Annotated in this window: 54 protein-coding genes (2 of these 54 running past the window's edge); 24 read left to right on the top strand and 30 right to left on the bottom strand. The window is 45.9% G+C overall.

The window, feature by feature from the left end; genetic code table 11:
* Together xdhB and xdhA are read right to left on the bottom strand one after the other, a co-directional pair.
* A protein-coding gene (gene xdhB / locus D104_RS21260; RefSeq protein WP_024022657.1) for a xanthine dehydrogenase molybdopterin binding subunit crosses the window boundary here: on the bottom strand, positions 1-2233 show its 5' portion. The gene continues 134 nt to the left of window position 1, outside the view; only the first 2233 of its 2367 coding nucleotides appear in the window; the start codon lies at positions 2231-2233; its stop codon lies beyond the left edge, outside the window.
* Positions 2226-3761 carry a xanthine dehydrogenase small subunit gene (xdhA, locus tag D104_RS21255; RefSeq protein ID WP_024022656.1) on the bottom strand — a complete coding sequence of 512 codons (1536 nt, stop codon included), beginning with the start codon at positions 3759-3761 and terminating at the stop codon, positions 2226-2228. The genes xdhB and xdhA overlap by 8 nt, the downstream gene beginning before the upstream one ends.
* A gap of 255 nt (positions 3762-4016) precedes the next feature.
* On the opposite strand from xdhA, the gene D104_RS21250 reads away from it, so the two are divergent.
* From D104_RS21250 to D104_RS21230, 5 genes are all read left to right on the top strand, one after another.
* On the top strand, positions 4017-4505 hold the full coding sequence (locus D104_RS21250; protein WP_024022655.1) for a DUF2127 domain-containing protein: 489 nt from the start codon (positions 4017-4019) through the stop codon (positions 4503-4505).
* Positions 4506-4788: 283 nt separating this feature from the next.
* Positions 4789-5808, top strand: a complete 1020-nt coding sequence (locus D104_RS21245; protein ID WP_024022654.1) for an ABC transporter substrate-binding protein — start codon at positions 4789-4791, stop codon at positions 5806-5808.
* 4 nt (positions 5809-5812) lie between these two features.
* On the top strand, positions 5813-6652 hold the full coding sequence (locus tag D104_RS21240; RefSeq protein WP_024022653.1) for an ABC transporter ATP-binding protein: 840 nt from the start codon (positions 5813-5815) through the stop codon (positions 6650-6652).
* The gene (locus D104_RS21235) at positions 6630-7421 is read left to right on the top strand and encodes an ABC transporter permease (protein ID WP_024022652.1); all 792 of its coding nucleotides are present in this window, start codon (positions 6630-6632) and stop codon (positions 7419-7421) included. The genes D104_RS21240 and D104_RS21235 overlap by 23 nt, the downstream gene beginning before the upstream one ends.
* A 3-nt stretch (positions 7422-7424) precedes the next feature.
* Complete coding sequence (locus D104_RS21230; protein ID WP_024022651.1) at positions 7425-7901, top strand: nucleoside deaminase; 477 nt, start codon at positions 7425-7427, stop codon at positions 7899-7901.
* A 115-nt stretch (positions 7902-8016) separates the two neighbouring features.
* On the opposite strand, the gene D104_RS21225 is transcribed toward D104_RS21230, so the two are convergent.
* Positions 8017-8226, bottom strand: coding sequence for a hypothetical protein (locus D104_RS21225; RefSeq protein ID WP_024022650.1), 210 nt, complete (start codon positions 8224-8226; stop codon positions 8017-8019).
* A gap of 107 nt (positions 8227-8333) precedes the next feature.
* Positions 8334-9776 (bottom strand): aminotransferase-like domain-containing protein, encoded by a 1443-nt coding sequence (locus D104_RS0118580; protein ID WP_235075878.1) that lies wholly within the window; start codon positions 9774-9776, stop codon positions 8334-8336.
* A 115-nt stretch (positions 9777-9891) separates the two neighbouring features.
* On the opposite strand from D104_RS0118580, the gene D104_RS21220 reads away from it, so the two are divergent.
* Positions 9892-10503 (top strand): LysE family translocator, encoded by a 612-nt coding sequence (locus D104_RS21220; RefSeq protein WP_024022648.1) that lies wholly within the window; start codon positions 9892-9894, stop codon positions 10501-10503.
* 20 nt (positions 10504-10523) lie between these two features.
* Here the strand turns inward: D104_RS21220 and uraD are convergent, their stop codons facing one another.
* Positions 10524-11045 (bottom strand): 2-oxo-4-hydroxy-4-carboxy-5-ureidoimidazoline decarboxylase, encoded by a 522-nt coding sequence (gene uraD, locus D104_RS21215; protein WP_024022647.1) that lies wholly within the window; start codon positions 11043-11045, stop codon positions 10524-10526.
* A gap of 219 nt (positions 11046-11264) precedes the next feature.
* Here uraD and uraH point away from each other — a divergent pair, with 219 nt between their 5' ends.
* The 3 genes from uraH to D104_RS21200 all read left to right on the top strand — a co-directional run bounded on the left by uraH (position 11265) and on the right by D104_RS21200 (position 14257).
* Positions 11265-11645, top strand: coding sequence for a hydroxyisourate hydrolase (gene uraH / locus D104_RS21210; RefSeq protein WP_024022646.1), 381 nt, complete (start codon positions 11265-11267; stop codon positions 11643-11645).
* A gap of 247 nt (positions 11646-11892) precedes the next feature.
* Positions 11893-13047, top strand: coding sequence for an FAD-dependent urate hydroxylase HpxO (gene hpxO / locus D104_RS21205; protein WP_024022645.1), 1155 nt, complete (start codon positions 11893-11895; stop codon positions 13045-13047).
* Positions 13048-13276: 229 nt separating this feature from the next.
* A complete protein-coding gene (locus D104_RS21200; protein WP_024022644.1) occupies positions 13277-14257 on the top strand; it encodes an aldose epimerase family protein in 981 nt (326 codons plus the stop codon).
* A 125-nt stretch (positions 14258-14382) separates the two neighbouring features.
* Here the strand turns inward: D104_RS21200 and D104_RS21195 are convergent, their stop codons facing one another.
* The 10 genes from D104_RS21195 to D104_RS21150 all read right to left on the bottom strand — a co-directional run bounded on the left by D104_RS21195 (position 14383) and on the right by D104_RS21150 (position 27270).
* Complete coding sequence (locus D104_RS21195; protein ID WP_024022643.1) at positions 14383-15465, bottom strand: ABC transporter substrate-binding protein; 1083 nt, start codon at positions 15463-15465, stop codon at positions 14383-14385.
* A 156-nt stretch (positions 15466-15621) separates the two neighbouring features.
* Complete coding sequence (locus tag D104_RS21190; protein ID WP_024022642.1) at positions 15622-15852, bottom strand: hypothetical protein; 231 nt, start codon at positions 15850-15852, stop codon at positions 15622-15624.
* A gap of 18 nt (positions 15853-15870) precedes the next feature.
* Positions 15871-16647, bottom strand: coding sequence for an electron transfer flavoprotein subunit beta (gene etfB / locus D104_RS21185; RefSeq protein WP_024022641.1), 777 nt, complete (start codon positions 16645-16647; stop codon positions 15871-15873).
* Complete coding sequence (etfA, locus tag D104_RS21180) at positions 16637-17899, bottom strand: electron transfer flavoprotein subunit alpha (RefSeq protein ID WP_024022640.1); 1263 nt, start codon at positions 17897-17899, stop codon at positions 16637-16639. Before etfA ends, etfB begins: the two co-directional genes overlap by 11 nt.
* A complete protein-coding gene (locus D104_RS21175; protein WP_024022639.1) occupies positions 17899-19815 on the bottom strand; it encodes a (Fe-S)-binding protein in 1917 nt (638 codons plus the stop codon). Before D104_RS21175 ends, etfA begins: the two co-directional genes overlap by 1 nt.
* 12 nt (positions 19816-19827) lie before the next feature.
* Positions 19828-21891: a dimethylglycine demethylation protein DgcA gene (gene dgcA / locus D104_RS21170; protein ID WP_024022638.1), complete on the bottom strand. Its 2064-nt coding sequence runs from the start codon at positions 21889-21891 to the stop codon at positions 19828-19830.
* Between the two features lie 79 nt (positions 21892-21970).
* A complete protein-coding gene (locus D104_RS21165) occupies positions 21971-22516 on the bottom strand; it encodes a DUF5943 domain-containing protein (protein WP_024022637.1) in 546 nt (181 codons plus the stop codon).
* Positions 22517-22518: 2 nt separating this feature from the next.
* A complete protein-coding gene (locus D104_RS21160) occupies positions 22519-23496 on the bottom strand; it encodes a dipeptidase (protein ID WP_024022636.1) in 978 nt (325 codons plus the stop codon).
* A 439-nt stretch (positions 23497-23935) separates the two neighbouring features.
* Positions 23936-24631, bottom strand: a complete 696-nt coding sequence (locus tag D104_RS21155) for a VC0807 family protein (RefSeq protein ID WP_024022635.1) — start codon at positions 24629-24631, stop codon at positions 23936-23938.
* Positions 24632-25053: 422 nt separating this feature from the next.
* Positions 25054-27270, bottom strand: coding sequence for a GGDEF domain-containing protein (locus D104_RS21150; RefSeq protein ID WP_152531132.1), 2217 nt, complete (start codon positions 27268-27270; stop codon positions 25054-25056).
* Between the two features lie 300 nt (positions 27271-27570).
* Between D104_RS21150 and D104_RS21145 the strand changes: the two genes are divergently transcribed.
* From D104_RS21145 to gloA, 3 genes are all read left to right on the top strand, one after another.
* Positions 27571-28368 (top strand): M48 family metallopeptidase, encoded by a 798-nt coding sequence (locus tag D104_RS21145; RefSeq protein ID WP_031214414.1) that lies wholly within the window; start codon positions 27571-27573, stop codon positions 28366-28368.
* Between the two features lie 456 nt (positions 28369-28824).
* A complete protein-coding gene (locus tag D104_RS21140; RefSeq protein WP_024022631.1) occupies positions 28825-29700 on the top strand; it encodes an MYG1 family protein in 876 nt (291 codons plus the stop codon).
* An 86-nt stretch (positions 29701-29786) separates the two neighbouring features.
* A complete protein-coding gene (gloA, locus tag D104_RS21135; protein WP_024022630.1) occupies positions 29787-30311 on the top strand; it encodes a lactoylglutathione lyase in 525 nt (174 codons plus the stop codon).
* Between the two features lie 122 nt (positions 30312-30433).
* Here the strand turns inward: gloA and D104_RS21130 are convergent, their stop codons facing one another.
* From D104_RS21130 to D104_RS37435, 3 genes are all read right to left on the bottom strand, one after another.
* Complete coding sequence (locus D104_RS21130) at positions 30434-30742, bottom strand: type II toxin-antitoxin system RelE/ParE family toxin (RefSeq protein ID WP_024022629.1); 309 nt, start codon at positions 30740-30742, stop codon at positions 30434-30436.
* Complete coding sequence (locus D104_RS21125; RefSeq protein WP_024022628.1) at positions 30730-30987, bottom strand: type II toxin-antitoxin system Phd/YefM family antitoxin; 258 nt, start codon at positions 30985-30987, stop codon at positions 30730-30732. The genes D104_RS21130 and D104_RS21125 overlap by 13 nt, the downstream gene beginning before the upstream one ends.
* A gap of 232 nt (positions 30988-31219) precedes the next feature.
* Positions 31220-31372, bottom strand: coding sequence for a hypothetical protein (locus D104_RS37435; protein WP_024022627.1), 153 nt, complete (start codon positions 31370-31372; stop codon positions 31220-31222).
* Between the two features lie 207 nt (positions 31373-31579).
* On the opposite strand from D104_RS37435, the gene D104_RS21120 reads away from it, so the two are divergent.
* A complete protein-coding gene (locus tag D104_RS21120) occupies positions 31580-32536 on the top strand; it encodes a ribonuclease Z (RefSeq protein WP_024022626.1) in 957 nt (318 codons plus the stop codon).
* Between the two features lie 188 nt (positions 32537-32724).
* On the opposite strand, the gene D104_RS21115 is transcribed toward D104_RS21120, so the two are convergent.
* The 4 genes from D104_RS21115 to D104_RS21100 all read right to left on the bottom strand — a co-directional run bounded on the left by D104_RS21115 (position 32725) and on the right by D104_RS21100 (position 36934).
* Complete coding sequence (locus tag D104_RS21115; RefSeq protein ID WP_024022625.1) at positions 32725-33480, bottom strand: hypothetical protein; 756 nt, start codon at positions 33478-33480, stop codon at positions 32725-32727.
* Between the two features lie 6 nt (positions 33481-33486).
* A complete protein-coding gene (locus tag D104_RS21110) occupies positions 33487-33747 on the bottom strand; it encodes a hypothetical protein (RefSeq protein ID WP_024022624.1) in 261 nt (86 codons plus the stop codon).
* Positions 33748-33868: 121 nt separating this feature from the next.
* On the bottom strand, positions 33869-34615 hold the full coding sequence (locus D104_RS21105) for a KilA-N domain-containing protein (RefSeq protein WP_031214413.1): 747 nt from the start codon (positions 34613-34615) through the stop codon (positions 33869-33871).
* 837 nt (positions 34616-35452) lie between these two features.
* Positions 35453-36934 carry a carboxypeptidase M32 gene (locus D104_RS21100; protein ID WP_024022621.1) on the bottom strand — a complete coding sequence of 494 codons (1482 nt, stop codon included), beginning with the start codon at positions 36932-36934 and terminating at the stop codon, positions 35453-35455.
* Between the two features lie 202 nt (positions 36935-37136).
* On the opposite strand from D104_RS21100, the gene D104_RS21095 reads away from it, so the two are divergent.
* Entirely contained in the window at positions 37137-37511 is a 375-nt protein-coding gene (locus D104_RS21095) for a type II toxin-antitoxin system RelE/ParE family toxin (protein ID WP_024022620.1), read from the top strand.
* An 11-nt stretch (positions 37512-37522) separates the two neighbouring features.
* The gene (locus D104_RS21090; protein ID WP_024022619.1) at positions 37523-37837 is read left to right on the top strand and encodes an XRE family transcriptional regulator; all 315 of its coding nucleotides are present in this window, start codon (positions 37523-37525) and stop codon (positions 37835-37837) included.
* Between the two features lie 62 nt (positions 37838-37899).
* On the opposite strand, the gene dld is transcribed toward D104_RS21090, so the two are convergent.
* The gene (gene dld, locus D104_RS21085; protein ID WP_024022618.1) at positions 37900-39639 is read right to left on the bottom strand and encodes a D-lactate dehydrogenase; all 1740 of its coding nucleotides are present in this window, start codon (positions 39637-39639) and stop codon (positions 37900-37902) included.
* Positions 39640-39835: 196 nt separating this feature from the next.
* On the opposite strand from dld, the gene D104_RS21080 reads away from it, so the two are divergent.
* Positions 39836-40264: a hypothetical protein gene (locus D104_RS21080; RefSeq protein ID WP_024022617.1), complete on the top strand. Its 429-nt coding sequence runs from the start codon at positions 39836-39838 to the stop codon at positions 40262-40264.
* A 136-nt stretch (positions 40265-40400) separates the two neighbouring features.
* Here D104_RS21080 and D104_RS21075 read toward each other — a convergent pair whose 3' ends face one another.
* Both D104_RS21075 and D104_RS21070 read right to left on the bottom strand, forming a co-directional pair.
* Positions 40401-41015 (bottom strand): LysE family translocator, encoded by a 615-nt coding sequence (locus tag D104_RS21075; RefSeq protein WP_024022616.1) that lies wholly within the window; start codon positions 41013-41015, stop codon positions 40401-40403.
* The gene (locus tag D104_RS21070; protein ID WP_024022615.1) at positions 41012-41785 is read right to left on the bottom strand and encodes a YqcI/YcgG family protein; all 774 of its coding nucleotides are present in this window, start codon (positions 41783-41785) and stop codon (positions 41012-41014) included. The genes D104_RS21075 and D104_RS21070 overlap by 4 nt, the downstream gene beginning before the upstream one ends.
* 114 nt (positions 41786-41899) lie before the next feature.
* Here D104_RS21070 and D104_RS21065 point away from each other — a divergent pair, with 114 nt between their 5' ends.
* The gene (locus D104_RS21065) at positions 41900-42832 is read left to right on the top strand and encodes a LysR family transcriptional regulator (RefSeq protein ID WP_024022614.1); all 933 of its coding nucleotides are present in this window, start codon (positions 41900-41902) and stop codon (positions 42830-42832) included.
* A gap of 7 nt (positions 42833-42839) precedes the next feature.
* Here the strand turns inward: D104_RS21065 and purU are convergent, their stop codons facing one another.
* The 5 genes from purU to D104_RS21045 form a co-directional block, all read right to left on the bottom strand.
* Entirely contained in the window at positions 42840-43706 is an 867-nt protein-coding gene (gene purU / locus D104_RS21060) for a formyltetrahydrofolate deformylase (protein WP_024022613.1), read from the bottom strand.
* Between the two features lie 116 nt (positions 43707-43822).
* The gene (locus D104_RS21055) at positions 43823-44494 is read right to left on the bottom strand and encodes a sarcosine oxidase subunit gamma (protein WP_024022612.1); all 672 of its coding nucleotides are present in this window, start codon (positions 44492-44494) and stop codon (positions 43823-43825) included.
* Positions 44487-47504 (bottom strand): sarcosine oxidase subunit alpha, encoded by a 3018-nt coding sequence (locus tag D104_RS21050; protein ID WP_024022611.1) that lies wholly within the window; start codon positions 47502-47504, stop codon positions 44487-44489. Before D104_RS21050 ends, D104_RS21055 begins: the two co-directional genes overlap by 8 nt.
* Positions 47501-47872 carry a sarcosine oxidase subunit delta gene (locus D104_RS0118575; protein ID WP_024022610.1) on the bottom strand — a complete coding sequence of 124 codons (372 nt, stop codon included), beginning with the start codon at positions 47870-47872 and terminating at the stop codon, positions 47501-47503. The genes D104_RS21050 and D104_RS0118575 overlap by 4 nt, the downstream gene beginning before the upstream one ends.
* A 30-nt stretch (positions 47873-47902) precedes the next feature.
* Entirely contained in the window at positions 47903-49156 is a 1254-nt protein-coding gene (locus D104_RS21045) for a sarcosine oxidase subunit beta family protein (RefSeq protein WP_024022609.1), read from the bottom strand.
* A gap of 559 nt (positions 49157-49715) precedes the next feature.
* Here D104_RS21045 and D104_RS21040 point away from each other — a divergent pair.
* The 7 genes from D104_RS21040 to D104_RS21010 form a co-directional block, all read left to right on the top strand.
* A complete protein-coding gene (locus D104_RS21040) occupies positions 49716-51194 on the top strand; it encodes a sensor histidine kinase (protein WP_024022608.1) in 1479 nt (492 codons plus the stop codon).
* A complete protein-coding gene (locus D104_RS21035) occupies positions 51187-51612 on the top strand; it encodes a response regulator (RefSeq protein ID WP_024022607.1) in 426 nt (141 codons plus the stop codon). The genes D104_RS21040 and D104_RS21035 overlap by 8 nt, the downstream gene beginning before the upstream one ends.
* A gap of 12 nt (positions 51613-51624) precedes the next feature.
* Entirely contained in the window at positions 51625-53343 is a 1719-nt protein-coding gene (locus D104_RS21030) for a GGDEF domain-containing response regulator (RefSeq protein ID WP_024022606.1), read from the top strand.
* A 261-nt stretch (positions 53344-53604) separates the two neighbouring features.
* Entirely contained in the window at positions 53605-54888 is a 1284-nt protein-coding gene (locus D104_RS21025) for a 2-hydroxycarboxylate transporter family protein (protein WP_024022605.1), read from the top strand.
* A 117-nt stretch (positions 54889-55005) separates the two neighbouring features.
* Positions 55006-56604 carry an ATP-binding protein gene (locus tag D104_RS21020; RefSeq protein WP_036200410.1) on the top strand — a complete coding sequence of 533 codons (1599 nt, stop codon included), beginning with the start codon at positions 55006-55008 and terminating at the stop codon, positions 56602-56604.
* Entirely contained in the window at positions 56601-57284 is a 684-nt protein-coding gene (locus D104_RS21015; protein ID WP_024022603.1) for a response regulator, read from the top strand. Before D104_RS21020 ends, D104_RS21015 begins: the two co-directional genes overlap by 4 nt.
* 8 nt (positions 57285-57292) lie before the next feature.
* Positions 57293-57671: the 5' portion of a nucleoside-diphosphate sugar epimerase/dehydratase gene (locus tag D104_RS21010; RefSeq protein WP_024022602.1), read on the top strand. 26 nt of this gene lie beyond the right edge of the window; 379 of the gene's 405 nt are visible here — the first part of the coding sequence; its start codon is at positions 57293-57295; its stop codon lies beyond the right edge, outside the window.

Raw genomic sequence — 57671 nt, 5'->3', positions numbered from 1 at the left:
GATCACACACTGACGCACAGGCGTCTTTTAGCGCACACCAAACAGAAATACCGAGCATCAATGGCGGTTCGCCTACGGCTTTAGAACGATAAACCGATTCTTCACTGTTGGCACGGTCGAACAGTTTTACATTAAATTTTTCTGGTACATCGGCCGAGGTCGGGATTTTGTAGTTCGCAGGACTATTGGTCGTAATACGCCCTTTTTCATCCCAACTGAGTTCTTCCGTTGTCAGCCAACCCATGCCTTGTACAAACGCACCTTCGATCTGACCAATGTCGATGTCGGCATTTATGGAATCACCTACGTCGTGCAAAATGTCGACTTGCGTCACCTTGTATTCGCCCGTGAACGTATCAACTATCACTTCCGACACCGCTGCGCCATTGGAAAAATACAAGAAGGGTCGACCTTTCGCGGCTTTTCTGTCGTAACCAATTTTCGGTGTTTTGTAGAACCCTGTTGACGACAACGACACGCGATTCATATAAGCCAACTTGATGAATTCAGGGAAGCTCATAGTCTCGCTTCCCAAAATTACTTTATCGTCACTAATAGCAAACTCATCCGCTTTAATAGCAAAATGCTCCATGGCGAATTCTTGCAAGCGCTCTTTTATCGTCTCAACCGCGTCCAAGGCCGCCATGCCGTTTAAATCTGTTCCTGCGGATGCAGCCGTTGGCGAGGCGTTTGGCACTTTGTCCGTTCGAGTCGAGCTGACATTGACACGTTGATAATCGATTCCAAACGTCTTAGCGACAATTTGCGCGACTTTGGTGTACAAGCCTTGGCCCATTTCCGTTCCGCCGTGACTAATGTGAACACTGCCATCGGTGTAAACATGGACCAACGCGCCACCTTGGTTTAGGTGTTTTGAGGTGAACGAAATACCAAATTTAACCGGCGTCAGTGCCAAGCCTTTTTTAAGGAAAGGGCTTTGTTTGTTGAAAACACGAATCGCTTCACGACGCGCTCGGTAGTCTGAGCTAATTTCCAACGCTTCGATCAAGGTCAATAACACATTTTCTTCAACGTCTTGTCCGTAAGGCGTTTTTGTTTTGCCTTCTTGATAACAATTCAATTTACGAACATCGAGCGCGTCTTTGCCGACCGTACAGGCAATTTCTTCGATGACGGCTTCGGCCAATAAAACCCCTTTTGGTCCGCCAAAACCACGGAATGCGGTATTCGATACCGTATGGGTTTTTCCTCGATAACCGCTGATGCGCGCGTTCGGTAAGTGATAGGCGTTGTCTGCATGGAACATGGCGCGGTCGACCACGCCATCGGACAAATCCGCCGTACAACCGCATTTACCGACCATGTCGTATTCGGCGCTGAGGATTTCCCCTTCATTTGAGAAACCGACTTCGTAGCGGTTCCAAAAATCGTGACGTTTACCGGTTTGCACCATGTCATCTTGGCGAGGCATACGGTACTTAACGGGGCAACGATTACGAATCGCCAACACTGCCGCCATGCAACCTAATACCGCCGCTTGAGATTCTTTACCGCCAAAGCCGCCGCCCATGCGTCGAACTTCAACCAAGACTTGCGCTACGGACAAACCGAGGACTTTAGCGACCAGCTTTTGTACTTCCGCTGGATGCTGAGACGAAGCGTAAACCAAAACGCCACCGTCTTCATTTGGCACCGCGACACTGATTTGGCCTTCTAAATAAAAGTGTTCTTGACCTTTGATGTAAATGTCCGATTTGATCTTATGAGGCGCGGTTGCCATCGCCGCTTTTGCGTCGCCACATTGAATCGTGTGGGTTGGTAATACAAACTCTTGTCGCTCTAGCGATTCTTTCGGATGCAAGGTGCTTATTCTGGGTTTGTAGACGATTTCTGCCAACTCAACCGCTTGCTTTGCAGCACGTAAACTGGTCGCCGCTACCGCAAAAATAGACTGCCCGATGAAATGGACAAAATCCCCAGCCAACAATAAATCGCCACTCAATACTGGCGACACATCCACTTCGCCAGGAATATCGGATTGTACGATCACGTCGACCACGCCAGGGTACGCACGTACTTTATCGAGATTAATGCTGACAATGTCCGCGTGCGCTTCGGTGGATTTGCCTGTCGCCACATGCAATTCATTTGGCCATTCAGGCATGTCATCGATGTAGACCGCTTGCCCTGTTACATGCTTGACGGCGGATTCATGCATCGGCAACTTACCTGATTGAAAACCAGTAACTAGATCATTCGGTAACTTACGCATGCGTTGCTCCTTTGTGCGCTGTAATCTCATGCCCCAAAGACAAAGCGGATTCCGACAACGCATGGCCTGAGAAAGCCGGAACCTGCGTGCCGTTTAATTCTAACCACGCTTTTTTGACCAAGTTACACGCCATGTCGAGTCGATAAGCCGAGCTGGCTCGCATGTCGCTCAATGGTGTTAATTCGTTTCTTAGGTTTTCGATGGCCTGCGTTAACGCTTGTTCATCGTTAATGTTTTTGCCGACAAAAGACGGCTCTGCTGTTACCGCGCGAATCGGTGTAGCGGCCATGCCGCCAAACGCCAATCGAACGTCACTGATTTTGTCATCACTCAATTCAAAGCGTACGGCCAGCATCACACTTGAAATATCGTCTTCCATACGTTTTGAGACTTTATAAAAACGATGGAAGGCATCGAGCTTTATCAAATCAATCGAGAAGGATTCGATCAACTCGTCTTTTGCTAGTAGAGTGGTTTTGTAGCCTTGATAGAAGTCGTTAATGTTCACGACGCGTTTGCTGCCATCGGTTTTGACCAATTGCATATCTGCATCAAACGCCAACAATAAAGGCGGCATATCAGCAATCGGTGAAGCATTAGCGACGTTGCCGCCAATGGTGCCACGGTTACGAATTTGTCGAGATGCAATGCGGCTTAGCAAGTTATAAATATGTGGGTAGCGTGTTTTGCTGAAGTTTTCTAATTCGCTGTAAGTCACAGACGCGCCCAAGGTTAGCGCGCTGCCATTGTCTTGGATCTGTTTTAATTCAGCAACATGCGACACATCGATCAAAGTACCAAAATCATGAAAGCGCTGAGTGTTTTCCAGCATCAAATCCGTACCGCCAGCGATCATCACGCCGTCCGTATGAGCCATTTTGGCGTCCAGCAACTCCGCTAATGTAGTTGGCTGTAAATAAGAGGCGTGATTCTGCGATTCAAAACAATCTGTTTCTTTTAAAGCCGACAATTGAGACTTGATGCTGTCATTTTTGCTCATGAACTCGACAAACTGATTGCCTTCAGCGGTTCTCACCATATCCAACCCCGCGTCGATAATCGGGCGATAACCCGTACAACGACACAAGTTACCAGAAATGGCATCGCACACCGACTCGCGGTCTATGGCTTGAGCAGAAGATTGACTGTTTTCATAAAGCCCAGCGAGAGACAACACAATGCCTGGTGTGCAAAAACCACATTGAGAACCGTGATGCTCCACCATGGCTTGTTGAGCAGGATGCAATTCACCGCTCGCCTTCCCCCAAAATTCAGATAAATATTCGACAGAGACAACGTGCTTACCAGCAAGAGATTGAACCGGCGTTATGCAAGAGTTAAAAGTCGAATAGTTAAGTTCGCCGCCTTCTAATGCGCCAACTAAGAGCGTGCATGCACCACAATCACCAGACGCACAGCCTTCTTTTGTTCCTGTTAAACCACGCTTTTCACGTAAGTATCGTAATGCTGTAAAGTCGCTAGGGAGCGTGTTGTCGTCGATGAGCTTGTCATTCAAGAGGAATTTCAAAGCACTCTCCTTCATTAAAGTGGTGTGTATAGTGACAGTCTAAATGCAAAAAACTGACCAATCGTACAAAGTTTTCATTAAAAACTAAAAGCGCCCCATAAACAACTCAATAATGACGAGGATAACCAAGATTGAATGTACGTGACACTCTGTTTTGGCATACGATTGCAAGGCGTTCTTATCTCCAACCAAATAGTAGGTAGGGTCTATCAAGTTTAGTTGATGGCTAACGGTTTGAATTTTTAAGAGGTTACAATGACATCATCGAAAAATGGACTCAAAGCCATCACCATTATTGAGGCATTTAAAGGCTTACTGTCCCTTCTGGTTGGCTTTGGTTTACATGCTTTAGCAGGGCAAAACCTGGAACAAGTAGCCGAAAATCTAGTTCGTCATACACACCTTAACCCTGCCAGCCACTTTCCACATATTTTCATCCATGCCGCAAGTTCTGTTTCAAGTACAAATATTAGTCTAATTATTATCGGTGCTTTCGCATATTCTGTGATCCGGTTCATAGAGGCTTACGGTTTATGGAAAGGATTTATTTGGACAGAATGGTTTGCATTACTCACTGGTGCCATTTATTTGCCCTTCGAAATCTATGAAATGTTATACCATCCTCACATTGTAAGCGTTGGTGTTTTTTTCCTTAATCTCGTTGTCGTGGGTTATATGGCAAATCTACTGCAGAACAAGCGAAAAACAAGAAACGAGAGTCACATGAAAATTGAGAATATTTGACCCGTTATTGATTCGGCAAAACAACCAAGTCAATATTGCTGAAGATAGCAACACACGACCACGCCTTAACTAACGCACCATTTTGTTTCACTCCCAGACAAATCGTTCTTCACTTCTCACTCACAAAAAAGCAGAAAATATATTTATCACAATAAATTCAATAAGTTAAAAAAAACAAAATAACCATACATAAGACATGGAACGGTTGTTGCTACAGACAAGACCAATGAAACAAAAGAACCTTAACGTCTAAAAATGATTATTTAATGTTTGGAGCTCAGCTATGAAAACTGCGATGACATCAGTGATAAAAACAGCAATGAAAACCACTCTTCGCCTTTCCCTCTTAACCAGTCTGGTTGCAAGCGCGTCTGCTATGGCTGCCGATAAAGTGACATTCCAGTTAGATTGGTTACCAGGTGGGGATAAAGCGCCAGTCTATGTGGGCATTCAGCAAGGCTTTTTTGCAGACGAAGATTTGGACGTTAAAATTGCCAGCGGCCGCGGTTCTACTGATGCATTAACGAAAATGGCGACTGGACAATCTGATATCGGCAGCTCAGACATTGGGGCGTTAATGGCCGCAAGAGCACAAGATAATGTGCCCGTTGTTGCGGTGTTGCCTTACTTTACCCAAGCGCCTCACGCATTTTTCGTATTAAAAAGCAGCGGTATCCAATCCATTAATGACTTAAAAGGCAAGAAAGTCGCAACCTCGCCTTTCACTTCGTCTAACGCCTTTCTGCCTTTGGTCTTAAAGCAAAACGGCCTAACCGAAGAGGATATTAAATTGGTGAAATCGGATCCGGGTGCGCTTTCACCTATGATGATCACAGGCAACGCGGACGCCATCATCGCATGGGTGACTAACACGGCTTTGTTTAAAGCGCAGGCAAAAGGAGCAGGCAAAGAGATCATCGAAATGCCTTGGTCGAATTCTGGTTTATCGCTGTATAGCTCTTCCCTTTTGGCGGCTGAAAAATTTCTTGAAGAACGCCCAGACGTTGCAAAACGCTTTATTAAAGCCTTTTCAAAATCGATTGCATTCACTTATCAGTATCCAGATAAAGCCGGTGAAGACCTTCATAAAATGGTGCCAGAAGTGGATGCTGACATTGTTTCAGCGCAAATTAAAAGCATCACAAACTTGGTGTATAACGACGTAACGAAAGAAGACGGTGTGGGCCATTTTTCGCCAGCCCGCATTCAAAAAACATGGGAATACGTGGCGGAAGCCAATGGCTTAACAATGGACGCTCTCGACCCAGAGACTGCGGTAAACAGCAAGTTTGTACCGGAGTAATGTCATGGAAGACAAAACCCATATAAGCAAAACACATTTTCAAGACGCTGAAGAATTTAACATCGGTAAGCAAGCGGCGTACGTGAGCATGAAAGGTGTGGGTCATAAATACGACCTACATCCTGATACGCCTATGGTGGTGCAAGATATTGACCTTGATATTCATCGTCACGAATTCGTCGCGGTGGTTGGCCCTTCTGGTTGCGGTAAATCGACGTTGTTGCGCATGGTGGCAGGGCTTCTGATACCGTCCCATGGCGACGTATCGGTGTTTAATCTCCCCGTCACCGAGCCTCGTGACGATGTGGGCATCGTTTTCCAAAAGGCCAATTTATTGCCTTGGCTGACGGTACGAAAAAACGTTTTGTTTCCTTTAAAACACAAATACGGCCGTTATTCTGCGAGTGATGAAAAACGCGCAAACGAGTTACTCGACATGGCAGGTTTAACCCAGTTTGCCGACAAAATGCCCGATGAATTGTCCGGTGGCATGCAACAACGTGTCGGTATTATTCGTGCCTTGTTATTGAATCCTGACATCCTGTTAATGGATGAACCTTTCTCGGCGCTGGACGCCTTGACGCGGGAACAGATCGGTTTTGATTTGTTGGATATTTGGAAAGAACACCCGAAAACCGTGTTATTTATCACGCATTCCATCACTGAAGCGGTGTTACTGGCGGATCGTATTTTGGTGATGAGTAAACGCCCGGGTACAGTGTTGGATCTGATCGATGTGGATCTGCCACGACCACGTTCACAAAAAACCATCAACTCATCACGCTTTGCTGAACTCACCGACTTAATCCGAGGATACATTTATGAACCAAACACGCCCGCTTAAGCTTTGGATTCAGCACCAAGCAAACCGGTTTGCACCTGCGCTGTTCTTTGTTGGTTTGGTGATGTTATGGGAGCTGATTTGCCAACTTAGTGATGTGCCAAATTATATTTTACCCTCCCCTTCGGCGATCATTACGGCCTTTTTCAATGTAGAGTTTTCACGCTGGATGACCCACCTTTGGGCGACATTGCGCGTCGCGTTAATGGGCTTTGTGCTGTCGATATGCATCGCTTTACCCTTGTCGATTGGCATGATGCGTTCTGAACTGATGAACCGAGTGCTCTACCCTGCGTTGATCGTGATTCAATCTACGCCTGTCGTAGCGGTTGCGCCTTTGATCATTGTATTACTTGGCACTGACGACCCATCTCGCGTTTTAATTACCTGCTTAATTACCTTCTTTCCTTTGGTCGTATCCACCACAACAGGCATGCTAGAAACGCCACCAGAAATGATCGAGTTGAGCCAATCGTTGCGCGCACCGCGTTATCGTGAAACTTGGCAAATTCGCATACCTTATGCGATTCCACACATTTTCAGTGGCTTACGCGTGTCAATCACTTTGGCGATTATTGGCGCTGTGGTGGCGGAGTTCGTCGCGGCTGAAGAAGGTTTGGGCTATTTCATTCAGTTCTCAACGTCTTTTTTTAAAATTCCACAGGCCTTTGCGGGCTTGATCTTCCTTTCCATTATCAGTCTTCTGCTGTTTAAATCGATCCAGTGGAGTCAGGCTTGGTGGTTTCCGTGGAGCCTTCCTAAGAAGAAGTAAATTATGACATTAAATACAAAAGACACTGGCTTTTTACGCCAAAGCTTTGCCCTTGCCGACGAAGCAAAACAGCAAGGCATTCACCCTTTCGCTGCGATCTTAGTGGATGACAAAGACAATGTGATCATGTCGCAAGTAAACGGCTACTTGCCAGACTTCGATATGACGGGTCACGCTGAACGCAAGTTAATGACGCGCGCCAGTAAAGCACATCGCCCAGATTTTCTCGCAAAATGCACCATGTATGTGTCTGCAGAACCTTGCGCCATGTGCGCAGGCGCAGCGTATTGGGCAGGATTAGGCCGCGTCGTTTATGGGCTAAGTGAAGCAAGACTCAAAGAAATCACAGGAAATCATCCAGAAAACCCAACGTTAGATTTGCCGTGTCGCGCGGTGTTTGAGTCGGGGCAACGCAAAGTCGAAGTCATCGGCCCCTGCCTTGAAGACGAAGCCGCGGCACTGCAAGAAGGCGTTTGGTAAAAAATCACCCGAGGCCTTAAAAGGCGTTACGAGCGAAGCTAAGAAGGGGGAAATTCTGCTGACTGAAACAAAAAAGGACTCTGTTTTAGAGTCCTTTTTGCTTTTCTGAGGCGAATTAAAGGTTAATCTGATTAAGTTTCAATGAGGCTTTATCCACCTTAACCATCTTGGCCAATACGTCTTGCAACTCATCCATATTGTTATATTGAGTGGTTGGATCGTATTCGTCTTTGTAATAGTAACCTTCTTTATTAAACACTTGGCCGAGCTGAAACTTATCGCCCTTTTCGCCACGCCCACAAATCAAATAGACATCAAGTTCCATAGATACTCCAACCAATATAAATAAGAATGATTATTATAATCGCAAAATAAACGTAATGAAAACAGCGGATTCCGTTATCACCATTTAAAACGATAGAAAATAACAACTCAAATCACCACGTCTTGTTGGCTATTAAACTGCACCAAGGCACCTTCAAACTCCGCTATGCCTTCTTCAAAGTCGCTTCGGGTGTTGAATCCACCAAGGGAAATTCGCAAAGCGTTCAGGCCCATGGTCGTCGTTGATGACGCAGGATGACGAAATAAATCGGCGGTTCTGACTTTGACATTATTGGACAATAAGAAGACATTGAATTGGTTTACATTGATGTCATTCGGTAAGCAAAGCCACACATTTAAGCCACCACAACGGGTCGTTAACCGGTATTTTTCTGCCATGGTTGTGAACGCTTTCTGGCGATAGCGCATTTCGCCTTCTAGCAAAGATTGGTTGTGCATGAAGCGTTCGCTGGTTAAGAAGCGTGTTGCGAGCTCAAAGTTTAATGTCGAGACCATCCAACATTGGCTGTGAATATTGGCGTTGAAAGCTGGCTGCCATTCTTTGGGAACAAGGCTGTAAGCGACTCGTAATCCACCCGCAACGTATTTCGACAAGCTCGACAGATAAAACACGCGATCTGGTGCTTGTTGCTGCAAAGGTAAGCGCCAGTTTTCTGGCAAGCAATAATTCACATCGTCTTCAACGATATAAAAACCGTATTCACGACTAAGCATCACGATGCGTTCTAATTGAGCGTGCGAATACTGTATGTTGGTTGGGTTTTGCATATTCGGCGTGATGTAGAGCAGTTTTGGCTTATATTGTTGGCAATATTCTTCTAATACCGCTAAATCCAAACCTTCTGGTGTCATCGGTACGCCCAAGGGGGTTACACGGTTGGCATCGACCGCTCGGAAAAATCCGGGGTACGCCAATTCTTCATGCAGCACGCAGTCGTTTTCTTTGGTGAGTATTTGCAGACAAGTATAAATGCCCTGCTGCGCGCCTTGAGTAAAGACGATGTCATTGGTCTCTATTTTGATTTTTTTACTGGCTAGCCAATCTGTAAAGACCCGCTTGTGTTTGGCTACGCCTTGCGGCGAATACGTCATGATTTGAGTGACCGCAACGAGATCTTGGGCAAGCTCACTTAATGCGTTTTTCATTAACATCTGCTGACCGAGCATTGGCTGCATGCTGGACGCGAAATCGTATTCTTTGACGCTGCTCTTTGCTTGAGAATCGATGTCATCCGTTTGATGACTTAACGTATTCGTGCGCGCCGAACTCGGCAAATTCACGTAGGTGCCCGCTCCGAGTTTTGCGCTGACGAGCCCTTTCTTTTCCAGCAAGTCGTACGCTCGGGTGACGGTGCCGTGAGTGATCATCAGTTGATCCGCCAATAGCCTTTGTGCAGGCAGCTTTTTCTGGTCTGGCAGCGTTCCTGCCAAAATGGCTTGCTCAATTAACCATACTAGCGCTTTGTATTTTGGCTGAGCCAAGCACACTTCATCGAACGCTGCTTTACTAATATTCCAAATTGTATCCATAACAATAAATAAATTGCCCATAATTATATTGTGTGAGAATCTTTATAAGTACAATACAGCACAAATTGTATTGATACAATTATAGATTGTAGACTGACTTTTTTGGAATAAAACGATGAATACCGCTTTATTAGAATTGATTCCCGCACTCGCTCTTTTCTGCCTTATCAGCACGATAACACCAGGACCGAACAATATTTTACTTGCTCATTCTGGCGCTAATTTTGGCATAAGACGCACCTTGCCGCACGTGTTGGGCATTCGTTGTGGCATGACACTGCTGCACATTGTTATTTTGTTGGGCTTAGGGGAAATATTTAGACTCTGGCCTGTTATGCACGATGTTTTTACCTTTATTGCCGCAGGTTACATTGTCTATATGTCGGCTAAAATCGCCTTCGCAAAAATGCACAGCTCCAAGAACAGCTTAAAACCGATGACCATTCTACAAGCCGCCTCGTTTCAGGCAATCAATCCAAAATCTTGGGCGAGTCTTATGTCAGCGAGCACGTTATTTACCTTAACAGGCGATCTTTTTTGGCCATCGGCGTTTTTGTGTATTATCGCGTTTAACGTCGCGACGCTACCCGGCACGTTTATGTGGATCACCATCGGCAAGCTGGTTTCAAGCAAACTGCAAGATCCGACCTTTCACCGCTACTTCAACATGCTAATGGGCATTTTATTGTTAACGACCTTGCCTATGATGTTTGTCCAAAACCTATAGCGGAGCACTCATTCAATGTTTTATAGACTGGCCAATCTGAAGCCTGCAATTTTATGGACTTCGCTCATGGCTCGATCAAATTCGGTTTTCCAGTCGTTCGGTGTTCTTTCTTCAAAACCGGCGAGGATTTGTGCTTTCGTCGCGCCTTTCACCGCCATGATAAAGGGAAAGCCAAAATTGGCTCGATACACATCGTTCAACTGAAGAAAGTGCGCCAACTCTTCTTCAGTACATTGATCCAGCCCTGCATCAGATTGTTCAGATTTAGAGGCGTCTGTTAAGGCTCCAATCAACGCCGTTTTTCCGGCTAAGTCTGGATGAGCGCGTAATAACATCAATTTTTGTTCGTCTGAACTCTGCTCTACAATGTCCGCCATCGTCTGTTTTATTTTGTCTAAATGATCAAAATAGCCCTCTGGCTGTTCCGCCTTTTGCCGCCACAATTGTTCCGCGACCCACTCTGAATGCTCATATATTTCACTGAATAAAGAGACAAAATCCGCTTCGCTCAATTGGCTATACACGGCGTGTTGGTCTTGCATAAATACGTCTCCAAATATCGATGGTATTGATAATAAATAATGGTCTAATCTCAATCTAATACCAATAAGAACCCTTAAAATAACAAAAAAAACAGAAACACATGGCACAGATATTGATCTATATGAAACAATATTTTCAAACGTATTTCACGCATATCCGCTTCACTTGCAAAAATTAGGCAAGGTAAGCCAAGATTTTTTAGAATTGAGGAAAAAGCAATGGGACACTTAACAACACACATTTTGGACACAACAAAAGGCGTTGCAGCCGCAGGCGTCACAATACACCTTTACAAGAATGCTTCTGATGGTCTGCGACAACTTATTCATAGCACAGTGTCAAACCATGATGGGCGCTGTGACCAACCGTTACTGCAAGATGCCCACTTCAAAGCCGGTGTGTATGAGCTGGAATTCGCCGTTGATGCCTATTTTTCGAATCAAGACAATACTCAAGAAAACAACCAAGATAATCAAACAGTGCTGCCTAGCTTTTTGAACACCGTGGTGATTCGTTTTGGCATCAATGATGAAAACGCCCATTATCATATTCCGTTGTTGGTATCGCCGTATTCATACAGCACGTATCGAGGCAGCTAGCCTCGATCAAATCACCTCAATAAGAAAAAACGCACCAACATTTCCCTACTCGCACCAAGATAAATCACTTTTCTGTCCCATCGGTCAAAGATGAACATTACCTTTTTCTCTTTGACTGTATCCAAAATAACAACACACCACGCCAAAACAAAGGTTTCACGTATAAAAATATAGGTTCATTTGTTTCATGGCATATTAATTGCGAATGAACTCCTTTAATAGACGGTTAACGTTCAAGGAGAATCACATGAAAGCATTAGTTATTGGCGCGGGTATCGGTGGCATGTCAACGGCAGCAGCTCTAAAACAACAAGGGATAGAGTGCGAAATTTTTGAAGCGGTCAAAGAAATAAAGCCTGTTGGCGCCGCGCTTTCCATTTGGTCTAACGGCGTGAAATGCATGAACCACCTTGGCATGGGTCATATTATGGATTCGCTCGGCGGCCCAATGCACAATTTAGCGTATCACGATGGCATCAGTGGCGCGGTGATGACGCAATTCAGCCTTCGCCCTTTGGTCGAATCCGTTGGCGAACGCCCTTGCCCCGTTTCCAGAGCCGATTTACAGAGCCAGATGATCGACTGGTGGGGACGCGAAAACATTCAATTTGGCAAACGCCTTGAAAAAGTCGAACAAGACGACCACGGTGTCACCGCGTATTTCACCGATGGCAGCGTAGCAACTGGCGACATGATGATTGCCGCGGACGGCGCGCGCTCCGTGGTACGTGAACACGTTATTGGCTTTCAGACGGAACGCCGTTACGCAGGATATGTAAACTGGAACGGTTTGGTTGAGATCAATGAAGACATCGCACCCGCTGACCAATGGACCACCTTTGTAGGAGAAGGCAAACGTGTTTCTATCATGCCTATCGCCGGTGGTCGTTTCTATTTCTTCTTTGACGTGCCGTTGCCAACAGGTTTAGAAGAAGACAGAACAACCCTTGTGTCCGACCTAAAAGGTTATTTCAAAGATTGGGCAAAACCCGTTCAAGTTCTCATTAATGCGATCAACCCAGACACCACCAACCGTATAGAAATTCACGACATAGACCCTTTCGACACGTTAGTAAAAGACAGAATCGCCTTACTTGGCGACTCCGCACACAGCACTACACCAGACATAGGCCAAGGCGGTTGCTCGGCATTAGAAGACGCCGTCGTGCTCGGCCAATGTTTTGCAAAGACAAAAAACATTCAAAGCGCGCTCAAACAGTACGAAGAAAAACGTCGCTTTCGCGTTAAAGACCTTGTACTTAAAGCCCGCAAACGCTGCGACGTAACACACGGAAAAAACATGCAAGAAACCCAAGCTTGGTACGACGAACTACGACAAGAAAAAGGCGACAATATTATTGCTGGACTGCACAACACCATCGTCGGTGGGCCGCTGGCTTAACGTCATTACCGAAAGTATTTATCTAATACTGCTTTTCATCCACCGCTCTCTCTTCAAGAGGGCGTTCTCAATACAAAAAAACAAATGCCGTTCGGTAATAGTTTGAATAATAAAATCATCGACGACGCCTTAAAAACAGCGCAGTATTATCCCCATCATTTCATTATAAAAATAACTGTTGATTAAAGTGAAAGCCATTAGCTTCGCTTCTCTAGAAAAGGACACTCCCGTGAATCTCGCACCAGACCTTAACCAAGTTCAATTTGTTACGCTTTCTAACACTCAACTCAAAGTGACTATTTTAACCTTAGGCGCCAGCATTCAATCGGTTTACCTGAATGGTTACGAGCACTCCTTAGTACTTGGTGCTTCAAAACTGACGGACTATCTTGGTTCAGCAAAATACTTTGGTGCAGTGGTGGGAAGAGTCGCGAACCGTATTAACAAAGGTCACGCTGTGATTGATGGAAACGTCTATCAACTTCCACCCACCTTACCAGAAGCGCATCACTTACACGGTGGCCCAGCAGGAACCGGCAGTAAAAACTGGTCGATCATCGAGCAAACAGACGACATGGTTCAATTGCAAACAAAGCTTGCAGATGGTGAAATGGGGTATCCGGGCAATATGGTCGTCGATGTGTTTTATCGATTGCTGGACAGCACGTTAGAAATGGAAATAAAGGCCACCACCGACAAACTGACCATTTGTAATTTTGCGGGACACAGTTACCTAAACCTCGATGGTACTGGCTCAATTTTAGATCACCAACTTAGCGTCAAAGCAGACCACTATTTGCCTGTCGATGCGAGTTTGATCCCCACTGGTGAAGTCACACCAACGGCTGGCAGCGCGTTTGATTTCCACCAGCTGCGAACCATTGGCCGCGAGGACTATCCAGAGCTGGACACCAATTTTTGCTTGTCCTTGATCAATCGTCCAGTACAAACGGTTGCCACACTAAAAGCGCCAATCACTGGCCTCACCTTAAATTACCAAACCACCGAACCTGGCATACAAGTGTACGATGGTCGACACATCCACCTAGACGCCGATTCAAACATTAATAAAGGCGAACTAAACGCTTACGCTGGCGTCGCTCTCGAAGCACAACACTGGCCAGATGCCATCAATCAATCGCACTTTCCGCCCATTTTACTCGCACCAGAAGACACTTATCAGCAAATCACTCGCTATGAGTTTGGTTAAGTCTTCAGCAATGAGTTGAAATAAGAAGAGATCAGCAAAGCAAAACAGATGAAAAAAATAGATAAAACAAAAAAAGGGCGTTTTCTATTACTAGAAAGCGCCCTTTAATTTATAAAAACCAAACTTTATAACGCGAGAGTAAACGTCCCTTCTGGCGTCACGGGTAAGTATTTTTTGTAGAAATCCAAATAATCGTCTTCAGGGTTCACATCCGCAAAGACGTCCGGATACATTGCTTTCGCATAAAATGCGATCAACGCACTGTCCATAATCGTACGACATGCGCCATGGTAAGCACCGTACATACGGTTATTTTTCACCGCCGTAATAGACGACCAACCCATGCGTTTTTTGAAGCCTTCTAAACGTTCCGTCGCTTGCGCTTTTGTTACGCCTTGACCCATGATCATACCATCTGGTGCGTTGGCACTTTCATAGCCAGTAATAACAATAACATCCGGATTAGACGCAATCACTTGCTCTGGGTTTAACTTGCCCCACCATTCCACAAAAGGCGCGGAAATATTGTCGGCGCCGGCCATAGTAGAAATCGCACCCCACATATTTTTACCAAAGGTGTAACCCATTTCTTGAACGCCCGCGCCCGCGAATTCACTGTACACTTTTGGCTTTGGAAGATTGGCGTCAGCCAATCGCTTCTCGATCATATCCACTCTTGCTTTGTATTCACTGGCGATCTTTTTCGCGCGTTTTTCTTGCCCCGTCACCACGCCGATCAGCTCCGTACTTTTGATATGACGATCAAGCGTTTGTGCATTGTAATCCACCACAAGTACGGGAATGCCAGCATTTTGGATGCGCTCAATGTCGGTGCCAAGCCCTTTGTACTGCCAATCCGCCAGAAGCAACAAATCTGGGTTTAAACTAATGACTTTTTCGACCGAAAACGTTTGAGTATCAACACGGCCAATTCCCGGAATATCATCCAAAGAAGGGCGGTGTTTCACATACATTTCCCAATTCGCTTTACGTGCTTGCCAGATGTATTTAGACATACCAACAACCTTGTCATAAGCGGCTTCTGTACCAATAGCCATGTAGTCTTCAGGGTAAAAACCCACGATGACTCGTTGAGCTGGCGCGTTAAAAGTCACATCACGATTTAAAACGTCTTTGACTGTAATTTGATCCGCCCATGCAGCACTCACCACAAAGGTGAACAGAAGCGTAATGAATGACTTAAACATACTAATGCCTTACGTTATGATTTGTACGCGCATGATAATCGTTATCAAATAAGAATGGAATATGTAAATCGAAAGAGACAAAGAACCTACCACAATCTCTCAAGAAAAAGAGGGAATTGATATTGCGACAACGTGTAGGGTTCTTTTAAAAGGTCGTTATGCAAAAGCAGCGATGACGCTAGAAACTTCTGGCAAAACGGTGGTGGTGTCCTTTTGCATTTCCATGCAAAGGTCTTTTACGAATGGTGTTTGCTCTGGGTACGCTTTCAGCCAAGACAATACCGTAGTTTGTACTTCTAGTAGGTTTTGTTCTTGGGTTACTGGTGCACCTAAAGCGATCAGTTTTTCTTTAAAATCTACTTCGTCAATCAAGTCTACGATCATCATGAGATATAAAACCTTTTTCTAACGAATTACTTTTTCTTCCAATAAAAGATCAAAAATAGCCTGTGCTTTTTCAGCCGGCGTTCCCTGTTTTAACACGTTACCGCCTCCGCCGACAGGCTTTGCGGTGGCCGCTTTAAATCGATCCGCGGCGTTTTTCGCTTTCACTACCTTCATGCGTTTTGCTCTTGGCTTCGCTGGGCTAATTGCCCAGCTGGCGGCCATATTATCCGCCGTCTGTTCCGCGTCAAGCACCGTGATACTGGCTCGAATCCCTGGACCATAAGCCGATTGACGAGCGTCTTTTGCGGCGTTATCAACCGTTGCAATAAAAGGCAAAGACACCGTAACCGCACGACGCTGACCACGAGGTAACGCCAATAAAACGTCGGCTTTGCCATTTTCTACATGAAGAATGTCCGCGACGCGAGACAATAATGGCCAACCCAATTTTTCAGCCAATAAATACGGCAACATCCCTGATGATTCGCCACTCTCGGCACGAATCCCCATCAGCACAACGTGCGCGTTATTCTCTGTTAAGAAGTTACCAATGATTGGCAGTACATCGCTATAGGACTTTTGTCGTAGAACTGTAAATGCGTCCAATCCCATGCCAGCGTATTGGCGCAAAACAGGGTTTTCTGGGTCGCCCGCATGCACCAAAGTCAAATTTTTTCCCGCCAGCTTCAAACCTAACTCTACCGCTCGGGCGTCCTGGTCTGCACGACGAGATCGGTCCGATTGAGGGTGACGCCCAACCGACACCAAAGAAACCACATTGACACTAGGCTGCATTGTGCTTCTCCTCTTGAACCTTAGATGCATGATGCTCTTGAACCAATTTCGTCAACTCTGCTAAGACCGCTTCACTGTCCGCAATCACAGCCAAGTCCGCGCGTTTTACCATGTCGCAACCTGCATCGGTATTGATCGCCACAACCTTTCCACACTGGCCAATACCCTGCATATGTTGTATCGCACCGGAAATCCCCACCGCCAAGTACACGCGCGCCGTCACCCAAGTACCCGACGCGCCGACTTGGCGAGTGCGAGGCATAAAACCATCGTCCACCGCGACACGGCTTGCGCCTTCGGTCGCACCCAATACGCTGGCGCACTCGTGAAATTGATCCCAGTTATGAATGCCGTTGCCCGCCGAGAGAATAAACTCCGCTTCGGCCAATGGAACCGCATTGGGGTCCACCGACATTAAGCCTTTATCCAACAACCTCGCAGGCACTTGATCATAAGACTCAACAGAAAGAGACAAGACTTCGTGACGCGTTTCATCAATAGCTGTACCGCACTCTTCTAATAACATCAGAATACGTGGCGTTTCCCGCGTGATGTCGGTACTCGCTGAAGCACCACGGCACACTGTTTGTGTTGTCGACACTTGCCACGCTTGCGTCGCGGGTCTTTCGCCTAAACGGGCCGCCAACCGAGACGCCAAATCGGTGCCGCCATTTACACTGTCTGGAAACAACCAATGCTCAGGCTGATATTGCGCCTCGACCTGCATCAAGGCACTTAATCGTGCTTCTGGCGTAAAGCCGTCGAACACGTCGCTCGATAAGTGAATAAGACGATCCACGCCTGCCAAATCAAATTGGCTTTCTTTGCTCTCACCAAAACAGACCGCAACCACCGCCATATTGGCCGATTTCCCTGTACCCTTCTGTGCAATTAAACTATGAGCCAGCCCTAAAATGTCTTTATCTTGTGACGTTAAACGCCCACCAACCATGTCAGGCACGACGACTATATAGCCGTCGGGGTTCACCACTTGATGCAAGGGCAAAACAACCTCTTGCGCAGTGGAAACGCGTTTTTGACGGTTCACCGTACCTGCGAATGCATTCGCCCTATCGATGCGCTTTAAGCCATTCGGTCCGATAAAGCCAACAAGGTGCGGATTTTTCCGAATCAAGCCAGATGGTCCACGCACTTCACCTTGTTCCGCCAACATCATGCTGGCATGAAGTGGGTGCAAGCGATTACGCGCTATTCTTTCCGCTCGTGGGTCACGTCGAATGAGGTTGCTCATCAGTGCGCCTCCTCAATTAGCTGCCCAGCTAAGATTTCCGCGATGTCTTTTACCACAGGGCGAGGTTCGACTACGCCTTCTAGCATCGCCGTACATTGCTGACAACCCACCGCGACCAGTTCTGCGCCCGTGCTGACCACATCTTCCATGCGCATATCGGCAATGCGCCGCTCGCCCGGAATGTCGGTAATCGGTGCGCCTCCGCCTCCGCCACAACAACGTGAGCGATAACCAGAACGCTCCATTTCAGCGACATCAATTCCCAACGACGCCAACAGTTCACGCGGCGCGTCGTACTCGCCATTGTAGCGCCCTAAATAACACGGATCGTGGTACGTCACTTTGCCGCCTTTAAAGGTATCCAGTTGCAAACGGCCTTCTTGAACAAGTCGATTCAGAAACGTTGTATGATGCAAAACCTCCACGCTAGCCAATGCATTTAAGTCCGAGTCAAAATCAGCGTATTCATTTCGCAAGCAATGAAAAGCATGCGGATCGGTCGTGACAATGGTTTTAAAACGGTATTGAGACAAGATTGCCAAATTACGTTTTGCCAAATTTTGGAACGTCGCATCGTCGCCTAAACGACGCGCCACATCGCCGCTGTCTAATTCTTCATCACCCAAAATCGCCACGTCCACATTGGCCGCTTTTAGCAATTTGACGAAAGCACGAAGAATCCGCTGACTGCGCATGTCAAACGCGCCGTCAGACACCCAAAACAGCACATCCGCTTGTTGCACATCTTTCATTAGGTTCAAGTTTTGATCCGCCGCCCAATGGGTTCGGCTGGAGGGAGAAAAGCCATTCGGGTTATCGGTCGCGATAATATTTTCGAGCACTTGCGCGCCCTTGTTCGGCGTGTCGCCTTTTTCAAGAGTCAAGAAGCGACGCATATCAACAATGGCATCCACGTGCTCGATCATCATCGGGCATTCTTCCACACAGGCTCGACACGTCGTACACGACCACAGCGTATCAGGGTGAATCAATCCATCGGTAATAATCTGATCTGGGCCGCCTTTTGCATTACCCACTTCCACATTAGGATAAGGGCTGCCCGCGTATTTTTCGTCTGTGCCGCCCGCAAAGCCGACCACCATGTCTTGAATAAGTTTTTTGGGATTCAATGGCTGACCCGCCGCGAACGCAGGACAAACCGCTTCGCAACGTCCGCATTGCACGCACGCATCAAAGCCTAATAATTGGTTCCATTTAAAGTCGGTTGGTTTCGCCACGCCATGTGACGTCTCGCCTAACACAGCGGCTTTTAACCCTGTTGAACGACCACCGCCAAAACGTTCTGGTCGACGATGAAAAGCCAAATGAAGTGCACCCGCAAACGCGTGCTTCATCGGCCCGCCCCACGTCATGCCAAACAGCATTTCTACCAAGCTTGCCAAAATACAAAACGACAACACCACGGTTAATAAGCCACCACCGAAGCCTTCTGGCAACACGCCTGCAGCAGGCAAGGTCAGCACAAAGAAGGTAATCGAAAAGGTTAGCAAGCTTTTTGGTAAACGCATCCACGGCCCTTTTGAAAGGCGTGAAGGCGGATTCAAACGGCGCTTGAACACAAACACTGCACCGTAAAACATCATCACCAAGGCGGCCAATAACAACCAAGCGAGCACTTTACTGTCGACACCAAACAAGTGAACAAACACCACCAACAGCATCGCCAAGACAAAACCGCCGCCCGTGGCAACATGCGTTCTGGATATGTATTTATCGCGTTCCACCACATGATGAAGATCATGCAAGTAACGCTTCGGCATCGCCATCAAACCGGCGATCAAGTCCACTTTATCCGCTTGGCCTGCGCGCCATAAATTCATACGACGCACCGCACCAATCCCAGCGAGCACAAGAAGAACCGCAATCAGAGTCGGAGTTAACCAATCAAACATCATGATCTTTATCTCCTAAAGATCCTTGCACAAACGCAAAGCATCATACATCGCCGCATGAATATTGCGCTGAGAAACACTGTCCCCTAAACGCCACAAAATCATGCCTTCCGCGTCTTGTGATAACACCGGCTGAGGCTGGATAGCAAAAAGCGCTTCGTTATCAATTTGTCCCTTATTGCGCGAGCTTTCTTTCAAGGCGTAATAAAGGGCTTCATTCGGTTTTGTGCCGTTTTCGACCACCACTTGATCGACCACGCGCTCTTCACGTTGTGCGGTGTATTCGTTTTCTAATACGGCGACCAACTTGCCGTCTTCGCGGTAGACTTTTTCCAACAGCATGTCCGACGTCATGATGACTTCTTTCTCATAAAGTGAACGGTAATAGGTCGGGAAAGTGGTGCCGCCAATGCCGACACCCGGTTTAATATCATCGGTAACCAATTCCACCAGCGAGCCTTTCGACGCGAGATAATCCGCCGCCGACATACCAGAAAATTCACAAATCGTATCGTAGATCAGCACGTTTTTACCCGGTTCCACCTTGCCACTGAGAATGTCCCAAGTAGACACCACCAAGCCTTCTGCTGCGCCCCATTCTGGATTCTGATCCAAGAAAGGACGACCGCCCGTGGTCAAGATACACACGTCTGGTTTCAGCGCTTGCACCAAATTTTCGTCCGCTTCTGTGTTCAAACGAATGTCCACGCCTAACCGCTCCACTTCCATAATTAACCAGCGTGAAATACCGGCGATTTGGTCTCGTTGTGGCGCTTTCGAAGCAAGGACAATTTGCCCGCCAAGCTCGGCGGCTTTTTCAATTAATGTCACCTTATGACCACGTTCCGCAGCAACACGCGCCGCTTCCAAACCGCCAGGACCACCGCCAATCACCACCACGTTACGAATCATGCCGGTGGTTTTTTCAATAATGTGCGGCAAGCCCATGTATTCACGAGACGTTGCGGCGTTTTGCACACACAAGACATCCAAGCCTTGATACTGACGGTCGATGCAATAGTTCGCACCAACGCATTGGCGGATTTGATCGACCTGATCCATTTTGATCTTGGCGATAAAATGCGGGTCGGCAATATGTGCGCGCGTCATGCCAACAAAGTCCACATAACCCGCCTCTAAAATACGTTTGGCTTGATTCGGATCTTTGATGTTTTGCGCGTGAATCACCGGTACATTCACCACTTCTTTAATGCCCGCTGCCAAGTGCAAAAACGGTTCCGGCGGGTAGCTCATGTTCGGAATCACGTTGGCTAATGTGTTGTGCGTGTCGCAACCAGAACCGACCACACCGAAATAATCGACCATGTTGGTGGCGTCGTAATATTTCGCGATCTGCTTCATGTCGTCGTGGTTCAAACCATCAGGATGAAACTCGTCGCCGGTGATGCGCATACCAACCACAAAATCTGGGCCGACTTCGGCGCGCACGGCTTTTAGCACTTCCATGCCAAATTTCATGCGACCTTCAAACGTGCCGCCCCATTCGTCGGTGCGCTTGTTTACGCGTGGCGACCAGAACTGATCGATCAAATGCTGATGCACCGCCGACAATTCCACGCCATCTAACCCGCCTTCTTTGGCACGACGAGCCGCTTGGGCGAAATCCGCGATCACCCGCCACATTTCTTCCTCTTCGATGGTTTTACACGTCGCACGGTGAACGGGTTCACGGATGCCAGAAGGCGACATCAAGTTCGGCCAGTTTTCACCATCCCAACGGGAACGACGACCCATGTGGGTAATTTGGATCATGATCTTGCCGCCGTGTTTGTGCACTGCGTCGGCAAGATTTTGGAAATGAGGAATAATGCGATCGGTCGACACATTGACCGAACTCCACCAGCTTTGTGGGCTGTCGATCGACACCACACTCGACCCGCCACAAATACACAGACCACAGCCGCCTTTGGCTTTTTCTTCGTAATATTTCACATAACGATCGGTCGTCATGCCGCCATCGGTGGCGTACACTTCTGCGTGAGCCGTACTGACAATACGATTTCGGATGGTTAATTTATTGATGTTTAATGGCTCGAACAACGCATCATATTGGGACATAACAAAACCCCGCCTAACTGGCAAAAACGTGAAAATGGATCATGAAAATAGAGAGCACCTGCCCGCGCCCTCTTCTCAATTAGAGTGGAGAGATATCAAAATAGCCGACATCGAAACCTTCCTCTGCACCGCTCTGGGTTTGAATCGCCTTGGTACGAACCGCCAACCCTTTGCTTTCTAATATCTGATCCAATGCGCCGGCAAACCAACCTGTGAACATGTAATCTATCTTGCGGTTTACTTTGCCACCGTGGATTTTTTCATAGTGATACACAAAGGCTGAATTTTCTAAACGTACTTTTGCGGTGCCGTTTTCGATGTCCAATTCTTCTGTGATGAAAAAGCCCCAGCCACGTTGTGATAGGCGGTTCAAATAATGATGCCAGATGGCTTCACCATCAATTCCGTGGCATTCAGATTCTTGTTCACACCAGTAATACGCTGACTTATAACCGGCTTTATACAGAATATCCGCGTAACGCTCGGCGCCAATTTCGTCTTCAATGCCCATGTGATTGTTCACAAAAAAGTGACGCGGAACGTACAGCATTGGCAAGGCGTCCGTCGTCCAAACACCGGTTTCGTCGTCTACTGCTATTGGCATTTCTGGCGCATGTGTTGTCATCGTTATTCTCCCCATACATTTTTTAAGAGCGACACCCAGTTCTCACCCATAATTTTCACCACCTGACGCTCGCTAAAACCGTGCTTCAGCAAGGCTTCTGTCAAGTTCGGGAAATCGCCAACGGTGCGCATACCGAGCGGATTTATGATCTCGCCAAAACGCGTCAAACGGCGGGCGTAGCCTTTATCGTGAGTGAGATATTCGAAGAAGTCGTAACCGTGGCCTTGGGTAAAATCCGTGCCGATGCCAATCGCGTCTTCACCGACGATGTTGTAGATGTATTGAATGGCTTCCACATAGTCATCTATAGTGGCGTTAATACCGGCTTTTAAGAATGGCGCAAACATGGTGACGCCGACAAAACCGCCATTGTCGGCAATGAATTTAAGTTCTTCGTCGGTGCGATTACGTGGATGTTCTTTTAGGCCCGCAGGCAAACAATGGGAATACGCGACGGGCTTTTTGGATTCGATAATGACTTCTTTCGCAGTATTTGGCCCAACGTGAGACAAATCACACAACATGCCGACACGGTTCATTTCCGCGACGATCTCGCGACCATACCCCGACAAACCGCCGTCGCGTTCGTAACAGCCAGTGCCGACCAAGTTTTGTGTGTTGTAGCACATCTGCACGATGCCCACGCCAAGGTCTTTGAAAATCTGAACATAACCAATTTGATCTTCAAACGCATGCGCATTTTGAAAACCCATCATCACGCCCGTTTTGCCTTCGGATTTCGCGCGGTGAATGTCTTTCGTGGTGTAAACCTTGGTCAGTAAATCGCTGTTGGCTTCGATCAGTTGATTCATCTCAACCACATTGCGAACCGTGCCTTCGAAGTTTTCCCAGAACGACACAGTGCAATTCGCTGCCGTCAGCTTGCCCTTCGCCATGTCTTCGAATAACTCGCGGTTCCACTTAGCACAAATTAAACCGTCAATAATAATGGACTTATCGTGTAGCTCTGCTGCGTTCATTGTTTTTCCTTCCCCATTGGGTAAAACAGTAATGAACTCAGTGTAATTTTTCAGTACGAAGGACAGCTGGCTGGAAACGACTAGAGGGAGACTAAAAGCGACTTGGTCTCAAAATCACTTTAAAACCATTTTTTTGTAAGTCGTCCTTCAGAGCGACAAAACGTGATTTTTCATGATAAGTTTTTTGTCGGCATAAATACCGACCTACAAGTGATTGGTCTGTAGAGTTTTTTTAGGTCTCGGCTTAGCCCGACAACGTAGATTAAAGGCCAAGGGTCAAAAAAGGTTGTCGGGGTCAGATCAAGAAATAGTTTTCTTTGATGAGCTAAAGGCACCAAAACACCTATTGATCAGCAAAAGTGGCCGATAAGCTTCAGCCTATTTTTGCTCTGACCCCGTGCGCATATTTTTGCTCTGACCCAGTGCGTAGAAGGCAGGGTTATTTCTTAACGAGTAAATCTTCTATGTTTAAACCGGTTGCTTTATGAATGCTGCGCCACAGGTAATAAAAGATCGCCATTAGCATAATCATCGAAGGAATGGCGATCATGGGATAACTGTACAGCGTCATCTGACCCAACTCTTCGTTGAAGGCTTCAGTGCCCGCTGGGCTGGTGACAATCCACTTCGCCAGTATGTAATTCATCGTGGCAGAAAAAGCAAAAGAACCTGCAATGAAATACGTCGCTCTCATTAACGTTTTTTCAAATGCCGCGGTACTGTTGTGCTCTTCCAGCTTTTGTTTAATCATGTCGACATCCATGATCGACGCATTAAAAAGTAAGGCCCGCACCAAGGGGTAAGGCGTAAAAGTAGAGACCAAGACCACAATGCCGATAATGCTTGGAATCGCCGCTTCTTTAATGGCCAACCACTTGTTGTCTAGCTCGAACAACCCAATGCTGCCCGTGAGCAACACACTCACCAAACCCAACAACGCAATAAAGTTAAACTTCTTGTATTTAATCAGCTCAAAAAGCCCCCACCCCAATGGAAACGCCAACGCTGCGATCAAACCACCGCTAACGCCCAACCGGTCGTCACCGCTTAACTTCATTAAAATAACCGACGGTAAAATGACACTAACGATAAGATCCACCATCGGGCGTGGCTTGTGTGTAGGTGAGCTATTCATAATTCTAAAATTCCAACATAAAGACTAATGGCGACCATCATAAAGGAAAAAGTGCATGGAGGGACATAGACAATGGTTTTAGTAGGAAGTGCCAGAGGCTTTGAGGATTTCATCCAAATTTCGTCAGCCTCGGAACCAATGGCTCCCTCCCCTTTTGTCTTCCAAGGGGAGGGTTAGTGTGGGGTTAATCTCTTCCTTGAGTTCCATTCGAATGCTTTGTATTCCCGACCTTTATTTCGCCCCGCTGGGCGTGTGACTTTTGCCAATCGATGCAAAAGTAACCAAAAAATCTTTTATCGGGCTTTCGCCCAAACGTCTCACTCACTTTATTTAATGACATGTTTAACAAGACGATTTATACCGTAAGGCATAGATTGTTTTTTTATGGTCAAGATAATACTGCTGATCACTGGCTTATTAATCTACTTTTCCGTCACGCGGATGCAGTTGCGACCGTTTTCTTTGGCTTGGTACAAGGCGGCGTCTGTTTGTTGGAAGAGTTGTCGCGGGTCTTCAATCAGTTCGGGCCAGTTTGAGATGCCAATTGAAATGGTGATGTTTTCAAGTAAATTCCCTTCGTAGGCTATTTGTGTTTTTTCAACGGCAGCTCTTAGTTTCTCGGCCTTTTGTAAGCAGTCTTCACTTTTTACGTTAGGCATGACGACAACGAACTCTTCTCCCCCTAAACGACACACAATATCGCCGTCGTGAAAAAAGTGGCTCAGTAAATTAGCGAGGGATTTTAGTGCTTCATCTCCTGCGGGGTGGCCATAAGTGTCGTTGAAGTTTTTAAAGTAATCAATATCGCATATCAACAGGGACAAAGGTTGTTGATGCTTTTCAACCACTGCGATTTCAGATCCCATGACTTTAGAATAAAAACGTCGGTTTTTTAAGCCTGTAAGCTCATCTTCATAAGAAAAGCGTTGCAGTTCTTCCCGTAAGGCTATATTCGCCAAGGTGATGTTTATTTTTTCTACTGCTCGTTTTAGCAGTTTCATGAAGTGCAATGTAGGATAGCCATTTAACACTTCTGTTGCTTGAACTTGTAGCAGACCAACATGGCGAATAGAACCTTGCTGATTAACGACTCTAAACGGAAATTCGCCCTGTTCGTTATTAATCTTTGGCTTGATCGCCTTGTTGATATTTGGAGCGAGTGTGTTAGTGGCTTGCCCCCAACTACGAACGTTTTGCCATTCCCCTTCAACCATCACGTGAAATACACCGAAAAAAGGCTCGCAAATCGATTCGATACTTTTCGCTATTTTTTCCATGCCAACTTCTAGTGTATGGCAGCTTTCCAATTCAAAGATGAGGTCACTGATAATTTCAACTTTCTCCTGTCGAAACAGTAACCCATTGGCGCGCAGCGCTTCTTGCTTAGCCATCATACTAAGCTGTTCGGTACGCTCAATGACTTTAGACTCAAGTGATACATTCAGTTTCGCTAATCGTCGCTGAGTCGACAGGTAATGATTAAAAGACAAACCTATAATCGCGATAGAAAATAGCAGCGCACCACTAGAAACAGGTACAGAACTCCATGATACCCAGTTATGAGCAACGGCCATGTCTAGCATCAACACGGCACAAAAGCCAAAATACGCCAGAATAAGTAATTTTTGCTCCAAACGAACACGCTTAAACACCAATAAAACAGAAACCAACAGCAAGACTAGACTCACAATGAACATGCCATCAAATGCTGGGTAAAGCTGAGTAAGAGCAAGGATGCCAGACACGCTCCCTATTCCGGCTATTAATATGAATACAAAGTGAGCACGCCACAGCCAATGAAAATGGCGAACCTCTAAGCCTGCCTTTGACAGCCACTCAGCCAATAACATAAACATCGGAATCGGCAGTAAAAAGTACGCATACGCACCGATATAATTCCACAGTAATGGGTGATCCCAGATTAGCTTCATTGCGGGAATGTCTCCCAACACTAACCCCGCTGCCGCCAGAGAAAAGAGACATACATTAAGAAATTGGCGACGCTGCCCTTTGAGCAGGGAGAAAATAGCCGCCATCAATGCGATGAAGATTGTCACACCTGCGACAATAAAGCCTTGTAATGACTCTTCGATAATTTGTTTTAAAGCATCCACTCGCTCGGTGAGCTTTCGCTCTCCCCAAAAGCCAATGCTTAAATAATCTGAATACACTCGAAAATAGAGGGTTTTGCCAGCAAAATCCTCTGGCAGAGTAATCATATGCCAAGGCCAACCAGCGAATTCCCCAGCACCATTTTGGTCAAATTGACCATGTTTATAAATAGGCGTCCCGTCCAAATACACTTCTGCTAGCAGATCGATGCTGGATGCATAAAACACAGGATCTCTAAAGGCCTGCTGTGGAAGCGTTATTCGAAACCAAACATTGTGATGAGCACCACGAGCGGGAGGGTTAGCCGGAAAAGCAATGGATTGCCAGTCCGCTAAGCTATCTTGTTGAGTCCATAAGGGAATACCGTCAGCATTAAATGGTGAGTCTCCCCACGCATATTCCCAACCGTTATCTAAAGAAACGTCCTGAGCAAATACATTCGTAGACGAGCACAATACTGCCGTAGCAAAAAACAACGAAATACAATAAAAACATGCTGTCTGTAATTGATTAAATCTAGGCTTCAAGATACAACTCAACCAAAGTTTATGGTAAGAGAATGAAATGCATCTTTTACATTTCAAACTTTAGTCGCTTTCCTTGCTCTAAGAGATAGGCTCTTCCCCCTGAGCATTTAAACATCCTAACGCAAAGTAGATATTGTTATTGTAAAGAATCGTTTAGGATTGTAGCTAGCTACCCCATAAAACAGTAAAACGATTCCGATGACCTTAACTCAATTTGCTTCTAACAAATGCCCTTCTCTATAATGGTTGTCATATTCAACAATCCATGCAGTTTTGGAAGGCTGTTTTATCATGGTGTTTATGAAGGTTTCTTTTAAAGCCGCGCTGGCGGCTACCTTGGTTGTGATGGTGGGTTGCAGTTCGTCTCCGACGGGTCGTAAGCAGTTTGCGGTGTTGCCTGATAGCCAGATGGATACCATGGGCGTTGAATCATTTGCCGAAATGAAGAAAGAAACACCGGCATCGCCCAATGCGACATTACGAAAGCACGTCCAATGTGTGGCGGACACACTGATTGCGGTTTTACCGAATAAATACCGTAACCAAGAGTGGGAAGTCGTGTTGTTCGACGATGAGCAAGTCAACGCGTTTGCCTTGCCAGGCTATAAAGTGGGGGTTTATACCGGCCTTTTAAAAGTAGCGGAAAACCAATCTCAGTTGGCCGCCGTGGTTGGGCATGAATTAGCGCATGTCATCGCTCGACATGGTAATGAGCGAGTGTCAACTCAGTTCGCAACAAGCCAAGCGCTCGCCTTGGGCTATCAACTCAGTGGCGAAGATTCACCCGAGAAAATCGTGATTTTCCAAGCTTTAGGCATAGGTGTGCAAGTCGGTATCATTTTACCCTTTAGCCGAACTCATGAATCCGAGGCCGATTTGTTGGGGTTAGAATACATGGCAAAGGCAGGATTTGATCCACGAGAAAGCGTTCAGCTTTGGCGTAATATGAGCACATGGACAAACAGCAAAACACCAGAACTGTTGTCGACGCACCCTTCCCACTCAACTCGCATTGATGATTTGGAAGACAACATGTCGCCAAATTTGGCCACATACAACGCTTTGGTCGCGCAGAACAAACAGGCCAAGTGTTATTAAATTGAATTCCTACACAATAAAAACCGAGATGTTACTTTGAAGTCATTACTTAAAATGATCACGTCTCGGTTTTTCGTCTTAGTCGTTTGTTTGTCAAATCAAGACAAGTAACAAATACCGCTCTTCCAAGTGTTTTCTATAACGTGCTGTATTGAATAGGTCTTCACTTTGGATAGCTTTGTCGAAATCGACGCTTTGCGCCATAGACGCTTTGTTCTGGGCGGCGTACATGGCACCATCGGTCTCATGCTAGAAGATTAGCGTAATAATATGAGGGTTGTAACGTATTTCGCCCTATTATTGATTGGAAAGTCTATGCTTATTGGTTTTTACGCACACCTGACTTCGCTGCTGTTATAATGAACGGTGTCACCCACAATGAAAACCCCGTAAAATGCCGATTTTTAGTACGTGTGTGCTGTTAAGTGAAATGACATCAATAAAAGAGACCACAGAATGACCGAACAAATTCAAGTAATCACAACACACAATGGCAATTTTCACGCAGACGACGTATTTGCCGTAGCGGCGTTAAAACACCTTTTTCCGTCTGCAAAAATAATACGCACACGTGACTTAGACGTCATGGCCAAAGCCGACATAGTGTTAGACGTAGGCGGGATATACGACGCAGAACAAGGTCGTTTTGATCATCATCAAAAAGGCGGCGCTGGCGCACGAGAAAACGGCATTCCGTTTTCATCCTTTGGCTTGATTTGGAAAAAATACGGTCTAGAAATATGCGCCGGTGATCAAGAAGTCACCAACGCATTGGATAAAAATTTAGTCTCCACCATCGACGCGATAGATTGCGGACACGTAGAAGGCGTACAAGCAGGCATCAGCCTGAGCCAAACCATCTCCATGTTTAATCCAACATGGCAAGAAGAAGGCGATTTTGACGCCTGTTTTGACGAAGCCGTTGCCTTTGCCTCGCGTATATTAACTCGCTTTATAGCCGCCGCCAGCGGTGGCGTAAACGCAAAAACCATCGTCGCCAACGCCATCAAAAAAGCCACGGACCCAAGAATCATCGTGTTAGAACAATACACACCGTGGAAAACCACCGTACTTAGATTATCGCAAGACGCCTTGTTTATGGTTTACCCGTCGCAAACCGGAGAGTGGCGCATACAAACCGTACCCGTTGAACTCGGCTCATTTGAAGACCGTAAAAAACTGCCTGCGCCGTGGGCAGGCTTATCGGATAAAGAACTACAAGACGTCACCGGTCTAAACGATGCCATGTTCTGTCATAACGGCTTGTTTATCGCAGGCTGCGCTTCGTTTGAAAACACCATGAAAATGGCAGAGATGGCGTTGGAGTACTAACGGAATAACGTCAAAAGGGGGTTGGAATTTCACCGCCAACCCCCAGCTCCTAAGTTAATCATTCATTACCACAAGGGGGTACAAATATGAGTCGTCATTTTGAACAAGCCGAAGGCTTGTGTGAAGAAAAAGACCCAGCAACGAACGGCTTTGTGTTCAACCAAACCATGTTACGCATCGCTGACCCTGTGCGCACTCTCGATTTTTATACCCGAGTGATGGGTATGACGCTATTAAAGAAACTCGATTTTCCAGACATGAAATTCAGTTTGTATTTTCTGACTCACGGTGAAGATTTCTCCGATATCAGTCACGATGATTCAGAACGAACGGCACAAACCTTTGGCCGCCCTGCCATGTTGGAACTGACCCATAACTGGGGTGATAACGCAGACACTGAGCAATATCACAATGGTAACAGCGATCCTCGTGGTTTTGGCCACATTGGCTTTCATGTGCCCGATCTAGAAGGCGCGTGTCAGCGTTTTGAGACGCTCGGAGTACCATTTCAGAAGAAGCTAAGCGATGGCAAAATGAACAACATTGCCTTCATCAAAGACCCCGACGGCTATTGGATTGAAATATTCGATGCAAGCCGCATGGCAAGTTAAGCAACATTAAACAAAAAGGCCCCTTTGAAACATGACAAAGGGGCCTTTTTTCTGTTGTGTCATTTCACAGCTGGGCAGTGGATAAATCGCCTAAAAAGCAATTGAGTGATCGACAATTGTCTCTACCTAACTCCCACCGACAATAAAAACTTCCGCAGGTCTCTTTCTTGCCTAAGCACATGCAGGATATAAACGGAGTTCTGTTCTACTTTGTAAAAAACGCGACAAGGATTAACAACAATTTCTCGATAATTTAATGCCGAAATTTCTTCGGGTACTTTACCTGATTCTGGAAAATTCTCGAGTCTCTGCACCTGGCTGAACACATTTTCAACTAACTGCTTAGCGGCTTGTAGATTACTAACAGAAACATACTCAGCGATGTCGTTTAAATTATCTAAGGCTGGCTCTGTCCAAATTATTTGAGCCATTTACCCATCTTCTCTTTGGCCTGATCCATACCCATAATTCGACCATCTCGAATGGCCTGCTCCCCTTTCGCAATCCCTTCTAGAATCTTCATCCGCTCAACCATTAACTCGTAATCAGCAACATCTAAAAGGTAAGCAGACGGTTGACCATGCTCTGTTATGAGAATTGGTTCTTTGGTTTCATGTAAATCGGCAAGTAGTTTTGTTGCTTGCCTCTTTAACGTTGTAACGACTTCCGTTCTCATAGTGACACCTCCATAAGTAAAAGTATCACTATAGTATCACTTCACACTTAAAAAACTAAGAGCGATGTTTAGGGTTAAGTAAGGAATAATCTTTCGGTTTGATTTGGTTAGCTCATGGTGGGCAAGCAAAGGTCTTTTGCGCCAAAATAGCGTTAGATCGAGAGAGAATAAATATAGGGCGGAATGAAGCACCACCCAGTGGGGTTATGAGAGCGTTATCTGTTCCTTATTACTAGCCTTTGTTCACGCGGCCTTTATTTGATTTTTCGTTTCTCTTCTGTTTCTTGCGGTTATTTTTCTCGGTAACAATCTTGATGGCTTCATCCTTGGTTAAATTAGGATGCTTAGCGATCAGTTCTTCCACTTTGGTGTCAAATGCGGTCATTTATAAATCTCATGTATTAAGGTACGAACAAGGTTTGTATTTTAGCTCAGGAAGGGCATAGAAGATAACAATTCTTAGCAGCGACTGATGTGAGTTTTTTGAATCTAGGTAAATAATAAGCCATCTATACAACCCAAGATTGCCGCTTGGTCATGAAAACATTAGGCTTAGGCAAGATGACCCGTCTTTTATGTATCAAGGTAAAAAATGAATATTGTCTTTCTTGGAACCTCGGCAGGCGTTCCAACCAAAACACGCAATGTAACAGGAATCGCGGTGCGCGAAGAAAGAGGCAACGGCTGGTACCTTGTCGACTGTGGCGAGGGAGCGCAACATCAGATACTTCATACCAATTTATCGATCAATGCCTTACAAGCCATCTTCATCACTCACATTCATGGCGATCACTGTTATGGGTTGCCAGGCATATTAGCAAGTGCCGCGATGAATGGCCGCAAAGCGCCATTGAAAATTATGGCACCAAGTGGTGTGAAAGAATGGGTGGAAGCGACTCAGCAACATACACAATTGTATCTGTCCTATGACATTGAGTTTATCTGTACTGATGATCTACCGTCTGTCGAGTTCAGAAAAGTTCGCGTGGAAACGGTCGCCCTGTCTCACCGAGTCCCTTCTTATGCCTATTGTTTTACCGAAAAAGACATCAACCCGCGCTTGGATGTGGAAAAACTGGAGCGGCACAACATCCCCAGAGGCCCACATTGGGGGCAGCTACAAAAGGGGCAAGATGTTGAGCTAAACGGCAAACTAATCCATTGTGAAGACTATTTGCTATACGATAAAAACCCGCAAAAAATCATAGTGGCAGGTGACAATGACCAGCCAGAGCTATTGGCTCAAATAAGCCATGGCGCCAGCGTACTGGTTCATGAAGCCACCTACACCAAAGACATCGTTGAGAAGTCAGGCAACAGCTACGGCCACAGTTACGCCGAGCTTGTAGCGACCTTTGCCCAGCAAGCTAACATCCCAAACTTAGTGTTAACGCACTTTAGCCCTCGCTACCAAGCTAACCCGAACCTATCCCCTTCCATCGCCGACATTTATCAAGAAGCCAAAGCCCATTATTCGGGCAACCTGTTTCTCGCCAACGACCTTGATGAATATCAGCTGAACAAAAGCAATGAATTAAAAAAGCTTTAAAGAGGAGTTACAGACTTGGGCTTTAAGTGCCCAAACAAAAGGCATCAACCGCGGGATTTAGAACCAGATGTAAAGGGCTATTTTTTATCTGGATCTAATATCAGCATGTTGATTAGAAGCTGGTATAACGCCGCACTCACCGGAAAATTGGGAGCGTAGCGAGTAATTTTTCCGAGTGAAGCAACTTGTTAGCTGCCAATCAGTGCTGGAGGGTTTACCAGCCAAACAATTACAAATACAGCAATAGCTCCCGTCGCTCTAATGGACATTTTTTGAAGTCTTGACTCAACAGTTAGCAACCCTGGAATGATGGCAGCAATAGCCGATAGCGAAATAGCAAACCCACCTCTAAATATAAAAGCCTGCCAGTTCGTTGGGTTTGGAATCATCACAGCCAGAACAAACAAGACCAACAAGAATACAACGCCAATTATTAATCCAACAATTAATTGCCAGTTAGGTGTTTTTTGCAAATCAGAAGCTCCTGAATAATTGAAACCCGATACAGGTATACGATTTTCCTCATACTTTCTTTCAAGTGCTTTCCATGTATTTTTTTCTAAATACTCTTTAGTCATTCTTTGCATATTTGCATAGGCTTGAGAATTAGGCTCTTGGTACGAAGCCCCTAAAGCAGAAGAATGACTCCGCAGAAAGGCGATGTGTAGAACATACGATTCCAAAACTGCGTGACATGTCTCTGCGAAGCCCGTAACCCACTTTCCGTTAACGTGCGCACCTAGCAACCCGCTATTTCCGACAAAGCTTTCTACATAGTTGAAATATGTATTACCTTTTCTCTGGCACTCAATTAGCTGCTCGGCGGTCGGGGCCACTCTGCTAGAATTGTATTCAATAGCTAATGGCTGAAGTACATCCATGTACTTTTGTTTGAGTTCTTCAATCTTCTCTTCTGCGTTCAGAACGAGTTGTTCATTAGTCATTAGTCATTAGTCATTAGATGAGTCTTGCTTAACTGCCATTGCCAGTAGCGCATTTAAATCGGAGTTGTCAGCCCCCTTAGTTAAGAACATTCTGGTGGAGCCACAATGCTTAACAACTATATTCTGGCATTCAGTTCGGCTTAAGGTTTTTCCAGATGCAATTGCAGCATCAATATCTTTCTTGATTGCTTCCAACTGCTGTTTCGTTGGATTCCAATCGATAAGATTGCAATGATCACGCAAGAATTTTTCCAGATTTCTATTCATTTTTCTTCCTTCTTAGTTGTTATCATGCCATCAGAGCAGCTAACACCGCCAACACGCGCAGCTTTGTAGTGGAGGCGAATCCGGAACGAAAAAGCTGCCGCCGTGATTGACATTGTTAGCTTTAATTTGCAGGTAAAAGTAAAGTTTCTACAAATTGCAAAGCAACTTTATCTCGTTGGCCAAAATATTTTGGAGCCTGTTGAGGAAGCCACGTTTCATTGAAGTGTCGACGAAAATCCTCATAAAGTTCAATAGGGTATAACTTCGCTGGGACCACTCGCCCATCCGGATATTCGTGCTGGTACGTAGGAAAGCTGTTAGGTTCAATGCCCCTCTTATCACGGAGCCACTTACAAAACATTCGCCCCTCCGAAATATCAGGAACCATTTCTTGTGGTAGCGTGTATCCAGCCTGCTCCATAGGAGCGATTAAATTTAGCGTTAATTCGTTCAGCATCGAAAAATGAGTGTAAGGAACCTTCCCTCTATTTTGCATATAGCGATCAATGTGGACAGGCATTACTGCCTTAGCACCACCCTGCTGCCACTCAGTAACCCATTGAGATACCTTTACTGCAAATTTCGGGGATAACCATTGGCCTAAATTTATAGCTAAATAAGGATGAACCCAAGTACCTTGGAGCTGGGGATTGCCGCCGCTGATTATATGAATTAGTTGATGTTCTGGCAGGCCCGTTTGAGCTGTGAGCTCCACTATGAATGCTTGAGTCGTCTTCAAAACCTTGAAGTCTGAAAACCTTTTTCCAACAGACTGACAAAGTGCAGTTGCACTTATGTAACCATCAGCTGTGCGCTGAGGAATCATTTCTCCCTCTTCTACTCTAGGAATTAGAGTTAATTGATTCATTCCTTTCTCCTCGATTGGTCGGAAAGCTAACATCTATGGACACCCTGATTTTTGCAAGCAAAATCAAGATCTAACAAGAACAGTTTTGCAGCTATCTGTTCGGGTTTTTAGTAAAACTTTTTTAGCTTTTATCCTTGATGTTATTCCTGCAAACAAACAGCGTTGACTTGATTCTAATCATTTTGGTGTTTTCAACGAAACAATGTTAGTCCCAGAATTTCCAAGTCACGGTCTCACCTATCTTGTCATCACTCTTTTTTACTAAGTAAAACTTGGTGTACCACTCTTTTAAATTTAGACCGTTTGAGTCTGACATTTTTGATTTCGTGCCAGTATCGGCCAAATAATCCATGTAAATTAATCCATTACGACAAACTGACAATACAATGAAAAATACAGAAAGACCATAAGACTTTTAGGGGGTTTTACGAGCAAGTTAAACATCAGAGCGATGATTCCCCGCCTTCGCGGGGATGACGGTTTATGGCGATGTTTGGTATGCATAATGTTTGATGAGGTTTGAGGCTCTGAACCCCATCTTCCGTCTTCCCCTTGAAGAAAGGGGAAGAGACTTGGCAGCTGTATTCAATGAGTTATGCGTTTACGAATAACAGCGAGGAGCAAAGCGAACGCCAAGAGCGAGGTCGAACGACAGTGTCGAGCGGTGGTGTTTGGTTTGCTCCAAGAACCAAGATGGTAGTCAGGGTCACAGCCCTTTTCTATACAGTTTTGTCGTTGTGGAAAGTGTGGTGGAGGATAAGGGATTAGACCTTTTAGCCCAAGAGCCATAACCCCTCCCCAGCCCTCCCCTTGAAGAAAAGGGAGGGAACAGATCTGTTACAAATACCGCCCTTCTAGGTGTTTTCTAAAATGTGCGGCGTTTAAGGTTTCGCCTGTGGCGCGTTTGACGAGTTCATCTGTGCTGTGGAGCGAGGCTTGTGTCCAGATATTGTCGCTGAGCCATTGGAATATCGGGCTTAAGTCGCCGCTTTGGATAACGGCGTCGAAGTCGATATTTTGTATCATGGTGGCTTTGTATTGCGCGGCGTACATGGCGCCGAGAGTGTAACTTGGAAAGTAACCGAAAGCGCCATCTGTCCAATGTATGTCTTGCATGCAGCCGTTTTTGTAGTTGTCTTTGGTGGAGATGCCAAGGGTGGCTTTCATTTTCTCGTCCCAAAGTGCCGGTACGTCGGTGTGCTCTATTACGCCGTTGATGAGGTCGCGTTCTATCTCGTAACGCATGATGACGTGTGCAGGATATGTGAGTTCGTCTGCATCAACACGAATAAAGCCTTTTTCTACTTGGGTGTAAATTTTGTAGAGGTTCTCTTCAGCAAAGACAGGGTCATTGTGTGTGTTAAAAGCATCGGCAGAAAGGCGCGATAAGTGAGAGATAAACGGTTTACTGCGGCCAATTTGCATTTCGAAAAACAAGGACTGAGATTCATGAATACCCATGGAACGGGCTTCGCCGACAGGTAAGCCAGCGAAAGCACTTGGTAAGCCTTGTTCGTAGCGCGCGTGACCAGTTTCGTGAACAATACCCATCAAGGCTTGCACGAAGTCTTGCTCATTATAGCGAGTGGTTATGCGCACATCGGTTGGTACACCGCCACAAAATGGGTGAACACTTTGGTCAAGTCGGCCGCGATCAAAGTCGAACTTTAGTAGTTTCATCACCTCTAAGCCGAGGGCTTTTTGCTTAGCGGTTGAAAACGTACCCGTCGGCATAATGATGGATTGCGACTTCTGCTTTTCCAATACTTTTTCAATCAGTTCTGGCAGCCAGGTTTTCACATCGGTAAACAACGTATCGAGCGACGCGGTTGTGGTGCCCGGTTCGTATTTGTCGAGCATGGCGTCATAAGGTGTGAGTTCGAGCGCTTCGCTGCGGATTTTTGCTTCTTCGCGAGACAAGGCAACGACGTCTTTCCAGTTCTTCTCGAAACCTGTCCAGTCATTTTCTTGTCGTTGCGAACGCCACGCGTGTTCGCATTTTGAACCCGCAATGGATTGCGCTTGCACCAAGTCTTCTGGCACCACGGTCGATTGCTGCCATTGGCGTTTCATTTCACGTAGGCTAGATCGCTCCTCGCTCGTGAGAGATTCTTGCTCGGCGTTGCCAAACCACTCTTCAAGTTGTGGTTGCGTCGATAATCGATGGATATGAACAGACAGTTCCGCCATGGCTTTTGAACGCGCGTCGCTGCCGCCAGACGGCATGTTTGCCGCAGCGTCCCAGCCAAGAATGGCTTGAGCATGGTTAAAATGATTCAGTGTTTGATAATGTGAGGTTAGCTGCTCGTAGTTGGACATTGCTGTTTTCATCCTATGTGGTTTTGATTAACCAGAACGGTGTTCATTTCAGCCATCTTATTACATTGGAATAAATGGGAATAGATCAAAAACTATCTCATAACGATATTCACAAGCGAATCAAACAGGCTTACATCGTGTAAATATACTCTTGACAGTATATACGTTAAAGCGTATTTTTTATCCATAAAGACAGCAAGGATTGCTTATAATTTGGGAGATATTAATAACCGACGAATACGAACAATGGTTTCTTGGCTTGACGGACAAAGAGCAAGAAGACGTGCTATCAATGGTTAATGTATTAGAGATCAAAGGCCCTCAATTAGCCCGACCCTATGCAGATTCCCTAAAAGGAACAAATAAGGTAAAAAACCTTAAAGAATTGAGAGTTCAGCATGCAGGAAAACCTTATCGTGTCTTTTATGCTTTTGACCCAACAAGGAAAGCCATATTGTTATGCGGTGGTCGAAAAGATGGGAAAAGGGATAAAAAACTTTATGATAGATATATTTCGTTAGCTGAAAAAGAATTCTTAAATTACTTGAAAAATAGTGATTCAGAAAAAACAAGATAGGAGGTTTAGTTATGGCTAAGTCGATAAATGAACTACGCAAGAAAATTAAACCAGAGGTTCAAGCCGCAGCTAAAGCTAAAGCTGTTGCCATTATTGCAGAGATGTCTCTTGCAGAAATCCGAAAAAAAAGACGCATAAATCAGGCCGATTTAGCAGGGCTTATGAATATTGCTCAGCCAAACATCTCTCAGATTGAAAATCGTCCAGATGCCCTTATCAGTACATTGAATCAATATATTGAAGCATTGGGAGGTAAGCTAGAAATACACGCCAAGTTCCCTGACGGACAAGATATAGAAATATCTCAATTCGCAATGATTAAGTAAAAAAGCCGAGACATCGTTAAAAGAAACGTCTCGGCTTTTTGCATTCTCTGTTGTTCTAAAGCTTATTTATGGCAACCACAATCTGTGTGTTCGTCGCTCAGCTCTTGCCAATTTTTCAGTTTACTGGTGCCGCCGATGCCTGAGTTGAAGCTGTTGGTTGGGTCGGTTTTTTGGTAAAACTCGCGCAATGCTGGCTTCGCCAAATATTCATGACCCACGTTGTGCTCGGCTGGGTATTCCGCACCACGTACATCGTAACTCGCAAGAATTTGTTTTTTCACCGCTTTGCCGTCGACGCCTTTTTTCATGATGTAGTTTTGATGCATGACATGACAAAAGAAGTGTCCGTAATACATTTTTACAGCGATTTTATCGTCGATGTCTTGTGGTAACACTTCGAACCAATCTTGCTCGTTGCGCGGAAATGCCACGTCAATCGTCATGATGGAACCAAGGTCTTTGCCATTCATAATGTGATAACGCGTCAAGGCGCCGCCCGTCACAAAGCGATGCAGAATCGCTTGGTCCGCTTCACGATCGGTACACGCAAAGTAGTCGCCTTCGTTGTCTTTGAAGAAGGTATCTAAATACGCTTTTGCTTCGGCCACACCGTCGTTGCTGGTTTCGACGATCCAATGATGATCGTATTTTGCACGAAAATCTTCCATGCGCTTCGGCAAGTGATTCGGAAACATCTGACTCATGTATTGCATGATGCGATCCGAAAATTTGTTCGGCATGAAGCTGAATTTTTCCGCCCAACGATCCACTGTGCGTTTAATCGCAAACATTTTAGGAATGTATTTGGTACCCAGTTTGTCGATCACCAAGTAGCTGTCTTTACCGTATTTTTTACTGATGTCATAACTGCTTTTATGCAGGTATTCGCCAGACACAGGCAAATTGGTAAAAGTTGACAACATGTCACGGCGCATCTGTTCCATTACGGCGGGATCGTTCGTGCCGATGTAGAACACTTGATGTTTTTCAGGAATTGGAAAAGTGTCGATGCGAACCGCAAACACCGCCAATTTACCGGCACAACCAGACGATTCATACAAACGACGCGGGTCATTGTTAAAGCGGGATGGGGTTTCTGCGTCGACGTCACGAATACGCTCATGGTATTCATTGTCGGAACCGCGTTTATCGGGAAATTGTACGTCGGTTTCTTGGTAAGTGTGATTCTGTAAGTTGGCGAGAATTTCTTCTGGGTCGCTGCCCAAATCGATGCCTAGGTTGTTCACCAATTGCAATTCACCATTTTCAGTGACTTGTGCGAATAAAGACATTTCTGTGTAAGCCGGACCACGTTGAACCAACGCGCCACCAGAATTATTACACACGCCACCAACGATAGACGCGCCAATACAAGAAGAGCCAATCACTGAATGCGGTTCGCGACTGTAGGGTTTTAGTCGTTCTTCCAAACCAAACAAGGTACTTCCAGCCAAACCGACAATCTGTTTGCCTTGATCAATCAGCTGAATATCGCTAATTCGCATGGTGCTAACGATCACAATCGGGCGATCATAATCGGCGCCATTTGGCGTAGATCCACCGGTCAATCCCGTATTGGCGGCTTGCATAATGACAATCACATCGGCTTCAACACAGGCTTGAAGCACTTTCCAGATTTCAACCAAGCTACTAGGACGAACCACGGCATAAGCGTCACCACCACCCAATCGAATACCATTGCTGTAGGGTTTCTTCTTATCGGCGTCCGTTAAGGTGTACTGGCTTCCTACAATGGCCTTTAATTTTTCGGCCAGATCTAAGCTGAAACTGGATGTTGTCATAAAAAATACTTCGCGACGTGTTGGGGGAAAGACGCCAGTATACTCGACTTGATCAAGAGTAAAAAACACCCTGTCATAAATTCGATTTAAAATTCCATCAAATTGAACAAAAAATCGCTATGTGATTTTGCTGTCTTTATCAATATCATAGAAATCAGCGTCCTCCCTTAACACATTAGATAAGCAGAGCAATGAGATGAAATATTTATTGTCCGAAGCAGATCAAGAATTCAAACGTCTGGTTGAATCGTGTGAATTTCCTGTGGCTGATTTTAATCACCAAGCGCACATACGTTTAGCGTATGTCTATCTGGCGGAGCACAACATTGGTTATTCCGTTCAACTCATGCGAGATACGCTATTGAGATTGCTGCAACACGCTGGCATCGATCCTTCACAAAAGTTTCATGAGACTCTGACCGAAGCGTGGATTTTGGCGGTGCATCATTTCATGAAGACCATGGCGAGTTCACTTTCATCTGATGATTTTATCGCTCATAACCCCATGATGCTGAACGCAAACATTATGATGACGCATTATTCCGCGAAGCTGCTTTTTTCCGATACAGCTCGACACGCTTTTATGGAACCCGATCTTGAACCTATTCCTAGGCATGGCGAATAAACGGCCCATTATGACCAAAAAGCCGTTCTCGTACTTTTTGTCGTTGAACGGCTTTTTCTTCTTACTAATGTAATTTTTACTGACTGTTTTTATGAAGTCATTCATACTGACTTAGCGGAAATACTTCGTGACACATTCACCCAAATACGGCGTAAACGTTGTATATTGCGCCACCAATCGCCACCAACAAAAGAAAGAGCGACGACACAATTTCCATGCGTTTTTTATGTTTTTCTGGCAGCCATTTTTTAACCAGTAGAATATAAAGCGACAAGATTGAAAAATCGAAGATTCCCCAAATAATAGAAAGCGTCAAAATACTGGTATTAAAATCGCTCGTAATCGCGATAAATTGGGGAAACAGCGACACAAAGAAAAGAATGTCTTTAGGGTTCGATATTCCCGTCAAAAAACCTTGAACAATACCGCCTGCGCTGGACGCCGTAATGGTTTCGCCGTCGGAATCGGACACGGTTAGTAGACTTTGGATCGCCATATAACCAATAAAAATAGACCCCATAATGCCTAATACATGCAAATAAAGCGGCTCTAAAGACAACACCCCAATCAGCATTAATGCGGCAAATAAGATCAGTACAAAAGACGCTAGATTCGTACCGACCACGGTGGCAAACGCCCTTCGATACCCATAACGCGTTGCGGTTCCGGTTACCAGCGCGACAACCGGCCCAGGTGTTAGCAACAAGGTAAGAATCGACATTATGTAAGTAGATAAAAGCACCAGATTCATGCCAGTCCCCCTTCTTTTTTCATGTGTAAAGGGCATCGAGAAGCAGGCTTAGAATCGCTTTCACTCAATACGTATTGTTTCCACTCTAAGTTATCGCTGTCACCATAAAACCCCAGCTCTTTTGATACATGGCCTTTATTGTAATCAAAAACGCGTTTTCGAATCTTCTCTCGGATTTTGATGCCTTTGGTATTTTTATGGCTTGCTAATAAATCGAAGTGCTCACGAGGATTAATCACAAACACAACATGATTCCCAAGGTTGCGACTCTTAAGCTGAACGTGGCTAGGACAACTCACATTAATGAAAAACTCAACACCGCCATAACAGAAGGACCAAGCGGAATCTTCGACTTCAGAGGGAACCGATGCAGGCCATGGCGCTGTATCGTTATCGTGCAATTCTTGTATGCGCTGCCACGCAAATTCATGCTCCTCTTTTAATCCCTGAAAGTCGGCCCTCTTGAAAATAATCAACATTGGGCTGTACAGACGATCCGTAATATTCGTGTCTGCAATGCTTTTGGTGAATTCGGTCATGACACTTGTAAGTTCGTTGACGGAATTATGTTCACCAATAAATGCAAAGCGCAGTGATTCCTTTCTCAAGGCATTTCGGCCAAACAAACATGGAAAGTCTTGGCTTTCGAGGCAACTTATAATGTTACTGAATGCTTCAATGCGCCAATCATCAACTCTATACGTAGAGATATGATCTCTTGTGAGGTTTCTTAAATCAGATTGAATTACCACTTTTCCGTTACTAAGCATTTTTCTCTACTGTCACTATTTTAAAATGCGCCCATTATTCAAGCTTATGCGACTATTGAAAAACGGAAAAAAATAAAGCTTAATGTGAGTTAAACTCAATATAGAATGCTATTTATGTCGCTTCCACCACTCTACGCACTCCGCGCTTTTGAAGCTTCGGCTCGGTTTGGCTCCTTCACTAAAGCCGCCGCCCACTTAAATGTGACGACAGGCGCCATTAGTAAACACATACGAACACTGGAAGAATGGTTTGAATGTGAACTGTTTGTGAGAAATGGCCCAAGAATAGAAGTGTCCAATGCAGGTCGTTCTCTTGCGGTACAAATCAGTGAAGGATTCAACTTATTAGAAAGAGCCTGTTTAGAATTCAGCAGCATTCATAATGAAATTCGATTAAAAGCCCCTTCCACTATCACCATGCGCTGGCTACTTGATCACTTACATTCTTTCCATGAAGATAACTCAACATCAACTGTCGAAACCACCAGCATTTGGATGGACATTGATACGGTCGACTTTAGTAAAGAACCTTATGATTGTGCGATTTTATTAGGCAATGGCTTGTTTGGTCAGGGAACAGAATCGGCCCTGTTGTTTGTAGAATGGTTGGTTCCCATTTGCGCCCCAAATATGACAGACGAAGTGCTTGAAGATGTGCAGCGCTGTGCGCTTATCCACCCTTCACCCGATCGCAGAGATTGGCGACGATGGCTAAAAAGCACAGGGAAGTTTCGTGATTTAAACATAGCACAAGGCAAGGTGTTTGATACGTTAGAACAAGGCAACATGGCCGCTATGTGCGGCCACGGTGTGTCTGTCGGCGATCTTTTATTAAGCTCAGAAACCATTCAGAATGGCTTGCTCAACCTGCCCTTTAATGAAGCCGTGTCGACGGGCGAAGGCTACTATTTAGTCTGGCCAAAAGGCAGCTCAAAACAGAAACACATCGAGCAGCTATACACCTATTTAAAAGGCAAAGCGCCCTCGCCGCCTTCCGATGATATTGTTTACTTGAACCAATCAGGTGACGAAGTAATACCAAATTAGCCACTGTTTAACCACCAAAAACGACCGTTCGTTTGCCATTTAAAAACACTCGTTTTTCGACGTGGCATTTCACTGCGTTAAACAAGGTGACGCGTTCGATGTCTTGGCCTTTGGCAATAAGATCTTCGGCATAATGGGCGTGATTGACCGTTTGAATACCTTGGGAAATGATCGGGCCTTCGTCTAGGTCATTGTTCACATAATGCGCCGTCGCGCCGACCATTTTCACGCCTTTTTCCCACGCTTGATGATAAGGTCGAGCGCCTTTAAAGCCGGGCAATAAAGAGTGATGAATGTTGATCGCGCGACCATCTAGGTATTCGCACATGCTCGGCGACAGCACTTGCATGTAACGCGCTAACACGACCAATTCTGTATCGTACTGCTCAATCAATGCGCGCACTTGCGCTTCTTGCTCTAGCTTGGTTTCTGCGGTGATTGGTAAATGGTAATACGGAATACCGTGCCATTTGGCGAGTTCTTCTAAATCTGGGTGATTCGAGATAATCACCGTGACATCAATATTTAATTGCCCTGTACGAAAACGATACAACAAGTCATTCAAACAATGATCGTATTTCGACACCATGATCGCCACTTTTGGCGAGTGATTTGGAGCCGTCAGTTGCCATTCCATATCAAACTCGGCAGCGCGATCGGCAAAATGCTCGGAAAATACCGCATCGCTAAAATCATCGTGTTGCGGTAAAAATTCGATGCGAATAAAAAACAGACCCGATTCACGGTCGTCGAATGAATGGATTTCATCAATATAATTGCCCGCTTCTGCCATGTAGCGCGTCACAACGTCTACCGTTCCGATGATGCTCGGGCAGCTCGCAGTAAAGATCCAAGGTGCGATTTTTGCTTTCATAAAACGATCTCTCAATGTCTTAAGCTTTTTGCATCACGACAATGGCTGACCACTTAACGTGGCCAACCAACACCGTGAAAGAAAAGGAATGTATTTGAAACAATGACGGTTCTTGTCTAGCTCGTTTTAACGACAAGGCCGTATTCACGACTGGCGTCTTGAACCCATAGCCAAAGGTAATCGGCAAAACTACGACGAACCACCAGTTCGAATTGGTTTTCCCCCAGTCGGCAAACAATCGCGCCGCTCTTAGCAAAAATAGTCGATACCACTTTGCCCACGGGGAATTCACGGATATGCAAATCCACAGGAATCGACTTTTTCAGCATACTAACAACCTGATCGCCCGAAACGTCAAAGACCGTCGAACCACCGCTGATATTGACTAACGAGAAATGCCCACTTAGCGTTTCAAAAAAACGTGTTTCCAAATCAAACGCCTCGTCACCAGGAACGATAATCAACCACTCATCGGGGCCAACCCAACGCACCGACACTTTGCCGATCGATGTGTCGTCTTTCGTAACAGACGTCAGCGGCGCCATGGGCAAAGCCACGCCCAGCAAAGATTCAATCTCTTCTTGCTGCTGCGGCAATGGCACGCAGCGCAAGGTCAATAAACCCAAGAGTTTGTGCTCACAAAAATGCACACCACCTTCTTGCGGACCTTGACTCGCAATGCTGGCCAAATCCGCATGATGCAACGGGCTTTCGCCAACAATAGCGTCAGTCGGACGTTGATTTGTTACCAACTTTTTTTCCATTACTTCTACTGTGACATCAGACATGTTGACGCTCCCCTTTTGGGTCTAAAAACACAGGGCTGCAAATTTCAGCCTCTACGACTCGTCCATCAACCAATGGGTAAAAGACTCGCTCGCCCATTTTATCTAGCCCGCCTTTCACAAAGCCCATCGCCACCGAGCGATTTAAATTCGCACTCCAGTAACTGGACGTCACGTGCCCGACCATTGGCATCGGAATAGACGCTTTCGGATCCAGCACCCCTTGCGCGCCTTCCGGTAACACGACATTTGGATCGATCGTTTTCAAACCCACCAGCTGTTTACGATCGGCACGAACACAGTCTTCACGCTGCATGCCACGTTTCCCAATGAAGCTAAAAGGTTTCTGCATCGACACGGCCCACGACATGCCTAAATCGAATGGATGCACGGAGCCATCAGTGTCTTGTCCGGCGATAATAAAGCCTTTTTCCGCCCGTAAAATATGCATGGTTTCGGTGCCGTACGGCGTTAGATTGAATGCTTTACCGTGCTCAAACAAGGCTTTCCACACGTGCAAACCGTAGTTGGCTTGAACGTTTATTTCGAACGACAACTCACCAGTGAAAGAAATACGGAAGACACGAGCTGGCACGCCGGCGACGGTCATTGGCTTCCAATCCATAAACGCCATGTTGTCTTTTGACACATCGTAGTCGGTCAATTTCTCCAACAACTTGCGGCTGTTCGGGCCGGATATCGTCATGGTTGCCCAATGATCCGTGACCGACGTGAAATACACTTCCATCTCAGGCCATTCGGTTTGATGGTAAATTTCCAACCATTCTAAAACGTGCGCGGCACCGCCTGTTGTCGTGGTCATCAAGAAATGATTCTCCGCCAAACAAGACGTTACACCATCGTCGAACACCATGCCGTCTTCACCACACATCAAGCCATAGCGACATTTTCCGACCGCTAATTTCGCCCACGCGTTACTGTAAACACGACCCAGGAATTCACGTGCGTCTTTGCCTTGAATATCGATTTTACCTAAGGTCGATGCGTCCAAGATCCCAGCAGACTCACGAACCGCCAAACACTCGCGGTTCAAGCTTTCTTGCATGGTTTCCTGTCCTTGTGGGTAATACCAAGGGCGTTTCCACAAACCAACGTCTTCAAATTTCGCACCGTGCTCAACATGCCAAGAATGCATGGCGGTGTAACGTTTTGGGTCAAACAAAGCACCGCAATCACGTCCAACAATCGCACCGAACGTGACGGGCGTGTAGTTTGGTCGGAAAATCGTCGTGCCCGTTTGCGGAATGGTTTGATTCAAGGTTTTCGCCGCGATCGCCATGCCGTTGATGTTGCCCAACTTGCCTTGATCCGTTCCGAACCCCATCGCCGTATAGCGTTTCACATGTTCAATGGACTCAAACCCTTCTCGGCACGCCAGCTCAATGCCCGCGGCGGTGACGTCGTTTTGATAATCCACAAACTGCTTGGGCGCTTTGGATGTCGGTTTCGTGTGCGGAATATGGAACAAGGCCATCGCCTCGCCTTCTTCTATGTCTTGCGTTGCTGGCAAGCTGACATCAGGCTTCGTTAAATTCAAATGAGACAACGCCTCACAGGCCGCGCTTAAGCCTTCGTTCAACGCATTTGCCGTGGTGAAAGATCCATTAATCGCACCCGCCGTTAGTTGTTTCTGAACCGTTGCGCCCGGTGTAAAACCCAGAATCGCATCATTCCAAACCGGACGCGCGCCCGTGTGGCAAGACAAGTGAATTACCGGACTCCAACCACCAGACGTCGCCACCGTATCGGCTTTCATTTTCACGATAGCGCCGACAACCGCGTCGCCAGCGTCGTTTAATGGCGCAATCGAAACACTCGTTACGCGCTTGCTGCCATGGGCTTCAATCACGCCAGAGCCAACCAAAATGCTAATACCACGTTCACGTGCGGCATCAACCAACGTGCCTTGTGGGTTCTTACGAGAATCGACAACCGCCACCACGTTACGACCGGCATCGTGCCAATCGAGCGCCGTGCGATACGCGTTGTCATTTGACGTCATCAACACCAAGTCAATGCCCGGCGCCACGCCATAACGATTAATGTAAGTCGACACGGCGTTCGCCACCATGCAACCTGGTACATCGTTGTTGCCGTACACCAAAGGACGTTCATGGGCGCCCGTTGCCAACACAACCCATTTTGCACGCACACGATGCAAACGCTGCGCGATTTGCCCATTGGGCGCGCGGTCGGCGAACTGGTCGGTGCAATGCTGCTGAATCGTTAAGAAGTTATGATCGTGGTACCCGTTCACCTGCGAATGGGTGAGCATCATCACATCGTCAAAGCTTGCAAGCTCTTGTACCACGCTTGCTATCCATTCGGCAGCGGGTTTTCCGTCTAGGGTTTCGGTGCTGCTTAATAAGCTGCCACCAAATTCGTTTTGCTCATCGGCAATAATCACACGAGCGCCAGCGCGTGCCGCCGTCAACGCGGCGACCAAACCCGCGGGGCCTGCACCGACGATCATTACGTCACAATGCTGGTTCATCTTGTCATAAATGTCTGGATCGGTATCTTGTGGTGCGCGACCAAGACCGGCTGCTTTGCGGATGTAAGATTCGTAGGTTCCCCACAAAGACTGCGGGAACATGAAGGTTTTGTAGTAAAAGCCCGGCGGCATCATTTTCCCACCAATTTTGCCCACGTATTCCATCAAGTCTGTTTCAACGCTCGGCCAGCCATTGGTGGTTCCAGCCACAAGTCCGTCATAAAGCGACTGCTGTGTGGCGCGTACATTAGGAATTTGGGTGGCTTCGGTCGCGCCAACTTGCATGATGGCATTCGGCTCTTCTGCACCCGCTGCAACAATGCCGCGAGGTCGGCTGTATTTAAAGCTTCGGCCGACAATATCTACGCCATTGGCCAGCAAGGCTGACGCTAACGTGTCGCCTGCGTAGCCTTTAAGCAGCTTGCCGTTGTAGGTGAAAGTCAGTGATTTGGAACGATCGATTCGTCCGCCATTCTGAAGGCGATTTCTTTGGCTCATAGTGTCGCTCCTGACTGGCTTTCTAACGTATTTTCTAGCGGTGTTTTGCTGCTGTTCTGGGTATGGCTGTTCTGGACTTCGACAGCATTCGCCACTACAGACGGCTTTTCACCTATTTTGTAAACTTCTTTAATTTCGTAGGTTTGTGTGTCGCGTGTGATGTTAAAAAACTTACGACAACCCGCCGAATGCACCCAAAGTTCGTGATGTATGCCGCGTGGGTTCTTGCGGAAATACATGTATTCGCCCCACTCTTTGTCAGTGCAAGCGTCTGGGTCTAATGGGCGTGGAATATGCGCTTGGCCAGCGGCATGAAACTCTTCTTCCTCGCGGTGTTCGCAACAATGCGGGCAATAAATATAAAACATGGTATTTCTCCTAAGTCGGCTTTGCCCTAATTAATGCGCAACACCCGCTGCGCCGTGTTCATCCACCAGCGCACCGTTATGAAATCGAAACATAGAAAAAGGTTTGGCTAATGGGTGCATTTCGCCTTTTGCCAAAGACGCCGCAAAAACATGGCCGGATCCCGGTGTGGCTTTAAAACCGCCCGTTCCCCAGCCACAGTTGAAAAACAAGTTCTTCACTGGCGTTTCGGTAATCAGCGGACACGCATCGGGGCAAGTATCGACAATGCCGCCCCACTGACGGTTCATGCGCACTCGACTAAACACAGGGAACATTTCTAAAATTGCTTGAATCGTGTGTTCAACGGTGGCGTAAGAACCACGCTGACCGTAGCCGTTGTAACCATCGATCCCCGCGCCGATGACCAAATCACCTTTATCAGATTGACTCGCGTAACCATGAACATGATTGGACATCACCACGGTATCCAAAATCGGTTTGATCGGCTCGGAAACCAGAGCTTGCAGAGGATGAGATTCTAACGGCAACTCAAACCCGCCCATTTTCGCCAAGACGCTGGAATTACCCGCTACGACGCAACCGACTTTGTCGGCTCGAATGTCACCGTATTGCGCCGTACGAACACCAACGACAGTGCCATCTTCGATAATCAAATCTTGCACTTCGGTTTGTTGGATTAAATCCACGCCATGCGCATCGGCACCACGGGCAAATCCCCACGCCACGGCATCGTGACGCGCCACGCCCGCACGCGGTTGCCAAGACGCACCCATCACAGGGTAACGCGCGCTGTCTGAGCAATCTAAAACCGGTACGATTTCTTTAATTTGCTGTGCGTCTAATACTTCGCCATCAATGCCGTTTAAACGGTTGGCGTTCACTCGACGTTCGATGTCGCGCATGTCTTGCAAAGTGTGACCAAGGTTCAAACAACCACGCTGGGAAAACATCACGTTGTAGTTCAAATCTTGTGACAATCCTTCCCACAACTTCATCGAATGTTCGTAAAGGTGCGCAGCTTCGTCCCATAAGTAATTGGAACGCACAATGGTGGTATTTCGTGCGGTATTACCGCCACCCAAGAAGCCTTTTTCGATCACGGCGACATTGGTGACACCAAATTCTTTGGCTAAATAGTACGCGGTCGCCAAGCCATGACCGCCGCCGCCCACAATAATCACATCGTATTTCTTTTTAGGGGTTGGATTACGCCACACCCGTTGCCAGTTTTCGTGATGGCTAAAACTGTGCTTTAACAACCCAAAGCCTGAATAATGCTGCATCAGATCAGCTCCCTTATATAAACAATCGACTCAAGCGATTATCGTGGTGTGGTTAAAAAAGGTTGTGCCGCCCAGCAAGCTGAAGACGCCATAAAGTAAGCTTTCACCGTGATAATAGAGAGAAAGAATTTTGGCCTAATGCTTAGGAGCGTCCAGCGGATGACAATTTACGACAGAGGGATGAGAACCGACCAAGGAATAAGACGTTAACCCATTGCTTATTGCCTAATGGTGTAAATAGGAAAGCGTAATATGACGCGATTACCATGTAGGAAAAACACTAAAAAACTCACCATTTCGTGAGCTTATGTTTGGCAAAATCGATAGGTTATTTCACTTAAGAAAAGCGCACCTAAGATGCCATGTTTTTTTCTCAACACCATGATTTCAAATAAACCTAGCTCAGCTTTTATATCAATGTATGAAAGGCGACTGGACTTCCAACATGTCGAGATACCTTTGTTAACAAATCTAGTACGTTTATTTGCTGTTAATCTGTCCATTTTCATCTATTAGTTATAACGGAAGCTTATTAATGGATTAAATGGATCAATAGAACATGGCTGAAATTAAAGATTTTTCACCTCACCAGCCTCTTGGAAGTAGCACTTTTTTACAACAGTTGGTTGATTGCTTACCAATGGGTGCCATGATTGTTAACACCCAGGCAAACATTCTCTTCGTCAATGAATCTCTTGCCGACATACTCGGGTATTCCGCGGATGAACTGCTGACAATAGACATTGATTCCCTGTTACCGAACGAGTTCCAAGCGAACCACAAACACTTGATGAGCCAGTTCTTCAATCAACCCCGTAAGCGTCAAATGGGCGTCGGACAAGAGCTCCACGCTCAGCGTAAAGATGGCACGCATATTCCCATTGAAATTGGTCTGAATCCGCTGCAACACGAAGGTCAAACCTTTGTACTGGCGACACTGATCGACCTCTCTTCTCGCTTACGAGCAAGTCGAATGTTTCAGCGCTCCATCCAAGATGCCCCTCACGGGGTTTTAGTGGTTGACTCTGACGGCACCATTCAATTGACCAATGCTGTGTTATGCGCTTCGTTTGGTTACACACAAGAAGAGCTCCTAAACAAAAAGCTCGATATGCTATTGCCTGAACGCTACCGAAAACATCACGATGGTTTACGGCATTCCTTTCATCAAAATCCCATGCCACGGATGATGGGCGTCGGTCGAGATTTGACCGCGCTGCACAAAGACGGTCGTGAGTTTCCAGTAGAAATTGGTTTAAGTCCATTTGAAGACGAAGACAACAAAAACATGGTTTTTGTCTTCGTGTTGGACATCACTCAACGTAAACGCATGGAACAAGAGCTTCGCGAAACCAACACCAATTTGGAAGAGTTTACGTATGTGGCTTCCCATGATCTGCGTTCGCCATTGCGCGGCATTGCCGATTTATTGGATTGGGTCAAAGAAGACCTTGGTGACGGAACGCCTGAAGAAGTCACTAAGAACCTAAACAGAATAGAAGTGCGGATTCAGCGCATGGAACAACTAATTGACAATTTGTTAGCGTACGCCCGCGCAGGAAAAATAGACGCCAACACTCAAGAGATTAACGTCAATATTCTATTAGATAATGTTTTTGAACTGCTGGATGTTCCAGAGGGCATGACATTAGAGCGAGATGTACAGCTAGAACGTTTTGTTTCCACTTGGACGCCGCTGGAAACCGTAATACGTAATCTTCTTAGTAATGCGATTAAACATCACGATACAAAAAAAGGCACGATTGTCGTCCGTTGCAAAGCAGAAAATAACCTGTGTCATTTTGAAATTTGCGATGACGGCCCGGGCATTCCAGAAGCGGCTTGCAAACGCATTTTTCGATTATTCCAAACGGTCACCTCAAGTGAACGCAGTGGAACGGGCATCGGCCTTTCTGTTAGTCGTCGTTTAGTTGAAACACACGGCGGCTCCATTGATGTAAAAGCCAATACCACTCAGCGCGGAATGACATTCCACGTTTGGTGGCCTCGTTTTTTAAGGAAAGATAATCATGATTAATGATCTCAGTATTTTAATCGTCGAAGACGATGATGTTGCCGCAGAATCGATCAGCCGGAGTTTAAGAAAAGTCTCATCTGATATGAAGCTTGTCTATGCCGAGCATGGTCAAATGGCACTCGACATACTCAATGGTGCACATCCCACACGCAAACTGAGCTCGCCCTTTCTTGTTTTGTTGGATTTAAACATGCCCGTCATGAATGGCTTTGAGTTTTTGGAAGCCGTTCGTGACAGTCCGGATTTACAAAACGCGGTTATCTTCATTTTGACCACGTCGAATGACGACAATGACCGCGCTCGCGCTTACGACAATAACGTTGCAGGCTATATGGTTAAGTCGGCCGTTGGGCCTCAATTTGCGAAGTTAGCCATCTTACTAAACGCCTATAAAGAGGCCGTTGAACCTAATCATTAAGTTGGAAGTATCATGGATGTTTTAGAAGCTCATGGAAATCACGCCTTAAAACTATTAATTGTTGATGACGACGATGTTGATCGCGAGCGCCTACGTCGCATGCTGTCCAAAACGGACTTTGAAACCAATATCTCAGAAGCTTCTTCGATCGAAGACTCTATGGCACACCTCAATAACAGCGAATACGACTGTGTGATTGTCGACTACCGTCTCGGCTTAAATTCTGGGCTCACACTGTTAAGTAATATTCGAACCATTATGGAAAACCGCTGTGCTGTTATTATGATTACAGGACTTGGTGATGAAGAAGTCGCCGCAGAAGCTATGCGTCTAGGCGCCAGTGATTATTTACTGAAAGGGCAATTAAAAAGCGCTCAACTGATCCGAGCTATTATCAGTTCAATTCATAGAGCCGATTTAGAAAAAAAGCTTCATAACATGGCGCATTACGACAATCTCACCGGGCTAGCCAGTCGCCCACTTTTTTTGAAAAATCTACAAAAAATCATCGAAAAAGAAAACACCGCTGCCATCGCCTTCCTCGATCTTGATAATTTCAAACCGGTGAATGATAACTATGGTCACGACACGGGAGATTTTGTCCTTGTCACCATTGCCGATCGATTAAAAACCATCTTGAGCAAAAACGATACGCTCGCTCGTCTTGGCGGCGATGAGTTCGTTCTCTTACTACCCGACATCACCAATCATGTAGAATGCAGAGCCTATCTTAACCAAATCATTGAGTTAGTGAACATTCCAATTGAATTATCAGAATTTGATTGCCATGTTCAAGTGTCTGTCAGCATTGGTGTCGCGTTGGTGACAAATGAAAGCCTTGATGCTGACACCATTTTACGTCGAGCAGATCAAACCATGTATCAAGCCAAAAGCTTGGGCAGCAATAACATTCTTTTTTTTGACCCGGAAGAGGAAAGACGCCAGTATCATCGTCGACAATTGCTGCAAGCAGCGGAGATTGGGATAGAACGACGTGAATTCGAACTTCACTATCAGCCTCAAGTGAATATGATAAGTCACCAAATCATTGGTGTTGAAGCACTGATTCGTTGGAACCATCCAGAGTTGGGGTTTCTGTATCCTGGGGATTTTTCAGAGGCCTTAGAACACCCTAACATTGGTATTCTTATTGGCGAATGGGTTCTCAAAGAAGCACTACATCAACACACTCTGTGGGACATAAGCGACTTAGTTGTCAGTGTGAATATTGCGCCCGCTCACTTGCTCTGCAAAGGGTTTGTACAACGGCTATCTGATTTATTACTGACGTTCCCGAACGTAAACCCGAAAGCATTAGAATTAGAAGTTCTGGAAACGGTTTCCTTAGCAGATATAAACAGTGCGGTGGACGTGGTAAAAGGCTGCTGTGCGCTCGGTGTTCATGTCGCGTTGGATGATTTTGGCACAGGGTACGCATCGCTGAGCTATTTAAAAAAATTGCCATTGAACACACTTAAAATTGATAAGAGCTTTGTTCAAAACATCCTGTCCAATAAAGAAGATCGTTCGATCATCCAGTGCATCGTTGCCCTTAGTCAGGCTTTTGAATATAACTTAATCGCCGAAGGCATTGAGTCTATGGAGCACGAACAAGCACTGATAGACATGGGCTGCCATATTGGCCAAGGGTATTTCATCGCCAGACCAATGACGGCGGATGCCATGACAGACTGGATTCAGTTACACGGAAAAAACCGTAGTCTGCATTAACTCTTTTGATACGCTTCGCCCTCTCCTTTCATTACCGATGTACGCCTTTTTCGTTGTCAGTACATGCTCCCATTCTGGCGCCCTAAAACGTCACCCCCCCAACAAGAACCTTCCTTTAATACGTAAATAAGACGACAAAACAGCATTACAAAAGTTTCTAAAGCTTTCTTTAGTTTCATTAAAAGAAAAGTAACTTCCGCTTAGATCGAAGGTTGGTAGACTGCGGCGCAAATTAATACAAACAATAAATGAGAGTCTTCCATGATCACAAACGATGCCATGACGGTACAAGATCAGCGTACCAGTAAAATTATTTTAGCCATTGCCGCTATCACCATTTTATTAGCCACCTTTGCAGGCAAGATGCCAAGCGGGATGATCGGCGCTTTGGGAATCATGGTCATCACTGGCTTCATCCTAAATTACATTGGCGACAGAACACCGATAATCAATCAGTTTTTCGGCGGTGGTGCCATCGTGGTTATTTTTGGTTCAGCGTACCTTTTCCACAGTTCTATTTTTCCTGCAAGCGCCGAGCAAAATGTCACCACGTTTATGAAAAGCGGCGGTTTCTTAGCGTTTTATGTTGCAAGTCTTGTGACTGGCTCGATCTTCGGCATGGACACTCAAACACTAAAAAAAGCGGCGTTAAAATACATTCCCGTTATTCTTGGGTCTGCGTTCTTTGCCTGTCTTTTCACTGGCTTAGTTGGCATGTTGGTAAGCAAGAGCTTTTATGATTCTGTGATGCTGATTGCCTTGCCAATTATGGGCGGCGGCATGGGTGCAGGTGCTGTGCCTTTGGTTGAAATCATGTCAGGCAAAACGGGCATGAACGCCGAAACATTGATGTCTCAAATGGTACCAGCGCTGGCCATCGGTAATGCCATCGCCATTGTAATGGCCGGTTTGTTAAACAAACTAGGACAAGTTGCACCCAACCTAACGGGTAATGGTCAGCTTATTCGTGGACAAAAAGCCATTGAGGAAGAAGACCAATCGACTGCACCTCTTAATGTCACCACACTGGGTGTGGGTGCTCTCTTAGCGGTTACTATGTACTTTGTTGGTACCTTGTTATCCAGTGTCATCGACATGCACACGTACGCATTGATGATCCTGTCTATCGCGCTCATCAAAGTATCTGGCATTATGCCTACTGCCCTAGAGCAAGCAGCCCATTCTTGGTATAAATTTGTGGTTGGTAACTTAACACCAGCGCTTTTGGTTGGTATCGGCGTGGCGTATACGGATCTAAACCAAATCCTAGCGGCTCTTTCGCCTATGTACTTCTTGCTTGTATTAATCACGGTACTGGGTGCGGTGTTCGGTGCAGGATTAATTGGTTGGATGATGGGATTCTACCCTATCGAAGCGGCGATCACGGGTGGTCTTTGCATGGCAAATATGGGTGGTACTGGCGACGTGGCGGTTCTTGCAGCAAGTAAGCGTATGGAACTGATGCCTTTCGCACAGATCTCTTCTCGGATCGGTGGTGCTTTCATGTTGATTCTTGCCACAATGGTTGTTCAAGCCATCGCGTAAGGCGAATGACTAAGTATCAAATAATAGGGAAAAGCCCGATACGGCTTTTCCCTTTCTTTAGCCCGTCCTCTGTATGCTGTATCATTGCGCTTCTTATTTTCCATCAGTAATGCGCACATGACATTAAAGTCTTACCTTGCCTTAATCACCATTTCGACGATCACCATTATTGTTGTCGCCATTGCTCTGGTATTTGGCTATTCCTTACAAAACGCCTATTTAGACGGCATCAGTAAACGCGGATTAGAGTTAGCCCGTGTGGTGGCTCATGACGACAGGGTCATTCGCGCCATCCAAACGAGTAACCTCGGCCAGCCAAGCTCACTACAAGATCATATCGAAAGCCTGCGTAAGCAAACCGACGCGTCTTATATTGTGGTGGTGGATAAAAAAGCGATTCGCCTCAGCCACCCAACTCAATCCATGGTAGGGAAAGTATTTATCGGCGACGATATTTATCCCGCATTGATAGATGGCAAGGAACTCACCAGCGTTGCCAAAGGCTCGTTAGGGGAAGCCATTCGAAACTTCACGCCGATCAGAGACAAAGACGACATTATTGGCGCGGTCAGTGTGGGTTATTTGTCACAAACCACCAGCGAATTAATTTATCAGCATTTGCGTGAAGCTGGGCTGTTGGTCATTTTTGTGTATTTACTTGGTGTCATTATCGCCGCTGTTTTAATTGCCAAGCTAAAACGCACCTTTTTATCACTCGAACCCGAAGAAATCGTACAAAAATTCAAAGAACACGAATTGATTTTAGACAGTATTCGCGATGGCATTGTCGCCATTGACCATGAGCAAAACATTACCGCGATTAACGCCATGGCCATCGAATGGTTAACCATGAATGTGCTGAGTGTTTCTCAGGTGGTAAAAAAGCCGTTGAGCGAGCAGTCCCAAAGTCTTTCTCACTTTGCCTTGGAAGCCAAAGGTAACATCACTAAGAACCGCTTCAATCTTGGAAAGTTAGAATTCATTGCCACTCTGTACCCTATAAAAAGCCAAAAAGGCGACATCGGTTATGTGATTGTATTTTTCCCCGATCACGGAGAAAAATCACTCGAACAAGAACTCACCGCCACGAAAAATTACGCAGATTTATTGCGCGCTAAAACACACGAATACGCCAACCGCTTGAATGTTTTGTCTGGCATGCTGCAAGCGGAACACTATGTCGATGCGATTGAATACCTTCAGCAAGAAAGCGACGGAGACCAAGTCGTGCTGAGGCAAATCATTAAAACCATCGAAAACAGCGCCGTTGCAGGGCTGATATTTGCCAAGCACAATAAAGCCAAAGATTTAAAAGTCGGTTTCTTGATTGAAAGTGACAGTCAATTAGGCCGGTATTCACCGGACACCAACGAAGCCTTAGTGACACTCGTCGGTAATTTAATCGACAACGCCTTATTGGCCGCATGGTCTAACAGATTAATGACGCCGCCTTTTGTTAAGCTGTATATTAGTGACCGTAACGCCCACATCATGATTCAGATTGAAGACAGCGGCGCAGGCGTGGACGAGAAGCTAGAAAACCGAATATTAGACTTCGGTGTCAGTAGCAAACACTACACAGAACAGCACGGCATTGGATTATATTTAGTCAAAAAGGTCGTCGATCAATACCACGGCAGCCTTGATTGGGAACGAAGTAACGTGAACACCACTGTGTTTAGTATTTACCTAGAAAAGCGAGCACTAACAAGATGAGTCGCATTCCTGTGATGATAGTGGAAGATGATCTACGTGCTAGCTATGTATTAGAAAGTACCATCAACCAACACACCGACTTTTACGTTGTCGCTGCCTGTGAAAGCGTGACCGAGGCAGTACTAAAAGCCGAAGCGTTTGAACCTGAGCTGATCATGGTCGACATTTCTTTGCCTGATGGAAACGGCATTGATCTCATAAAGTCATTAAAAACCAATGGCATTCAAGCCGCGTTTATCATGACCACCGCCGAAAGAGAAACCACCACGATAGAAAAAGCCATTCAATTAGGCGTGATGGATTATCTTGTCAAACCCATTCGAATGTCTCGCGTGCTTCAAGCGCTGAATGATTATTTGGATTTTAGAAAAAGACTCAACAAGAACGATAAAATTGACCAGCAAGACATCGATGCGCTATTTCGCAAAAATGCCACCTCCGACAACAGTCGTAAAACGCCAAAAGGTATCGATGAAAAAACACTGGAAAAGTTGACTCAATACCTGAATACGCTCGACGACACACCGTTTACAGCAGAAGACATAGGCGACGCGGTTAATCTTAGTCGTATTACCGCCAGACGATATTTAGAATATTTAGAAGCGCAAAAACAAGTCGCTATGACGCTGGATTACAAAACCGGCGGCCGCCCTAAACAACGCTATACCAAAATGGGGTAATCATCACAATGAGATTGAATTTGATTACCCGTTTTCGTGCCCTATTTAAACGAAAACTCGCGCCCAAAAAAGTGATTTTTATTGGTATCGATTACTTGTGTTTTTCATTGTCTAAGTCCTTACTCGACAACAATAAACACACTGAACAGCAAATAGAGATCGCGGCATTTATTGATGATGAGCCTTGGAATAATCGGACTAAAGTGAACGGTGCGACGGTATATTCGCCCAGCGAAATTACGGCGTTGGTCATCAAGAGAGATGTGGATTTGATTATTCGAATACAAGGGGAGTCAATTAAGATAGCGGACAATATCTGGGAAAATATTATTAAGACGGACGCTAACATAATCACATTACAACAAGATCAAGACATAGCCACCATGC

Origin of the sequence: Marinomonas profundimaris (genome assembly GCF_000508165.1) — a bacterium.
Classification (GTDB): Bacteria; Pseudomonadota; Gammaproteobacteria; order Pseudomonadales; family Marinomonadaceae; genus Marinomonas; species Marinomonas profundimaris.
This window is presented reverse-complemented; position numbering and strand designations above follow the sequence as displayed.

What these genes read in the sequence shown, in the direction of transcription:
- D104_RS21250 (WP_024022655.1), top strand. Translation starts at nt 4,017, where the DNA reads ATGACATCATCGAAAAATGGACTCAAAGCCATCACCATTATTGAGGCA.
- D104_RS21245 (WP_024022654.1), top strand. Translation starts at nt 4,789, where the DNA reads ATGAAAACTGCGATGACATCAGTGATAAAAACAGCAATGAAAACCACT.
- D104_RS21240 (WP_024022653.1), top strand. Translation starts at nt 5,813, where the DNA reads ATGGAAGACAAAACCCATATAAGCAAAACACATTTTCAAGACGCTGAA.
- D104_RS21235 (WP_024022652.1), top strand. Translation starts at nt 6,630, where the DNA reads ATGAACCAAACACGCCCGCTTAAGCTTTGGATTCAGCACCAAGCAAAC.
- D104_RS21230 (WP_024022651.1), top strand. Translation starts at nt 7,425, where the DNA reads ATGACATTAAATACAAAAGACACTGGCTTTTTACGCCAAAGCTTTGCC.
- D104_RS21225 (WP_024022650.1), bottom strand. Translation starts at nt 8,226, where the DNA reads ATGGAACTTGATGTCTATTTGATTTGTGGGCGTGGCGAAAAGGGCGAT.
- D104_RS0118580 (WP_235075878.1), bottom strand. Translation starts at nt 9,776, where the DNA reads ATGGATACAATTTGGAATATTAGTAAAGCAGCGTTCGATGAAGTGTGC.
- D104_RS21220 (WP_024022648.1), top strand. Translation starts at nt 9,892, where the DNA reads ATGAATACCGCTTTATTAGAATTGATTCCCGCACTCGCTCTTTTCTGC.
- uraD (WP_024022647.1), bottom strand. Translation starts at nt 11,045, where the DNA reads ATGCAAGACCAACACGCCGTGTATAGCCAATTGAGCGAAGCGGATTTT.
- uraH (WP_024022646.1), top strand. Translation starts at nt 11,265, where the DNA reads ATGGGACACTTAACAACACACATTTTGGACACAACAAAAGGCGTTGCA.
- hpxO (WP_024022645.1), top strand. Translation starts at nt 11,893, where the DNA reads ATGAAAGCATTAGTTATTGGCGCGGGTATCGGTGGCATGTCAACGGCA.
- D104_RS21195 (WP_024022643.1), bottom strand. Translation starts at nt 15,465, where the DNA reads ATGTTTAAGTCATTCATTACGCTTCTGTTCACCTTTGTGGTGAGTGCT.
- D104_RS21190 (WP_024022642.1), bottom strand. Translation starts at nt 15,852, where the DNA reads ATGATGATCGTAGACTTGATTGACGAAGTAGATTTTAAAGAAAAACTG.
- etfB (WP_024022641.1), bottom strand. Translation starts at nt 16,647, where the DNA reads ATGCAGCCTAGTGTCAATGTGGTTTCTTTGGTGTCGGTTGGGCGTCAC.
- etfA (WP_024022640.1), bottom strand. Translation starts at nt 17,899, where the DNA reads ATGAGCAACCTCATTCGACGTGACCCACGAGCGGAAAGAATAGCGCGT.
- D104_RS21175 (WP_024022639.1), bottom strand. Translation starts at nt 19,815, where the DNA reads ATGATGTTTGATTGGTTAACTCCGACTCTGATTGCGGTTCTTCTTGTG.
- dgcA (WP_024022638.1), bottom strand. Translation starts at nt 21,891, where the DNA reads ATGTCCCAATATGATGCGTTGTTCGAGCCATTAAACATCAATAAATTA.
- D104_RS21165 (WP_024022637.1), bottom strand. Translation starts at nt 22,516, where the DNA reads ATGACAACACATGCGCCAGAAATGCCAATAGCAGTAGACGACGAAACC.
- D104_RS21160 (WP_024022636.1), bottom strand. Translation starts at nt 23,496, where the DNA reads ATGAACGCAGCAGAGCTACACGATAAGTCCATTATTATTGACGGTTTA.
- D104_RS21155 (WP_024022635.1), bottom strand. Translation starts at nt 24,631, where the DNA reads ATGAATAGCTCACCTACACACAAGCCACGCCCGATGGTGGATCTTATC.
- D104_RS21145 (WP_031214414.1), top strand. Translation starts at nt 27,571, where the DNA reads ATGAAGGTTTCTTTTAAAGCCGCGCTGGCGGCTACCTTGGTTGTGATG.
- D104_RS21140 (WP_024022631.1), top strand. Translation starts at nt 28,825, where the DNA reads ATGACCGAACAAATTCAAGTAATCACAACACACAATGGCAATTTTCAC.
- gloA (WP_024022630.1), top strand. Translation starts at nt 29,787, where the DNA reads ATGAGTCGTCATTTTGAACAAGCCGAAGGCTTGTGTGAAGAAAAAGAC.
- D104_RS21130 (WP_024022629.1), bottom strand. Translation starts at nt 30,742, where the DNA reads ATGGCTCAAATAATTTGGACAGAGCCAGCCTTAGATAATTTAAACGAC.
- D104_RS21125 (WP_024022628.1), bottom strand. Translation starts at nt 30,987, where the DNA reads ATGAGAACGGAAGTCGTTACAACGTTAAAGAGGCAAGCAACAAAACTA.
- D104_RS37435 (WP_024022627.1), bottom strand. Translation starts at nt 31,372, where the DNA reads ATGACCGCATTTGACACCAAAGTGGAAGAACTGATCGCTAAGCATCCT.
- D104_RS21120 (WP_024022626.1), top strand. Translation starts at nt 31,580, where the DNA reads ATGAATATTGTCTTTCTTGGAACCTCGGCAGGCGTTCCAACCAAAACA.
- D104_RS21115 (WP_024022625.1), bottom strand. Translation starts at nt 33,480, where the DNA reads ATGACTAATGAACAACTCGTTCTGAACGCAGAAGAGAAGATTGAAGAA.
- D104_RS21110 (WP_024022624.1), bottom strand. Translation starts at nt 33,747, where the DNA reads ATGAATAGAAATCTGGAAAAATTCTTGCGTGATCATTGCAATCTTATC.
- D104_RS21105 (WP_031214413.1), bottom strand. Translation starts at nt 34,615, where the DNA reads ATGAATCAATTAACTCTAATTCCTAGAGTAGAAGAGGGAGAAATGATT.
- D104_RS21100 (WP_024022621.1), bottom strand. Translation starts at nt 36,934, where the DNA reads ATGTCCAACTACGAGCAGCTAACCTCACATTATCAAACACTGAATCAT.
- D104_RS21090 (WP_024022619.1), top strand. Translation starts at nt 37,523, where the DNA reads ATGGCTAAGTCGATAAATGAACTACGCAAGAAAATTAAACCAGAGGTT.
- dld (WP_024022618.1), bottom strand. Translation starts at nt 39,639, where the DNA reads ATGACAACATCCAGTTTCAGCTTAGATCTGGCCGAAAAATTAAAGGCC.
- D104_RS21080 (WP_024022617.1), top strand. Translation starts at nt 39,836, where the DNA reads ATGAAATATTTATTGTCCGAAGCAGATCAAGAATTCAAACGTCTGGTT.
- D104_RS21075 (WP_024022616.1), bottom strand. Translation starts at nt 41,015, where the DNA reads ATGAATCTGGTGCTTTTATCTACTTACATAATGTCGATTCTTACCTTG.
- D104_RS21070 (WP_024022615.1), bottom strand. Translation starts at nt 41,785, where the DNA reads ATGCTTAGTAACGGAAAAGTGGTAATTCAATCTGATTTAAGAAACCTC.
- D104_RS21065 (WP_024022614.1), top strand. Translation starts at nt 41,900, where the DNA reads ATGTCGCTTCCACCACTCTACGCACTCCGCGCTTTTGAAGCTTCGGCT.
- purU (WP_024022613.1), bottom strand. Translation starts at nt 43,706, where the DNA reads ATGAAAGCAAAAATCGCACCTTGGATCTTTACTGCGAGCTGCCCGAGC.
- D104_RS21055 (WP_024022612.1), bottom strand. Translation starts at nt 44,494, where the DNA reads ATGTCTGATGTCACAGTAGAAGTAATGGAAAAAAAGTTGGTAACAAAT.
- D104_RS21050 (WP_024022611.1), bottom strand. Translation starts at nt 47,504, where the DNA reads ATGAGCCAAAGAAATCGCCTTCAGAATGGCGGACGAATCGATCGTTCC.
- D104_RS0118575 (WP_024022610.1), bottom strand. Translation starts at nt 47,872, where the DNA reads ATGTTTTATATTTATTGCCCGCATTGTTGCGAACACCGCGAGGAAGAA.
- D104_RS21045 (WP_024022609.1), bottom strand. Translation starts at nt 49,156, where the DNA reads ATGCAGCATTATTCAGGCTTTGGGTTGTTAAAGCACAGTTTTAGCCAT.
- D104_RS21040 (WP_024022608.1), top strand. Translation starts at nt 49,716, where the DNA reads ATGGCTGAAATTAAAGATTTTTCACCTCACCAGCCTCTTGGAAGTAGC.
- D104_RS21035 (WP_024022607.1), top strand. Translation starts at nt 51,187, where the DNA reads ATGATTAATGATCTCAGTATTTTAATCGTCGAAGACGATGATGTTGCC.
- D104_RS21030 (WP_024022606.1), top strand. Translation starts at nt 51,625, where the DNA reads ATGGATGTTTTAGAAGCTCATGGAAATCACGCCTTAAAACTATTAATT.
- D104_RS21025 (WP_024022605.1), top strand. Translation starts at nt 53,605, where the DNA reads ATGATCACAAACGATGCCATGACGGTACAAGATCAGCGTACCAGTAAA.
- D104_RS21020 (WP_036200410.1), top strand. Translation starts at nt 55,006, where the DNA reads ATGACATTAAAGTCTTACCTTGCCTTAATCACCATTTCGACGATCACC.
- D104_RS21015 (WP_024022603.1), top strand. Translation starts at nt 56,601, where the DNA reads ATGAGTCGCATTCCTGTGATGATAGTGGAAGATGATCTACGTGCTAGC.